This window comes from Pseudoxanthomonas sp. CCNWLY206-1 (genome assembly GCF_039710385.1).
Classification (GTDB): domain Bacteria; phylum Pseudomonadota; class Gammaproteobacteria; order Xanthomonadales; family Xanthomonadaceae; genus Pseudoxanthomonas_A.
This window is the reverse complement of record NZ_JBDKXI010000006.1, coordinates 114,189-158,615: the sequence shown is the minus strand read 5'-3', so window position 1 is coordinate 158,615 and position 44,427 is coordinate 114,189. Positions and strand designations below refer to the sequence as shown.

The window sequence follows — 44,427 nt, the reverse complement described above, 5'->3', positions numbered from 1 at the left end:
CCCGCTGGGCTTTGGGCTGCAAACCTGGCGGATTAAATGGTTGTTGGTATACTCGGGCGGTTGGGGTGCCGGCAGGCCGCCACCACTCCCACAACGTAAGGTCATTCTTCGCACCATCGCAACATTTGTTTTATCGGCAGCAAACATGCGCACTGCCATGCTGCTCACACCCCACGAAGCACGAGGTGTCTCCATGAGAGCGCTGTTTGTCGGCGGCACGATAGACAACAACGAGATGGACCTGGAAGATGGAGAACCGTCGATCCACTATCCCGAAAACACCGGCGGCGGCCAGCCGCGCTACCGCCTGCATCAGATTGGCAAACGCAAGGACGGCGACATCGCCTATGTCGTCTATGGAGCACCGGATCTTGCTGACGAAGTAGTGGATCAGATCGCCGAAGAGCGCGCGTATGCACGCCGGTTCGATGCGCAGCCGGAGCGGCCGCCGGAAGCCGGATCAGTACCCGCGGATACACCGAAATCGGTAGTCAACCGAAGGCGGGAGTGATCGGACATTCCGAATGCGACGCTATCAGCACTCGTAGAGCGGAGCTTGTGCTTGCGCCCCCCTTGGGGGCTCCGCTGCCTTTTCCCGCCGCCGATACGATCAACAGGCTTCTTCGCAGAAGCGCTTCAGCACCGGCAGCGTCATATCCCAATGAAAATCGATATGTCCACGCACGGCCGTATCAAACAGATTGCCGAGCGCCAGTTCTAGCCGAGTGCCGCTCTCCGCCGGCAGCAAGATAAACCTGATCGACACGTGGTTCTCCGGACTATCGGAAACCACGCGTCGCGAAAGGCTGCTCCAATGGGTGTACTGGATCAGGCGCCCGGGTTCGAAGGCATGCACGACGCCCTTGTTCTCGAAGCGGATCTTCCCGCCATGCAAGGTGCCTTTGAAGACAATCGGCCCGCCGACTTCCCAGTCAGTCGTGACGGTCAGTTCTTCGTTGGAAGTCCACGATGCAATGCACCCGACATCCGTCAACGCATGCCACACCTTTTCTGGTGTGGCATCGATGTGGATTGTCTTGATGAGCTCCTCGGAACAGTCGCTCTTCATATCCATTTCCGCGCACGGTTGAGTCGCCACGGTGCCGTCAACCTTGCAACTCCCTCAACGTCACCGAGGGCGGCGCATCCAGCACACGGCGCGTAGCGAACAAACCGGCCGCCAGCGCCGCCAGCATGCCCAACCCACCGCCGACCGCTGCAAGTTGCCAGTTCGCGTTCCACGGCAAATCGAATACCTGCGTGGCGATGACGCCCGCCAGCACCGAAGCGGCTACCGCCGCGACTAGCCCGGACAGCAGGCCAATCGCGGCGAACTCCGACGCCTGCGCCAAGCGTAACTGGCGGCGGCTACCGCCCAGCACGCGCATCACGCCGCCTTCCAGCAAGCGCTCGTCCTGGCTGGCGCTGATCGCCGCCAACAACACCAACACGCCCGCGGCCAGCGAGAACCAGAACACCACCTGCACCACGGTCGAAACCTGATCGGCGGTGCTGCGCACCTGCTTCAGCACCGCGTCGACGTCGATCACCGACAGGTTGGGGAACTGCCCCACCAACTGCGCGGTGAAACGCGTCTTCTCCGGCGGCACGCTGACCGCGGTGATATAGCTGGCGGCGTAGCCGTCCAGCGCGCCTGGCGACGCAATGACGAAGAAATTGGGCCGGAAGCTTTCCCAGTCCACGCTGCGGAAGCTGGTGATGCGGCCTTCGAATTTCTGGCCAGCGATATCGAAGGCGATGCGGTCGCCCAGCTTCCATCCCAGCGATTCGGCGAAGCCCTCCTCCACCGACAACTCCGGCGAGGCTGGCTTGCGGCCGTTCCAGAATTCGCCCGCGGTCACTTGGTTGTCTTCACGCAATGTGTCCACCACGGACAAGTTGAACTCGCGATCCGCCCTGCGCTGGCTTTTCGGATCCTGGTCGGCATAGTCTTCGCCGCTTGTCGGCTTGCCGTTCCGCTCGACCAATCGCCCGCGGATCATCGGATACAACGTCGGTTCGCCCAATCCCTGCGTCTGCATGTAGGCACGTACCGGCTGCAACTGGTCCTGCTGCACGTTGATGATGAAACGATTCGGCGCGTCCGCGGCCAGCGAAAGCTGCCAGCGGTCGAGCAGATCGGTACGCACGAACGTCAACAGCAGCAGCGCCATCAGGCCCAGGCCCAACGCCGAGATCTGCGCCACGCTGGTACTCGCCCGCCGACTGACGTTGGCCAGGCCGTAGCGCAAGCTGCCGCGCAGGCGCGAACGCAGGCGCCGCACCACCACGATCAGCAGCCAGGCCAATCCCGCCAGCACCGCCAGCGTGATCACGATGCCGGCCAGCATCGCGGTACCCAGCACCGCCGATCCCGCTTTCCACCACAGCAGCGCAGCCAAACCGGCAAACCCGGCCAGCGCCACCAACCATGCGCTGGGTTCGGTAGGGTCAAGATCGCGGCGCAGCACCCGCAACGCGGGCACTCGGCGCAGTGCCAGCACCGGCGGTGCACCGAACGCCAGCAGCACGATCATGCCGACACCGTAGCCCTGCAGCGCGGGAATCCATCCCGCGGGCGGAATCGAGATCCCGAGCGTCTGCTGCAGCCAGCTGCCGATGCCCCATTGCAACGCGAACGCGATGGCGACGCCGATGGTGCAGGCGATCAAACCGAGAAGAATCAGTTCGCCGACATGGATGCCGACCAGCGTCCGCTGGCTGGCGCCGAGGCAACGCATCACCGCGGTACCGGAGAGGTGTCGTTCGCTATGCCGACGGGCTGCCATCGCTACCGCGATCGCAGCCAGCACCACCGACACCAGCGCCGCCAGCCCTAGAAAACGTCCGGCACGGTCGAGTGCGGAGCGTATCTCAGGTCGCGCATCCTGGATGGTCTCCAGGCGCTGGCCGCGCGCCAATGCGGGGCGCACCGTCTCGGTGAACTTTTCCACCGCACCCGCATTACCTGCCACTACCAAGCGATAGCGAATGCGGCTCCCTTCCTGTACCAAACCGGTCGCCGGAAGATCACGAACATTGATGAAAACCTTGGGTGCGACGTTGAAGTAATCCAGCGCCGCATCCGGTTCCTGCACCACCAGTGCGGCCAGGCGCAATTGCGAAGACCCGATGCCGATGCTGTCGCCTACCTGCGCGTCCAGCGTGTCGGCGCCGGCCTGGCTCATCCACAACGTGCCCGGTGCGGGTATGCCGGCGGCATCACGCTCGGGGCCGTTGGGGGCATCGATGACACGGAAGCTGCCCCGCAACGGAAAGCCGTCGCCCAGCGCGCGCAAATCACCGAGCTTCAGCTCTTCGCCGGCACGGATCATGCTTTGGAATTCCTGCGTCTCGGTGCGTTTCAACCCGGGTGCGGCGGCCGCTTCGCGCACCGCGCCGGCAATGGGCGCATCGGCGCGGATCACCACATCGCCACCGAGCAGGCGATTGGCTTCGATCGCCAGCGCGCGCTCGGCGCGATCGGTCACGAAACCCACCGAGGTCACCGCTACCACCGCCAACACCAGCGCGGCAAGCAGAATGCGGATGTCGCCGGCTGCCATGTCGCGGCGCAGCTGCCGCCAAGCCAAGCCCAGCGTCTTCACGACTGCGCACCCGCCGCATCAGACGTAGACACCAGCCGACCGCTGTCCAGCCGCAGGATGCGGCCGCAACGCACCGCCAGATGCTCGTCATGAGTGACCAGCACCAGCGTGGTGCCGGCTTCGGCATTCAACGCGAACAACAACTCGATGATCGCCTGCCCGGTATGCGTGTCCAGATTGCCGGTAGGTTCATCGGCGAACAACAACGACGGCCTCGTCACGAAAGCGCGCGCCAGCGCCACACGCTGCTGTTCGCCGCCGGATAGCTGCCGCGGGTAATGGCCCAGGCGCTGCGCCAATCCCACCTTTTCCAGAATCTGCCGAGCGGGCGTCTCTGCATCGGCGTCGCCGCGCAGTTCCAACGGCAGCATGACATTCTCCAGCGCGGTGAGCGATGGCAGCAGTTGGAAACTTTGGAATACGAAACCCACCTTTTCACCGCGTACGCGCGCGCGGCCATCTTCGTCCAGCGACGACAGCACTTCGCCATCCAGCATCACCTGGCCGGCGCTGGGAGTATCCAATCCCGCCAGCAGCGAAAGCAGTGTGCTCTTTCCGGAACCGGACGCCCCGACGATGGCAACGGTGTCGCCATGAGCGATCTGGAAGCCGACGTCTTCGAGGATGGTCAGCTCGCCGGTCGGTAACGGCACATGCTTGCCCAATCGCGACACCTGCAGGGCGGGGTTCACGATTGGTTTGGGAAGTTCAGCACGTAATCCACTTGAATCGGCCATGATGTTCCTTGAATGTCTGTCTTACTAAATCATCGGGAGAACGGATTAAATGTTCTTTAATAATGTTCGGTATGGGGGCAACCGCGCCCAGCTGCAATGTGCCATTGGTTGGGCCATTGGTTGGTTGCTGCTGCTGGTGGCAGGATTGGCCGCGTTTGCGGCTTTGCCTGTCTCGGCGCAGACCGCGCAGGCCGCGGCACCCGCCAAAGCGCCACGCACCATTCTGGTGATGGGCGACTCGCTTTCGGCGGCCTATGGCTTGGCCGCTACGCAGGGTTGGGTGGCACTGACCGCAGACCGCGTCAGCAAGACCAAGCCCGGCTGGCGGGTCGTCAATGCCAGCGTCAGCGGGGAAACCACCGCGGGTGGGGCCTCGCGCATCGCGGGGGAGCTGCAACGCAATCGGCCTGCCGTGGTGGTGATCGAACTCGGTGCCAATGACGGCTTGCGCGGCCTGCAGTTGCAACAAACCCGCGCCAACCTGGAAAAGATGATCCAGGCCGCGCAAAAGGCCAATGCCAAAGTGTTGCTGGTCGGCATGCGCATTCCGCCTAACTATGGCCCCGACTACACCCGCGGCTTCGAAAACAACTTCACGGCTCTGGCCAAGCAGCACAAAGTGCCGCTGCTGCCGTTCTTGTTGGAACCCATCGCACTGGATCGGAATGCTTTCCAGGCCGACAACCTGCATCCTGTCGCGTCCGCGCAACCCAAGCTGCGCGATCACGTGTGGAAGGCGCTGGAGCCGCTCCTGAAGTAGCTCCCATCCCTCGATAGCCGACCGCGTTCCGTGGCTGCTGCCGACAATTGCGCGACACCGCTGACTCATGGTGAGTCATATCGCGTGGCGGCGAACGGCGGGTGCGCCGACTCAAACTTAAGAGCCTCCCCGACCTCAGCAGTCTCCCGCGGGTAGGCGGCACCGCGCTTTATGTAGAGCGGAGCTTGTGGTGTAGGAATTTTCCTACGCCACGGGGCGGGGTCTCCTTAATGTGATTTTCTTTACAAGGGTCCACTCTGATGTCTCGCCCGACGCGACATTCCGTCTGGCTTGTACTCGGAGAAAACCGGCCATGTCACGCCTTCTGTTCACCATCGTTTCCGCCGCCAATGGCTGGCAGCTCTATGAAGGGGAATATGGCCGCTCCTGGTTCGAGACTCTCGGCGATGCGCGCGAGAATGCCGAGCTGCTGGCCGCCACGCTGCATCATCACCATGGCATTCCAACGGCAGTGGTCATGGAAATGAAGGGTAACGAGGCCGTCTTGTTGGCCAGCCATGGTTGATCGGAAATTTGTTGTGTAGGAGCGGCGGGACGCCGCTCCTACACAAGCAGGCTCTACAAGCACCTCATGCTGCCGGTGTGGCAATCCCCGACAACTGCCGCAATGCCTGTTCGAATAGCTCTACCGGCTGCCCGCCCTGGACCAGATGGCGATCATTGAAGATCACCGACGGCACCGCCTGGATGCCCTGCTGCTGATAGAACGTTTCTTGCGCGCGTACTGCTTCGGCGTATTCGTCCGAGGCGAGAATGGCTTTGGCGCGAGCGCCATCCAATCCGACTTCTTCCGCCACCTTCGCCAGGACCTCCGGTGACGACACGTTTTCGCCTTCGGTGAAGTAAGCACGCAGCAGTGCGTGTTTCAGATCCCGTTGCTGCTGTGCCCCCAATTCACCCGCCCAATGCAGCAGGCGATGCGCATCGAAGGTGTTGTAGATGCGGCGCCGGCGCGCCATGTCGAAAGTGAACCCCAATGCTTCACCGCGGACGCGAATGGCCTCGCCGTTCTGCGCAACCTGCGCCTCGCTGATGCCATATTTCCGGGTGAGGTGCTCGGTCACGTCTTCGCCTTCGGCCGCCATTTGCGGATTGAGTTCGAACGGATGGAAGTGAAGCTCCACCTGCAGCTCATCGCCAACGCGCGCGATCGCCTGCTCCAGCGCGTTCAGTCCGACGGCGCACCAGGGGCAGACCACATCGGAAACGAAATCGATCTTGATGGGTTTTGACATTTCGCGGATTCCGGTGTGGTGGGGTGATGTCTGATAAACACGTCTACGTCGTGGAGCATCCTTGTGGGAGCGACGTAAGTCGCGACCGGAAACCTCAACGTCGCGACTTGCGTCGCTCCCACAAGATGGCTATGCCGACGCTGCCACGGTGACGGGCTGATAATCAAAAATGGGATCTTGTCTCGACAAGAGCTTAGGAACGCCAACTACACCGGCGTGGGATTGCGATACTTGAATCCCGCCTGATGCCAATACGGATACGGTTTCACCGTGGTACTGGCTTCGTCCAGCCTCGCCACTTGCTCGGCACTCAAATTCCAGCCTACCGCGCCCAGGTTCTGCCGCAACTGCTCTTCGTTGCGCGCGCCGATCACGACGGTGGACACCGTGGGACGTTGCAACAGCCAATTCAACGCCACCTGGGGAATGGTCTTGCCGGTCTCCTCGGCAATCTCTTCCAGCACATCGACAACACGGTACAGCAGCTCATCCTGCACCGGCGGGCCCGCTTCGATGCTGGCCTTCGCATGCAGACGGCTGGTTTCAGGCAAGGGCTGTCCGCGGCGGATTTTGCCCGTCAGCCGGCCCCAGCCCAGCGGGCTCCACACTACCGCGCCCACGCCTTGATCGGCAGCCAGTGGCATCAGCTCCCACTCGTAGTCGCGGCCGATCAACGAGTAGTACGTCTGATTGGCGACATAGCGCGACCAGCCGTAGCGATCGGCAGCCGCCAATGATTTCATCAGGTGCCAGCCCGAGAAATTGGACACGCCCAAGTAGCGGAGTTTTCCGGCGCGGACCAGATCGTTGAGCGTGGACAACGTTTCTTCCACAGGGGTACGTGCATCGAAACCGTGCAGCTGGAACAGATCGATATAGTCAGTGCCCAGCCGCTTCAGCGCGGCATCGACGGCAGCTACCAGGTGATAGCGCGATGAGCCGACTTCATTCTCGCCCGGCCCGAAGCGGAAGGTTGCCTTGGTGGAGATGATCAACTGGTCGCGCGGACGGCCCTTGATCGCTTCGCCCAGGATCGATTCGGCTGCGCCCTTGGAATAGACGTCGGCGCTGTCGAACATGGTAAGTCCGGCTTCCAGGCAGATATCGATCAGGCGACGCGCTTCGGCCACGTCTGTCTGGCCCCATGCGCTGAATAGTTCGCCTTGCCCACCGAACGTGCCGGTGCCCAGGCTGAGAGCGGGAACGCGAAAACCGGACGCGCCCAGATAGCGATGTTCCATGATGATGTTCCTATGGGGAAGGAGAACGGTTATTGCACTTCAATGCAAGCTTTCCCTCAACCGTATCGATGGAAAGCTTCGTTGTTTGTTGTGGTGAAGCAAGAGCTCGCGGCGGGGACGCCGCTCCTGCATGGCGCCGACAGGATATGTAGGAGCGGCGTCCCCGCCGCGAGCCCTTTCATTGGAAATCAGGACACTGATAACCCCCGATATCCAGCGAAAATTTCGTTAACCGCAACTGTGGTGCTGGCATTGCGTGCAGTACCCGCACGCGCAAGCGTCAGATAGACCACCTCTCTCAGTTGCTCTTCCGTCACGCCCAGCTCAAGCGCCTGACGTGCGGCGGTTTTCAGGTGCTCCATGTTTCCTTGCGCAAGGAACGCTGAAATGGCGACCAGCTGACGAGTACGCGAGTCCTGCACCGGCCGGCCCCAGACTTGACCCAGTGCGTATCCCGCTGCCGCATCGACAAGCGCCGGGAAGTCTTCGGGCGACGCGTCTGGTCCATGTTGCGAGTAACCGACATCACGGGCGTAGGCCGATACCGGACCGCTCGGCCGGTAAGTAGCTTCTTCGTTGTTTTCAGCCTGGGCGCTGGACGCAATCGCGACCAGCACGGCAGCGACAAGCCAGGTCTTCAGAGGAGGGATTGGATTCATGGCAGTGTCCTTATGGATCGAGAAAACGGGATGATCGGGAACAAGGAGCGGCGTCCGGGCGTGAGCTTTTTACTTCTGTCGCGACGTGAAAGAGCTCGCGGCGGGACGCCGCTCCTACAAGGGCAAAGAAGCGCTCCTTCCAGACAGGCATGGATACAGATAAGTTTCTGAGTCGATCAGTACGGGCTTGCGGTGGGGCGAACGATGATCTCGCTGACGTCCACATCCTCCGGTTGCTCGATGGCGTATGCGATGGCACGGGCAATCGCTTCGGCCGGTATGGCGGTCTTGCGGAATTCGTCCATGTTCCGCTTGGCGGCCGGATCGGTGATGGTGTCGGCCAGTTCCGACGTGGTGACACCGGGGGAGATCACCGTGACGCGGATGTCCGTGCTTTCCTGGCGCAGGCCTTCGGAAATGGCCAGCACCGCGTATTTTGTGGCGCAGTAGACGGCGGCGGTGGGGAAGACCGCGTGGCCACCGATCGACGATACATTGACGAACTGCCCGCTGCCTTGCGCCTTCATCAACGGTAGGCCAGCGGCAATGCCATGCAGCACGCCGCGGATGTTGACGTCGATCATGCGGTTCCATTCGTCGATCTTCAGTGCTTCCAGCGCGGACAGCGGCATAACGCCTGCGTTGTTGACGATGACGTCGACACGGCCGAATTGTTCCTGGGCGAATGCGATGAAATCCTGCACGTCTTCCAGGCGGGTCACGTCGACCGCGCTGTAGCGAGCGGTGCCGCCCTGGGCTTCGATTTCCTCGGCCAGCTTCTGCAGGCGATCGGTACGGCGCGCGCCCAGTACGACGCGGGCGCCGTGTTGCGCCAGCAGGCGGGCGGTGGCTTCGCCGATGCCGCTGCTGGCACCGGTCACGACGACGACTTTTTCTTCGATTCCGGACATGGTGATTCCTCGTGGGGGATAGGTCCGGCGCGGGACAGCGCCGGAGTGATGCCAGTCTGGGCGCCGCCCCCGGGTTGCCGATATCCGGTTCCTCCGCGGTTATTGCCTGATCCTGCACGGGCGCTGGGCCGCCACTTTTTTCGCCGGCTCGCGGGCGTAGACTTCCGGCCATGAACGAACCCCACGCTTCCAGCGGATTACCGGAAAATCCATGACACACGAAGACGAAGCCGTAGCCGTAAAACGGGGCAACCTGGCCGAACTGATTGAACGATTCACCGGCGAAGACGGTATCCACGAAACCTCCGTGGAAGGTCTGCGCTTCGCCCGCTGGGCGACGCCCAGTGGGCCGATGTGCGGTGTACAGGAACCCTCGCTTTGCTTGATCGTGCAAGGTGCCAAACAAGCGATGCTCGGCAATGAGGTGTACGAGTACGACGCGTCGCGCTACCTGGTTGCATCAGTGGATCTTCCCGTCACCGGCCGCGTCACCATGGCCAGCGCGGAATCGCCGTACCTTTGCTTCGTGCTGAGGCTTTCGCCGACCGATATCGCCAGTCTGGTCACGCAGGCGGAAACCGCATCGGCGCCGCTACCGCCACCTTCCCGCGGACTTTCGGTCAGCCAATGCGATCCCGAACTGCTTGATGCCGCCTTGCGCCTTGCGCGCCTGCTGGAGGCACCTCAGGACATTCCGTTGCTGGCACCCTTGGTCATCCGCGAAATCCTCTACCGGTTGTTGCGTAGCGGACAAGGCGGCATGCTGCGCCACATCGCCGTCGCCGATAGCCAGGGTCATCGGGTAGCCAAGGCGATTGGCTGGTTACGGAGCAATTACCACCAGCCGCTGCGGATCGAGCACATCGCCCGCGAAGTGCACATGAGCCCGTCGGCATTGCACCATCATTTCAAGGCCGTGACGGCGATGAGTCCGTTGCAGTACCAGAAGCAATTGCGGTTGCAGGAAGCCCGGCGCCTGATGTTGAGCGAGGTGGTGGACGCGGCTACGGCCGGCCATCGAGTGGGTTACGAAAGCCCTTCTCAGTTCAGTCGCGAGTACAGCCGGATGTTCGGGGCGCCGCCGCTGCGGGATGTGGAACGGTTGCGTTACGCGTAGGTTTTTTAGTCGTGATGGATCGACTCTTTAGCGCGGACTGGAAGAGTTTGAGTATGTTGGCTCTTAGCGCTGGCGCGGTTGGTCTACGGGAATGGATTGGATGATCTACGCGCCTGCCGCGAGGCACTACTTTGCTTCGCACGAGCAAAGAACAAGTGACGCCCGCGGCAGCGCGTAGGTCATCACTGTCGGTGGACTGGCCGCGAAGCGCCAGAGCTCCCCAGAACTTTAGCTACCTGTCACATACGGCACAAAGTGATCACCCAATCTCAACCCGCAATGAACGCTTCCTGACAGCCAGCCGAACCGGCCAGCTCACCCGATTGCCGGTGCACGGGCCGACGCGCAGAATCGGCTGAGGCACTATGCCGCCGGAGAAACATCATGAAAACCTTGTCCCTTTTGTTTGCTGCCGTACTGGGACTAACCCTGGCCGGCAGCGGATACGCCCGCCAGCCGAGCGTGACCGACCCGGGGCTTCCCCGTTCGTTGCCTGGCGATAGCAGCCCGGTCAGCGTCTCGTGGACCGACCCGACGCAGTTCACCGAACTGAAATTCAGCGGCAACCGCTGGGAGGCCCGGCGCGGCACCTGGGTGAGCGACTTGGCCAGGTATCTGCAAAGCCAAGCCGCCAAGAAGCTCGCACCAGGGCAAACGATGCAGGTCACCATCACCGACATCGCCCGCGCTGGCCGCTACGAGCCCACCGCCAACATCCGCATGAACGACATTCGTATCGTCAAGGATATTTATCCGCCACGGATGACACTGAACTTCAAGGTGATGGATTCGAATGGCCAGGTGGTGACCGAGGGTGAGCGCAAATTGGTCGACCATTCCTTCCTGTTGAACGCTGGCATCACCAACACCGATCTGCTGCGTTATGAGAAGCGGATGATCGACGACTGGCTGCGCAGCGAATTCAAGCCAGGCGTCTGAATGTTTTGCTGAGCTGAGCCGGTCGCAATGCGGCCGGCTCTATTTTTGTCCGGGTTGATGCGGATACACCGCAGTCACTGTGCAACGGGTGGCTACTGCGCGTTGCGGATCGAAACTCGGAGCTATGCCGTTGCCTTGCAGATAGGCGCGCTCCAGATCTTCACGTTCGGTTTGAGCGACCACTTGATCGCCAGGGTTGCCGCAGATCAAGCCGATACCCACACCCGAGCGGAAACTGACGGCGGGCGCCGAATTCAAGTCAGGGCAACTTTGCGCAAGCTCCACACGATAGTAGCGGTTGCCGCCAGCGCGCCTGGGTGACATCTCCACCAGCAGGCCTTCGCTGTCTTCCGACCAGGCGCGCATGTATCGCGGATTGAAGCAGTAACTATAGGAGCCGGAAAAACCCTGGCGCCGCTCCGCACGTACCTGCACTGTATCCAGCGTGGCAATGCCGGCCTGGTCCCCCGCACGTGCAAAAGCGGCGTATTCGCGGGCATCGATGGCCTGCAGACCGCTGATGGGGCACAGCTGTTCGCCGGTGCGGACAAACTCGCGCTGGCGCCCACAGACCCAACCTTCTTGCGCCAGCAAAATGGCATTGCCGGGTTCCACTGGGCAATCGCTCGCCATATTCACTCGGAACCGCCGACCGTCATCGGTCAACACCGTCAGTGCCCGTGGATCGATTTGCCGGACCTCCTGCATCCGGCGCGCATCCAGGCAATCAGGAGAGGGCGGTGGGCGACGGGTCTGTGCCGATGCGGGAACTGCGGCCATCACCGTTAGTAAGACAAGGGAAATCGAAATCAGGCGGACGTGCATCGTGCAGAATTCCCGTTGATCCATGTGGGAGCATTTTCGTTTCAAGTCATGACAGATCGAGTTCCACAGGCAGGAGGAGCTTTCAACCGCAAAATTGGTTCGCCAGCTTCGCCCAGCTCCGCTCCCTCTCCCCGCTTTCGATCCGATCCAGCCCTAGCGCTGCACCGGCAGCGTGTACTCGAAATCATAATAATGCTGGCCGGCCTCGATGCGGATGCCGAGCCTGCCTGCGATGCCAGCCAATTCGCCGCTGCCGGAGTCCGGCACCACTTCGATCAGTAGATCCTGCGCGTCCTGGGTCATGACGCCTTTGTGCACCAGCACGAAGCTACCGCTCAGGCCGTTCAATGCCCCGGTGACGCGCTCGATGGCCACGTAGGCGGCGGAGGTGGGAATGCCGGTGCGAGCGGCGAGCATCTCGCCCTTGCCCTTGGCTTGCAGATCCCCCTGGAAGTGCTTGTCCAGGGACATCCGGCGCAGCACAGCGCCTTCGCCCTGGTCGCTTTCGCCCTGTGGCTCCATCATCACTTCGAAAGTCCCGCTGGCACGTTGGGGAATCATGGCGATCTCTCTGAAGACACGGCATGGCCGTTGGTTGCATGCGGACCAGGACGGGGACTTGCTTAGGGCATCCGACGGCACTATGTAGCGGTAACGGCGGCGCGAACCTCGCGTCCAGTGATGGGTACCCGCCGACTGCACCTTACCGTCCGAATATGGAGTCCGCCATGAGCGCTTTCGACCTGACCCCGCCTACCGACACGCAACGCCAGGCGCTGACCTCCGAATTGAACGAAGAAGAGCGCCGGGTATTGTTGCAACATGGTACCGAGGCGCCTTTCTGCGGTGTGTTCCTGGATAACAAGTTAGAGGGTGTCTACACCTGCCGCTTCTGTGGATTGCCGCTATTCCGCTCCAGTGCCAAGTTCGATTCCGGTACCGGTTGGCCGAGCTTCTTCGCCCCTTACGACCCGGACCATGTGCGTGAAATCCGCGACACCAGCCACGGCATGATTCGCACCGAAATCGTGTGCGCGCGTTGCGGCAGCCATCTGGGCCATGTGTTTCCCGACGGTCCGCCGCCGACAGGAGAACGTCATTGCTTGAACTCGGTCTCGCTGGATTTCACCGAACGCGGCGAGCCGCTTCCAGACCGGCTACATCGTGGAGGTGCCGAAGCAGGGGCCGCGGATTAGCTGCGCAAGATTCGTAGGAGCGCCGTCCCGGCGCGAGCTCTTTCTGTCGATCGCGATTCTTCAACCCAGAAAACGAAAAAGCTCGCGCCGAGACGGCGCTCCTACGTAGGACGGGTCGAGCGCAACATGGGGCGAGCGCAACGACGCCTCCTACGAATCAACGCGCTCTGCCGCGGCGGAACAGGTTGACGATGGCCAGCAGGATGATGGCGCCGATCAGCGATACCACCACGCTCATGATGCTGAAACCCTCGTTGATGGATCCGGATCCCAATAACGGACCGATGAGCCATCCGCCTATCAGCGCGCCGACGATGCCGACTACCACGTTCAAGAACAGGCCTTGTTGAGCATCGGTCTTCATGATGAGGCTGGCCAGCCAGCCGACGATGCCACCTACGATCAACCAAACGATAATACCCACGGTTCCCTCCTGCTATGCAGCATATGTCAGGTGTCGTTACGTTATCCGGGGTAGTGTCGATACGGCGTACGGATCACGTGAGGGCAAAGTGAAGCGCTTCGTAGGATGGGTCGAGCGAAGCGACACCCATCCTACGAATCAACACGGCATCAACGCGGCGGCTTCGGCGCGGTTTCGTCCGTCGAGGTTTTCGATGCGGGATCCTGTGCGGGGTCACCGTCTTTGTTGATCAGCTGCCACTTCCCCCAACGGTCGGAAACGCCATGTCCAGCCGTGCGCCCTGCACCTTGGTCGCCGGAATAACGATAGAGCGGATGGCCGTTGTAGGTCACGTGGCGAGCACCTTGCCCGGTTGGCGAAACGCCGAGCTTTTCTCCCGGCAGGCCCTGGCCTGCGGCGGGCTGCTGGCCTGTGGCCAGCATCGGCGGCCAGACCTCCTGGCACGCGGGATCGCATTTGCTTCCGTCATAGTTGCCTTCCAGGAAATACAACGCGTTGTCCGCACCGTCGATCAGATAATTGCCATCGGCATTCAATTTCACCATGGCGGATTCGGACGGCGCCGTTTCCAGACCGGTGCCTTCCGCGGCATCGGTGCGTGGCGGCGCGTCCTGCACCGCGGCGGTGCCCGATCCACCAGGCGCTCTCGGCTCAGGTGGTGGCTCCTGGCGACAGGCACTGGCCGCGCCGCTCAGGAGAATGAGCAATATGATGCGAGTGGCAGTGGACATGATGATTTCTCCGACTGGCGAAGCACGATGCTTCGGGTGGCTATGGAATGTTTTCAGGCCGGCCATATCCGGCTAATGTGGGCCGCGCTCCTCGTGCTTGCCTACTCGGCGATCCCTCAGCCAGGCGCTGATCACGATGCCAAGGCCCAGGCCGACCGCCAGCAGGAACAACAGCAGGGCGATGGTGGGATAACCCCACAGCCGGCTTTGCGTTTCGATGCGCATCATCTGCGCCGAGGCCAGGATCAACGCCGCAGTGACCACGCCGGCGGAAATCCGGTTGGCGATCTTCTGCAGGTTTTCCATCAGATGGGATTCCTCCAGTCCCATCATGCGGACTTGCAAGCGATTGGAGGCGATCAGCGACAGGATGTCGGTCAGCTTGCGCGGGCCTTCACGCATCAGCATCTGCAATTCCATCAGCTCACTGGCGACATTGGCGGATGACAGCGATTTGCGCAGCCGGGCCCGCATGACATGTTGCAGGTGTTCTTCAAGAAGAGGCTTGACGGCCAATCCCGGCGATAGCGAACGCGACACCGCATCCAGGTTCAGCAGCGTCTTGCCCAACAGGCTGAGTTCCGGCGGCGTGCGCAAGCCGCAGGCGGTCGCGATCCGGACCAGTTCCGTCACCACGGTACCTTCGGAAATGGAAGCCGCGTGGGCGGCGTAGCGGCTGATCAGCTGTCCGATTTCCCGCAGGAAGCGTTGTTCGTCGTAGTCATCCAGGCGTGTGCTCAAACCGATGGCTTCTTCGGCCACTTGTTCGCCGCGCCCGTCCACCGCGGCGAACAGCAGCTTGAGCAAGCGGTCGCGCTGTCGCGGCGGCACATGCGCGATCATCCCCAGGTCGAAGATCGCCAGCCGGTCATCGTGGGTGACACGAAGATTGCCCGGGTGAGGGTCGGCATGGATCTCACCATGCACGAACACCTGGTCCAGATAACCGCATATCAATGCGGCCGCCAGTGGCTCCATCGATTCTTCAGTACGCCGCACGCCGGATATCTGATTGACTTTGGTACCGACCACCAGATCCATGGTCAGCACGCGACGACTGGTCAGGTCCCAGATCGGCTGGGGCACCCACAGCTCGGGAAATGGCGCCAGATGATGACCGAATCTTTCCAGATTCTCCGCTTCGGCGATGTAATCCAGTTCCGCCATCATGATCTTGCTGAATTCCGTCAACCAATCGGCGAAAAGCACATGGCGCCCGACCTTGGTGAGGCGATCGGCGGCGTTGGCGATACCGCGTAGCACTTCCAGGTCCGATATCAGTTGTCGGCGGATATCCGGCTTTTGTACTTTGACCGCAACCTCGGTGCCGTCATGCAACGTCGCGCGATGCACCTGCGCGAGCGAGGCGGAGCCCAGCGGCGTGGTGTCGAATTCGACGAACGCCTTGCTCAAGCGGACGCCCAGATCGCTCTCCACGACTTCCCTGACCCGCTCGTAGTCGATCGGAGCCGCATGCTCCTGCATGCGTTCCAATGCGCTTGCGTAGGCAGGAGGCACGATGTCCGGGCGCGTGGATAGCAACTGCCCAAGCTTGACGAACGTGGGACCCAGCGCTTCGAGATCGCGCGCGAATTGATCGGGGCTGCCTTCGCCGATGTCTTCGCTGACCACGGCCGGATCCAGCGTCAGGCCGGCGAAAACCCCGGAGTTCCGATAGCGGAATAGAAAGCGGAGGATGTTGGCCCTCCGGCTCAATCCCTGCGTGGCGGAGTTGGCCCGGCGATCTTCGTCCGCTCTATCCATAATCGAGAGTTCCGACGGTAAGTCTGGATTCTCGGCATGAAAGAGTGAGAACTCGGTGAAACGTTTGTTTACATCCAGGCAGATGCATTCAGACGCAACGAAAAAGCAACCCGTCCACAGCGTGATGCGTTTCGAAATTCCGGCTACTTGAAATCCCGGCTGCGCGAGTCCAGCCCGCCCAACCAAGGCGTCAGATCCTGCAGTCGCTGCGCGATCAGATGACGAACACCGTCCACGGCTTCCAGTCGCCCCCGGACTTCCATCAACTGCGATTCGACCAGCACCCGGCGCTGGCGCTCGGCCAAGTGATGCCACACCACCACGTTGACCATGCCGTGCTCGTCTTCCAGCGTGACGAAGGTGATGCCGCTTGCGGTTTGCGGCCGCTGGCGACCGGTGACGATACCGGCCACCGCGACCTGCGTCCCATGCGCTATCTGCGTCAGTTCGCGCGAATCGCGCAGCCGCCGCGCGCGCAGGCGGCTACGCAGCAGCGACATCGGGTGCCGTCCCAACGTGGTGCCGATCGTCGCGTAATCGGTCAACAGGTCTTCGCCCACGGAAGGCAGCGGCAGACGCACCTGGACTTCCGAAGTGCCGGCCAGGCCGTCGAACAAAGGCCGCCGCGCTTCCACGCCAGCCACTTCCCAGCGGGCGCGATGCCGGTGCCCGGCCAATCCTTTCAATGCACCGGCATCGGCCAGAAGATTGCGGTCGCGGGCGTCCAGATCGGCCCGCTGGCAGAGATCGGTGACGTCGGAGAATGCGCGCTGTGTCCGCGCCTGTTCGATACGTTGTGCCGCTGCTTCGTCGAATCCACGCACCATGCGAAGTCCCAGGCGGAGCGCGAGCTTCTCGCTCCGGCCGTCTTCTTCCAGTGTGCAGTTCCAGTCGCTATAACGCACATCCACCGGCCGCACCGGGACACCATGCCGGCGTGCGTCCTGCAGCAGCTGGTCCGGGCTGTAGAAACCCATCGGCTGGCTGTTGATGAGGGCGCAGGCGAAGGCCGCCGGTTCGTGCCGCTTGAGCCAACAACTGGCATAGGTGATCAGCGCAAAACTGGCGGCGTGGCTTTCCGGGAAGCCGTAGTCGCCGAAGCCTTTGATCTGTTCGAAGATGCGCTCGGCGAACTCAAGCTCGTAGCCGTTGCCCAACATGCCGTCGATGAGTTTGCTGCGGTGGTGTTCCAGCCCACCATGGCGCTTCCATGCCGCCATCGAGCGGCGCAACTGGTCGGCCTCGCCCGGTTTATAACCGCCAGCAACGATGGCCAGTTCCATGACTTGCTCCTGGAACAGCGGCACGCCCAACGTGCGTCCGAGCACCTTGCGTAGTTCCTCTTTTGGATAAGTCACTGGCTCCACTCCATCGCGCCGGCGCAGATACGGATGCACCATGTCGCCCTGGATGGGACCGGGCCGCACGATGGCGACTTCGATGACCAGGTCGTAGAAATTCTTTGGCTTCAAGCGCGGCAGCATCGCCATCTGCGCACGCGATTCGATCTGGAACACGCCGATGGTGTCGGCAGCCTGGATCATCTTGTACGTTTCCAGGTCCTCCGCAGGAATGGTGGCCAGCGTCAGTTCGCGGCCCCGGTGCCGCTTGATCAATTCCAACGTTTTGCTCACCGCCGTGAGCATGCCCAGCGCCAGCACATCGACCTTGATCAGGCCCAGCATTTCCAGATCGTCCTTATCCCACTGGATTACCGTGCGGTTATCCATGGCAGCGTTCTCCACCGGCACCAGCGTATGCAGCGGATGCTCGGAAATGACGAACCCACCAGGATGTTGGGACAAATAATGCGGGAAGCCGATCAGTTCGCTGGCCAGGATCAGTATCTTGCGCAGCAAAGGACTCTCGGGATCGAAGCCCGCTTCGCGCAGGCGCTCGGGCGCTGGAATGCTGTCGCTCCAATGGCCAACCGTGCCGGTCAGCTGCTTCACCGCATCCATCGGCAGCCCCAGCGCGCGTGCGACATCACGCAGTGCGCCGCGTCCGCCGTAAGTAGTGGCGACCGCCGCCAACGCCGCGCGGTCACGCCCGTAGTGATCGAACACGTATTGCAGGACTTCTTCGCGGCGCTCGTGTTCGAAATCCACATCAATGTCCGGCGGCTCCTTGCGCTCCACCGACAGGAATCGCTCGAACAACAGATTCATGCGGGCCGGATCAATCTCGGTGATGCCCAACGCGTAGCACACCGCCGAGTTGGCCGCCGAGCCGCGCCCTTGGCACAGGATGCCCTGGCCACGCGCGAACCGGACCACGTCGTGCACGGTGAGGAAGAAAGATTCGTAGTTGAGTTCCGCGATGATGCCCAGTTCTTTTTCGATCAGTACCTGTGCCTTGCTGATCAATTCCCGGCGAATCTCGGGGGGCTCATCGGGCCAGCGCGCATGGATGCCCTGCCTGGCCAGTTCGCGCAGCCAGGATGCCGGCGTATGTCCCGGCGCCACCAGTTCGCGTGGGTATTCGTACTTGATGTCTTCCTTCAGGTCGAACGTGCAGCGCTTTGTGATGCGCAGCGATTCCTTTAGTAGTTCCGGCGGATAGAGCTTGGCCAACGCCTGCCGCGTACGCAGGTGGCGCTCGCCGTTGGGAAACAGTCGATGGCCGCATTCGGCCACCGTGGTGCGATGACGGATGGCGGTCATCACGTCCTGCAAGGCGCGTCGACCGCGTGCATGCATGTGCACATCACCGCTGGCGACGGCGGGGATTTCCAGCTGCGCAGCAAGCGACTGCAATTGCGTGGAGCGCGCCGCATCATCCGCACCCAGGTGCAGTTCTATCGCCAGCCACAGGCGCTGCGGAAAAACCGTCTTCAACCATTCACCGTGCTTGCTGTCCGGTACAGGTCCGGGTATCCACAGGCACAGCAGGCCGGTCTGCACATCATCGAAGTCCTCGCGCAGCAGACGGTATTCACCCTTCTTGGCGCGACGGCGCGCACGCGTGATGATCTGGCACAGCGCTTGATACCCGGTGCGGTTTTCCACCAGCAGCACGACCTTGGGACCGTCTTCGACCTGCATTTCGCTGCCGACGATCAGCGTCAGTCCGGTCTCCTGGCTTGCCTGCCAAGCACGCACGATGCCGGCCAGCGTGCATTCGTCGGTGATCGCCAACGCTTTATAGCCATGGCGCTTGGCGCGTTCGAACAACTCCTGCGCACTGGAAGCTCCGCGCTGGAAGCTGAAGTTCGACAGGCAGTGCAGTTCGGCGTAGTCGGGATTCATGCTGCGCAAGGCCGCCTCCTCCCCGGTTTACGTGCCCCGTGCGAGTAGAGCGGAGCTTGCTCCGCTGCTTGTGCTTTGCGTGCACCGCGCGAACAGCAGCCGAGCAAGCTCGGCTCTACACAAGGCGGAACTCGCTTCACTGCTTTTTCTTTATAGGAGAGGGCTGAGGTGAAGGTATAGGACTTCATGCGAACCATCCGTGCAGCATGAAGGGTGCATCGGCGCCTTCCTCGCCTGCCACGCGGAACGCCCAGGCGCGCTGTCCCAGTCGCGTCTCCAGCACGTAGTAGTCGCGGCGTACGTCGCCGTCGTCCCACCAACCCGATTCCACGCGTTCCGGGCCGGCGATGATGTGCGGTGCGACGTCGCGCAACGGCATGGGCCGTTCCAGCAACCAACCCGGGCGCGGCGGCGATGGTGCATCTTCCTGTGCCTTGCCTTCCTCGGCGCGCCAGGCGAACTCGGGACGATGGTCGGCATGCACGCGCAGACCATGCACCGCCTCGTCGCTCAGGCGCGCACGCAGGCGCTCGCGCAACTGTTCCCACAGCATCGCCTGCTGCGGGCGTTCGTCGAATAACTCGCGATGCGCCGGCACGAACGGCGGCAACTCCTCCGCCACCAACCGCACGGCACGTACCGGTGCGGGTACCTGCGCCTGCTCCAGGCGACCGCGCGCCAGTTCGAACAGCATCGCCGGATCGCGCTCGGCGGATAGCAGCCCCACCGACACAGCGGTGTCGGCATGGTCTTCATGCTCCAGCCGCAGTTCGAACCGCTGCACGCCGCCATCGCGGCCCGCCAGGAAAGCGGCCAGATCGGAAGTCAGCCGCTTGAGCGGGAACAGCAAGGCCTGATGCGATTCGACTTCGTATCCAAGTTCAATGCGTGTATCGAAACGATCCGGTGGCGCGTAGTAGTGCAGCGGCGCCTGGCGTTCGCCCAGCAATTCATCGAGGTGCTGCAGCACCTCCTTCGGGAAACGCCGGACCAGGGTGTCGCGCGGCAACGCCATGACCTGCCGCAGCTTGCGAAGACCCATGCGTTCGAACGCCACCGCTACTTCGCGTGCAAAGCCCGCACGTTCCACCGGCAGCTGGCCCAAGGCATGGCGTAGGGCTTCATCGCTCAATAGCGCGATGCCGTTATGCGCGTTAGCCAGCACGCGTGCCGCGGCCGGATTCGGCGCCATCACGATGCGATGGCGGAAACCCAGTTCGCCCAATTCTTCGCGCAGGCGCGCTTCAAAGCGTGGCCACGGCCCGAACAGGCGCAGGCTGGCCTCGACTTCCAATACCAACGCATGCGCGTACTGCGTGCTGACCAGCGAACTGAAGCGGTAAGCCCAGGCAGCAAGCAAGGCGTGTCCGCGCTGCGCTTCGTCGGGGTCGTATTCCACCGTGGCGAAACCCGGTGCTATCACCTGCGCGGCGGTCAGCGACATGCCCGGGCGCAGACCCAATGCACGTGCCGATGGATTGACCGCATGCAGCACGCGCCGCTGCGGCGTACCTGCTATCAGCGCCAGCGGCGCGGACGGATCGGACTGACGGCGGAGGACACCGTCCAGCGCCAGTTGCGGCAGCAGAATACAAGCCCAGCGCATGCCGTCATCCTCACGCGGCAAAGGCAGTAAAGGGAATGGGACGCGGCGGCGCCATGCCGCCCCGGCATTTCAGCACCCGCAGTTGTGGCGGATGCAGATCGAGAGCCAAGCGCAATGCGGCCGGCGAGGGATTCAACGAAGCCTTCAACGGCCGGAACGCGAAACCCAGCGCCTGGCCGGATTCGGCCGCCACCTGCAGGCGCCGCAGCGCGCGGTCGTCCACGTTCTGTGGCCAGCACACCACCGCCGCGCAACTGCCCGAACGCAGGCATTGTTCGCTCGCCCACAAGGCATCGCGGCCTTGCGCCTTGACGATCTGCAATTGCCGCAAATCCACCCCCGCGGCTCGCCAGGCTTGCGGATACGGAATGTACGGCGGCGCCACCAACACCACGCGCTGACCGGCGCGGGTGAGCCGCGACAGACTGGGCCAGAGCAGGCGCAGCTCGCCGATGCCATCGGCGGGAATCAGCAGTTCGGTCAGTGCATGTTCGGGCCAACCGGCCGTGGGCAATGCCGCATCCAGCGCGGCGTAACCGGTCGGCTGCGCGCTGGGCGGCAACGCCGCCGGCTGGCCTTTCCATACCCGTCGCTCCTGCAACAGGGTGTCGATGGCGACAACGGCGCCCATCAGCCCCGGCGTACCAGGCCACAGTAGACGCCTTCAATGGCGAAGTCCTGATCCGGCTCCACCACGATGGGTGCATGCTCGGGATTGCGCGGCAACAGACGAATACGCTGGCGCCCGCGCTCCAGCCGCTTGATGGTGATCTCGCCGTCCACCCGCGCCACCACCACCTGTCCGTTACGCGCTTCCGCGGTGCGCTGCACGCCGACCAGGTCGCCATCCAGAATGCCGTCGCCAATCATCGAATCGCCCTGCACCTTCAGCAGGTAATCGGGCGTCAGCGAGAACAATCGGCGATCCAGCACCCACTGCGGGTCCAATCCGCCACCCAACCCAATATCCGCCCCGATAGGCGTGCCGGCGGCCACCCGGCCCAACACTGGCAGGGTCAGCAGATCGGCACGCCGGTGCCCGCCCGCCAGGCGGATGCCACGCTTCTGGTGCGGCGCCAGCTCGATCAGGCCAGTCTCGGCCAGCGCCTGCACATGCTTCTGCGCCGCATTGCGCGAGGCAAAACCGAACTCCTCGGCAATCTCGGCCAGGCTGGGCGGTTGGCCCAGCACCTCCACCCGATGGCGGATGAAAGCCAGTACCGCGGCACGCTTAGGGGTGAGTTCTATCATAGGTGTACATTTGTACACCAAGGCGAGGGCTTTGGCGAGTTATATCCAGGCCGGTAAGCCTGAACGGAAGCCCCGGAGTGCCGCCTACTAGCCAGAAGGCGTTCGTTACTGCCTGATTGAACGGCCCGCGCAAGTTTTGGCTTGCATGGCTGAGTGCGCTCAAATGATTACGGCGAATGCGCCGCCGCCACGAGCAGCCCGCCAATGATCGCAAGGTTGGACTGCCACGTGCGGATGGCATCGGCACGCGCCGGGCCCTCCATGCCCCAAAAGTTGACCAGCAAAACGGAGGCTGCGACGGTGAAGGCCACCAAGCCCAGAGCGGCCCACATTGGATAGAAACCGAAGATCAGCGCCAGGCCAGCAAATATCTGGAACACCGAGCCCGACAGCAACACAAGCCTGGCTGCCGGAACACCCCGTGCGCTGAGTGCCTGAGTGATGGCCGGCAGGTTGAAGAAGTGGTGAATACCACCAACAACGAAAAGGCCGCCCAACAGCAGGCGCCCAATGAACCATAGGATGACTTGGCTATCCACTGGCATGCTGCACCTCGTGATCCCACCTCCGGGTCGAGCCGAATGGCGAACGACTTCGGCTTGAATCAATAGTAGGCAGCTGGCCGTTAAGCCCAGGCCTAGGCCGCCACCTCGGACCTACCCAATTAGTGAGCCGCCGCAAGCCGGTTGTAGGCAAAGAATCCCAACCATGCGAGCGCTAGGACGCCAAGACCAACTGCCCGTAGCCCGTCATATGACAAAAGCTCGGAGCGTCGCTTGCGCGATCTTCGGCTAAGCATGAGCGGAAAGAGCAGAATCATTCCGATAGCTACAAGGAACAGGTCTACCCAGAACCAAGGCCGACTTACGACGTCCAGGAAATCGCTGAGCATAAATCCTAGTTTTGCGTGCTGGGTTTACGTTTGAATCAAACCGAGCCGACAAAAGCGAACCACGCCGTTTGCGCAACTAGCGTAAGGCTTCCCCGCGTGGAAACATGCGACAGATGCGGTTCGCTTTGCTCACCGCATCCGCCGCCGTTACGCATGGCTGGTCAGAGCCTCCGGGCGCGGAAGCGAATCGGAAATCAGCGCTCGCTGTGCGGTCTGTTGTTCGCTTTCATCCAACGCCGCCAGGAATTCCACTTGTCCGCCGGTGTTCGTCGCGATGGGAACGCCATCGCGATACAGCACGCGCGCACCGGGTACTCGCGGCACCTTGGTACCGGGGATCAGCGTGCCTAGCAGATTGGCCGGATCGGATGCGGATAGGCGGACGAAACTGCCATCGAGCGGTTGGCGCCGTACTTGCCGCATCAGGCCCACCGCATCGGGCAGCGCGAACTGTTCGCCGGGAATGCCGGCAATGAAGCGGCCGCCACGGATTTCGCCGCGTGCTTCCAGGCGGTGGTAGACGCGCACCAGTTCGCGCCAGGGCGGCAGCCATGCGGCTTCGCGTTCCAGCAGTCGCCAGCACACCACGCCGTATCGGCGCAGTAGCGTGCGGGCAATGTGTTCGATCGCCTCCGGATTCTTGTTGCCGCCGTCAGCGGAAGCAGCGGCCGCGGGCGGCCGGATCAACGCCCAGCGACCCGCATCCTGGATACCGAACAACGCCACGCGACGGCGGTGGCGAGAAGACGACGGAGAACGTTTCGATGCTGGCACCAGCAACGCGCGCAGGCCGGCATAGCTGTCGCAGTGAACACGTCCGCGGATCACCAGTTCGGCCAATGCGTCTTCCAACTCAGTGCGCAGCAGATGCGCGCCGTCGGCGATTTCATCGAAGAAGGACGCGCCATGTTGCGTCAGGTAATCGGCGACTCGCTGGGCGCGGGAACTGAGGCCACCTTCCTCACTGGAGGTCGGCGCCAATCGCGCCCAGAGCGAAGCGGTCCGGCGCGGCAACAACAGGATGGGCGTGGAACGCAGCGAACCTCCGCCACGCGCGCTGCTGTCGCTCGCATTGGGCCGCAATCGCGTCCACATCGTGCGGCCGGCGGTGCACAGATCGTCCAGCCAGCTGATCGCATAGTCCTTGACGCGCGTGGGCAGCAGTTCCATTTCCCAGGTTGCCGCCGGCGCTTCGAAACCTTCCAGCTGCGCCAGCACACCGGACAAGGCTTCCGGTCCGCTGACGCGTGTCGATTCACTGACGCGCTGCCAATCGAACAGGAAGCGAGCAAAGTCGCGAGGTTCCACCGGTTCGATCTCGCGCCGCAGGCGTTTCAGCGTGTAGCGATGAATGCGCGCCAGTAGATGACGTTCGCACCACTCCTCGGCCGAGGCATCCGGCGTGAATCGCCCTTGCATCACGTAGCCTTCGGCCTGCAACGCCAGCAGTGCGGCTTCCACCTCCGCATGCGGCAATCGCAACGGATCCGAAAGCTCGGCGACCGGCGTGGGACCCAATGCGGTGAGCCGCGAACGCAACAACTCGCGTAGCGCATCTTCCCGCGTCCAAGCTATCTGTGCGAATTCGGCGGGCGCGGAAATCTCGGGTTGCCACTTCGCGCCGGGATACAGCACCGCAATCTGCGGAAGTTGCTCTGCCGTTACCCACAAACCGGCGGCAGCTTCATCTGGAAGCAACCTGGCCGCGCGTCCACTTTCCGCCAGCGTGCCCAGCCAGGCGAGCCAATCGGGATGGCGAGCCGCTTCCTCCTCCATGAGCACGCCGAGTCCGGTCAGCGCTTCGTGCATTTCGTCTGCATTGCGGGCTTCCGGCCACGCCTCCTGGCGCACGGCGTCGATCGCCTCCGGATCCAATCGGCCCAGATCATCGGCGTTCTCGGGATCGGAGTAGCGTCGACTCTGCACGGCCTGCGTGCGGCGCTCTTCCAGCGGTGCATCGTCCAGATAGGCGTAAGGCCGAGCGTTCAATGCCTCGGCCGCCAGCGGCGAAGGGGCGGGAAGATCGCGCGCGATCACTTCCACCTCGCCCGCTTCCAGGCGCCGCAGCAACTGCAGCCAGCCGTCGGCATCCATGGCTTCGTACAAACAGTCGTGCAGCGTTTGCGCGACCAGCGGATGGTCGGGAACTTCGCGTTCGCCCACCAGGTTTTCGGCACAGGCGACCTGGTCCGGGAATACCGTCGCCAGCAGATCTTCCGACTTCATGCGTTGCAGTTGTGGTGGAACCTTCTTGCCGCCAACAAAGCGCGGCAACGCCAGCGACGTGGTGGCGTTCCAGCGCCAACGCACACCGAACAATGGCGCATCCAGCAACGCCTGCACCAATACATCCAACGCCGATGATGAATGCAGGTATCGCGAGACTTCGATCAGCGGGAAACTGTGGCTGGTCGAAAGCGACAGGACGATGGCGTCTTCCGTCGCGGCCGCCTGCAGTTCGAAATTGAATTTGCGGCAGAAGCGCTTGCGCAGCGCCAGGCCCCAGGCGCGATTCAGGCGACTTCCGTACGGCGAATGGATCACCAGTTGGGTGCCGCCGGATTCGTCGAAGAAGCGCTCCATCACGATGCGCTGCTGGGTGGGCAATGCGCCCAATGCCGTCACCGTCTTGGCCAGATAGTCGACGATCTGGCGTGCGGCTTCGTCATCCAGACCTACTTCAGTGGTCAGCCACTGAATCGCGGCATCCGTTCCGTCCGCAGCGATTTTCGATTCGATGTCCGCACGCAGGCGCGATACGCCGAGGGAAAGCTCATCGCTACGACCCGGTGCTTCGCCCAGCCAGAATGGGATATTCGGCGGCGCGCCCTTGGCGTCTTCCACCCGTACGCGCCCAGGTTCTATCCGCAGGATGCGGTAACTGGCATTGCCGAGCTGGAAGATATCGCCGGCCAGGCTCTCCACCGCGAAGTCTTCGTTGACGGTGCCGATCTTTTGCGCTTCCGGTTCCAGCAGCACCGTGTAGTCGCCGGTTTCCGGAATGGTGCCGCCGGACATCAGTGCCGTCATGCGCGCGCCCTTGCGTTCGCGCAAGCGATGGTGAACCGCATCGCGGTGCACGTAGCCGGCACGCGGGCCGCGGCGTGTGGTGAAGCCTTCGGCCAGCATCTTCACCACCGCCGCATAGTCTTCACGCGACAGCTGCGCGTATGGCCAGGCGCGACGCACCAGCGCGAAGAGTTCGTCTTCGTCCCATTCGCGGCTGGCGGTTTCGGCAACGATCTGCTGCGCCAGCACATCCAGTGGCGCGGGCGGAATATGCAGCGCGTCCAGCTCACCGCGGCGAACGCAATCCAGCAATGCGGCGCATTCGATCAGTTCGTCGCGCGATTGTGGGAACAGCCGCGCCTTCGGAATGCCGCCCACCGCATGTCCGGAGCGGCCGGCGCGTTGCAGGAACGTCGCGATGGACCGTGGCGAACCCAACTGACACACCAAGTCCACATCGCCGATATCCAGACCCAGTTCCAGCGAAGCGGTCGCCACCAGCACTTTCAGTTCGCCGCGCTTCAGTCGTTGCTCCGCATCCAGGCGCGCCTCGCGTGCCAGGCTGCCGTGGTGCGCGGCCACGGCTGACTTGCCCAGCAGTTCGCCCAGGTGACGCGCGGCGCGTTCGGCCATGCGCCGGGTGTTGACGAACACCAGCGTGGTGCGGTGCTCCCGCACCAGGGCCGCGACGCGTGCGTAGACCTGTTCCCATTGGTCGTTGGACATCACCGCGCTCAACGGCGTGGGTGGAAGCTCCAGGTCCAGATCGCGTTGTTTTCCGTAGCCGATGTCCACGATTTCGCAATCGGGCGCTCCATTGGACAGCGCGCCCTCGGTCAGCCCGCCCGCACCAACCAGGAATCGCGCGACTTCGTCGATTGGCTTTTGCGTGGCGGACAAACCGACCCGGGTCAGCGACCGCCCCGCCAGCGCCTGCAGCCGCTCCAGCGACAGCGCCAGGTGGCTGCCGCGCTTGCTGCCGGCGACCGCGTGGATTTCATCGACGATGACGGTGCGTACCGGCGACAGCATGGCGCGACCGGATGCGGATCCCAACAGCACATACAGCGACTCGGGTGTGGTCACCAGAATATGCGGCGGTTTGCGTAGATTTTGCTGGCGCTCCTTCGGCAGCGTGTCGCCGGTGCGCACGGCAGTGCGAATTTCGACGTCGGGAAGTCCCAGCCGCGCGAGTTCGTCGCGGATGCCGGCCAACGGCGCTTCCAGGTTGAGATGAATATCGTTGGACAGCGCTTTCAACGGCGATACGTAAATTACCGTGGTCTCATCGGCCAAGCCGCCGGGCTCCAGGCCCTGCCGCACCAGCTCGTCCAATGCCGCCAGGAACGCGGTCAGGGTTTTGCCCGAACCCGTCGGCGCGGCCACCAGCGTATTGCGGCCCGCGCGAATCGCCGGCCACGCCGCCGCCTGCGCCGGCGTTGGCGCGGGGAAGGTGCGCTGGAACCAGTTGGCGACAGCAGGATGGAAAGTAGTTAATGGCATCACAGGGACATGAGGGTAATACGCGCCAAGCCAATTTATGGAATGTAAACCTGCTATTTCTTAATTCACCTTCGTTAACACTGATGGCGCTGAGCAGGTTGGTACCCGCCCAGCGTCGGGGCGCCGCCCCGACCTACTTGCTGCGGAAGCCTGCGTACCGTGCGTACCAGTCGAAAACCGTGGGTGGCAATGCATCTTCCAGGGGTATGCCGAGCGCGACATAGCCGTCCAGTGCGTCGCGTAGCATCCGGTGCGGCAGTGGCGGTTCGGCGCCGGCGGGCTGAGCGTCGCCGGGCTCGCTGTCGGCAGCGGACAGCATGCGTTCCGCCCAGGTGTACAAGTTGCTGCGCCGCTCTTTCAATCGACCCCGCAACCAGTGTTCCAATGGCTGGTGAACCACATATCCCTGTGCGGCGAATTCCTCCCTCGCCTGTTCCAGCAACAGCGCGGCGCCCCGGTACCATTCGGTGGCTCCCGCCGCGCGGCCTGGCACCAGCAGAGGCGCCGGCGCATTGAGCAAGCGCAGCGATCGCCGCAAACGGGTTTCGTGGCCCTGCGCTTCGCGCACACGGTCGGTTTCCAGCAGCCAGCCGCGTTGCAGATCGAAGAACTCGAAATAGCGCCGTGAGAAAGCCTGAATCCTGTCCAGCGGATCACGCGATATTCCCAGTTTCAGCAGATCCTCGTAAGCGCACGGAAAGACATACAGGTAACACCGACCGGCACTCGGGGAATAAGACGGTTCGCGCGTCGAGATTCGGCTGGGCATATAGGGAAGAATGGTGGAGGTGCATCGCAGCTGGCGAGACGGACAACCGTAGACAAAAAGAAAGCGGGCCCAAAATGGGCCCGCCGGTTTCCCGCAAGGGCTCAGCAGACTGCCGCGCCGTTATTTTTTGTCCGCCATATGCTTCTCATGGGCCGCTTTCATTTCGTCGGCTGTGACGCTGCCGTCTTTGTTGGCATCGGATTTTGCGAACATGTCGCGCGACCCGGTTTCATGCTCGGACGCGCTGAGCTTGCCGTCGCCATTGGTATCCATCTTCTTGATCTTGTCGGCTGACGACATCTTCATACCTTCCGTCTTGCCGGCATGGGCGGCATGGGCCGCATCCATCTCGGCGGCGGTCACGGACCCATCTTTATTGGTATCCATCGACTGGAACATCGTACGTCCGCCAGCCGCATGTTCCGATGAGGTGATCTTGCCATCGGCGTTGGTGTCCATCTTGGCGAACTTGTCGTCACCGCCCTTGTTGCCGTCGCCGGCGAATGCATCCACCGCGCCGCACAGACAGAACGCAACGGCGGCGGCGCCGATTACTTTCATTTTCATAGCGATTTCTCCGGTGTTTTCGGGTATGCGAAGGCTGCGCTCAGTGTGGTGATACAGCGGTGAATTTGTGCGGCGCGGCGCAAGGACTTGGTGTCCAAACGACTGGGTCATGCATCTCTTCGGCAACGGCGGGCCAAGACCCGCCCTATGCGCTTTCTTTGCACGAGCCGGGGACCATCAGCCGACGCACGATGGCCGGACATCACACGACATTCTTACGAACTTTTAATGCAATCCCATCCATACACCGTCCTCACACCCCTCAGCAGCACCCCTTGGCAGAATCCAACGAGAACCTCCAACAGGGCCGCCATCAGCCGCAATGCCTGCGCTAAACGTTCTCACCGTGAATGTCCATATGGGTTTCAACCTGCTCAATCGGCGCTTCATCCTGCCGGAGCTACGCGAGGCTATTCGCGAAGTCTCCGCGGATATGGTGTTCTTGCAGGAAGTACTGGGTGAGCACGCACGCCACGCCAAGCGCCACCTGAACTGGCCGGAAGGACCGCAGTATGAGTTCCTGGCCAATTCGATCTGGGCCCAGTTCGCTTACGGGCGCAACGCGGTCTACCCGCATGGACATCACGGCAATGCATTGCTGTCCAAGTTCCCGATCCTTCGCTATGAGAACCGCGATGTATCGATGGATGGGCACGAAGAGCGCGGCCTGCTGCATTCGGTCGTCAGCCTGCCTGGTCACACGGATGAACTGCACACCATCTGCGTCCATCTCGGGCTACGCGAAGGGCATCGACAAAAGCAGCTCAGGTTGCTGTGCGGCATCATCAAATCGATTCCGGCCGACGCGCCGTTGATCGTTGCCGGCGACTTCAACGATTGGCGGGTGCGTGGTCATGCATTGATGGTGGCCTGCGGTCTGCACGAGATCTTTGAGCAAGCGCACGGGCGGGTGGCGCGCACCTTTCCTGCGCGCTGGCCAGTACTGCCGGTGGACCGGATCTATCTTCGCAACGCCCATGCCCGCGAACCGCGCGTGTTGTCGGCGCGTCCGTGGTCGCATCTGTCCGACCATGCACCGCTGATTGCGGAGATTGTTCTGTGAGAGGCGAGCCCGTGAAGAGTGCTTCTGTGTCTGGTGGCGTGTGGCGAGACGGTAACCGTGCTCGTTTGCTGGAGAACGGCGAGGATTTTTTCACCCGCACCTTCGAGGCCATTTCCACCGCACAAAGCGAGGTTCTGCTGGAAACCTTCATTCTGTTCGAAGACAAGGTGGGCCTGGAGCTTCACCAGCGGCTGCTGGATGCGGCCAATAGAGGCGTGCGGGTCGAATTGGTGGTTGACGGCTATGGCTCGCCGACGTTTTCGGAAGAGTTTCTGGCGCGCCTGGTTTCGGCCGGTGTGAAGTTCCGGGTATACGACCAGCACCGTCCGTGGTTGGGCATGCGCCTGCATGTGTTCCGCCGCATGCACAGAAAACTGCTGGTGGTCGACCGGCGGCTGGCGTTCGTAGGCGGCATCAACTACTCAGCCGATCATCTGGCCGATTTCGGACCCACGGCGAAACAGGACTATGCAGTGGAACTGGAGGGACCAGTAGTAGCTGACATCCATGGCTTTCTCGAAGCGGCCATCGCCTCCAAAGGCACCGGTGAATGGTGGCACCCCGCCAAGACGCAGGATGCACATCCCACGGGAGATGCGCAGGTGCTGTTCGTCCCGCGGGACAATGCGCACCGTACCGACACCATCGAGCGCGAGTACCGCAACGCAATCCGCAATGCGCAACGCGAGGTGTTGATCGCCAATGCCTATTTCTTCCCCGGCTACGGATTTCTGCGTGATCTTCACCACGCGGCGCAACGCGGGGTGAAGGTGTCGCTGATCTTCCAGGGCGAGCCTGACAAGCAGATCGCCCTGACCGCCGCCCGTACGCTGTACCGGCACATGCTGGATGCGGGCGTGTGCATCTATGAGTATTGCGAGCGGCCGTTCCACGGTAAGGTCGCGCTGATCGACGACGATTGGACGACGGTCGGGTCCAGCAACCTCGACCCCTTGAGCCTGTCGCTGAATCTGGAGGCCAATGTCTTCATCCGCGATCCGGTTTTCGCACGTGATCTGCGCGAACGCCTGAGCAATCTGATGCAGCAGCACTGTTTCGTGGTGGACCCGGCCACGGTACCGAAGAGCCGCTTCTGGCAATCCGTCACCCGGCCGGTGGTATTCCATTGCCTGCGTCATTTCCCCGACTGGGCGGGCTGGCTGCCGGCGCATACGCCGAAGACCGCGTTGGTGGCTCCGCCTGTAGTGCAGGAGGCCGAGACACAGCAAGCAGGTAAAGCGCCATGAAGAAGTCCCGCCATCCGCATCTGCGGCGTGCTTTGAAGGGGCTGTTCGTCGTATTCCTCATTTTCGTCGGCGTGTTGCTGATCCGCTACGCACGTTCCGTGGATTGGGCGCAGGTAGGTAGCGCGATCGCGAGCTATCGCATCATCACGCTGGTGACAGCGGTGGCGCTGACGCTGGCCAGTTATTTGCTCTATTGCGGATACGACCTGGCGGCCCGCGTGTACAGCCATCACTCGTTATCGACACGGCGGGTGATGGTGATCACGCTGATCAGCTATGCCTTCAGTCTCAATCTTGGCGCGGTGATCGGAAGCGCCGGCTTTCGCTATCGCTTGTACTCGCGCTCGGGTCTGAATGTCGGCATCATAAATCGCATCGTGGCTTTCAGCATTTCAACCAACTGGCTCGGCTACGCTGCAGTGGCCGGGACGGTATTTGCCGCACACGTGCTGTCGCCGCCGCCGGACTGGGAAATCGATACCACCGGCCTGCGGCTGCTGGGATTCGCACTGCTGGCCATCGTGGTGGCTTATCTGATTGCGTGCCGGGTATCGCATGGCCGTGTATTCCACGTGCGCGGCCGCCACTTTCGTCTGCCGTCGTTACGTTTGGCTTTGCTGCAATTGATATTGGCCAGCGCCAACTGGTCGGTCATGGCCGCCCTGTTGTTCGTTCTGCTGGGGCAGCAGATCGCGTATCCGGTGGTGCTGGGCGTGATGATGCTTTCAGCCGTCGCCACCGCCATCGCGCATATCCCTGCCGGCATCGGCGTGTTGGAAGCGGTATTTATGGCGCTGCTGGGTCACCTGGTGCCGCAACCGCAGTTGTTCGCCGCATTGTTGGTCTACCGCGCGTTTTACTACCTGGTGCCATTGTTGCTGGGCGTGGTGTTGTATGCGGCGTTTGAGGCAAAGGGAAAGCGGGAGGCGGTGAGCGGTGAGCGGTGAGCGGTGAGCGGTGAAGCATCCACTTTTCCCCTTCTCCCTCCGGGAGAAACACGTTTCCAAAAAGGGGGCGTGTCAGAAACCTTCAATCCACTGTTTCCCCCGACAACGGCGTCGCCAACATGGAAGCCCGCTGTTCAAACTCTTCAAACCAGGCCGCAAGCCTCGGTCGCCCTTCGCGGAAATCAGGAAGCTCACGGAATTCGATCCATGCGAGCGCCGTGGCCACCGCGATATGCCCCACGTGAACCGGGGCCGCAACCTCCAGCTCCTGCTCCAGCCAGTCGTAGCTTGCGATCAGCTTGTCTACGTAGCCATCCTTTAGCGCCGGATACCGGAGTGGTTCGGGCCGCCGGACGGTTTCCCAGCGTACGGCGATACCGGCGTCGGCAATGCCCTGGGCGACCGATTGCGCACGCAAGGCCAGCCAACGCGCCTCGCCTTCGAGGGGAATCAGCCGGCGGCCATCGTGCAACCGGCCCCTGTGCAAGGTATCCAGGTAGGCGCAGATCACGTCGGAGTCGAACAGCGAAGGCAGCCCAGGCCGTACCAGCACCGGCACCTTGCCGAGGGGATTCTCTGCGAACACGTCCGGGTTTTTGCGCGTCGGGCTCGTTTCGTGGTGGATGACCTGCAGGCGATCCGCCAACCCGGCTTCGTGGGCGAAGACCAGAACCTTGCGGGCGTAAGGCGAGTGGGTTTGATAGAGAAGCTTCATGTGGTTCCAGGCGGAGGCCGCCGGCAGAAGTGGCGAAGCGGGAATGGTACGTGCGCCGCCATCGCTTTTCGCCGCAACATTGCTACTGTGTTCGCCTGATTTCCGCGTTATACACGCTCTAACATGCGCAGCCATGGAACTCGACCGATTTGATCGTCAGCTTTTGAACCTTGTGCAGGAAGACGCCGGCCAGACCGCCGAGCGCCTGGCCGAGCAGGTGCCACTGTCGCCGTCCGCCATCCAGCGCCGGCTCAGGCGCCTGCGGGAAAAAGGTGTGATCGCTCGCGACGTCGCGGTGGTCGACGCAAAGAAGGTAGGCAACCCGACATTCTTCGTTGTGTCTCTGCACGTGGAACGCGAGCGACCCGAACTGCTGGCGCAGTTGCGCGCATGGCTGGCTGCGCAAGCACACGTCCAGCAAGCCTTTTATGTCACTGGCGAAACCGATTTCGTCCTGATCGTCACCGCACCCGACACGGAAACCTATGACGGCCTGATGTACCGGTTGATGAGCGAAAACCCGAACGTGAAGCGCTTCACGACCAACGTCGCGCTGGGCGTACTCAAGCGCGGGTTGATGGTGCCGGTACCTTTGGACGCGGACGAATAATCCGCGCGGTGACATCTTCACCGCACCAGGCCGGCAACCACGCGGTTTTCCGCGTATACCCGCTGTAAATCGATGCCTGGCGCCGCGGCACTCCGTCACACTGACGGGATGACAACGACATCTCCTCACGCGTTCGACATCACCCACATCTGGGAGAACTATCTCCCTACAAATCTGGTCGAGCTTCCTTCTCTGGCCAAGCTGACCGGTGTAGCCCGCGTGTTCGCGAAACTGGAAGGTGAGCGGCCACTGGGTAATTTCAAATTGCTGGGCGGCATGATGGCGGGATTATGGGCGCTCGCTCGCGCGGCCGGTGTACCGACACCCTTGGTGCTGCGTTCGCGGGCCAAGCGATCGCGTTCGCTACCGCGGCTGGTATGTGCCAGCGACGGCAATCATGGCTTGGCAGTCGCGGCCGCGGCGCGATGGGCGGGTACCACGGCAATGATCTATCTGCCCGCAAGCGTCAGCCGGTTCCGCGTTGACCGGATCCGCTCGCTGGGAGCAGCGGTTGTCGCGGTGGAGGGCAGCTATGACGATGCAGTACAGGCGGCGGCAGCGGCGGCGGCCGGTCAGGGCATTCTGGTTCCGGACACCTCCAGTGACCTCAATGACATCGTGGTCGCCGATGTGATGAAAGGCTATTCCGTGATCACGCGGGAGTTGGTGGTCCAACTCGATGCTGCAGGCGCGCGGCCTAGCCATTTGTTTGTCCAGGCCGGCGTTGGCGGTCTGGCGGCGGCGATGGCCGAAGGCCTGCATGCACGCATGCGCCCACCCGGCGGGATTCTGGTCGTAGAACCGGAACGCGCCGCCTGCGTCGCGCATGCCCTGGAAGCAGGGCATCCGATTTCTTTATTCGGCGACTTGGAAACCGTCGCCGAAATGCTTTCCTGCGGCACCGCTTCAGCGCCGGCGCTGGCCATATTGCAACGGCACCGCGCACAGTCGATTGTGGTCACGGACGACCAATTGCGGTTTGCCGTCGATGCGCTACGCAGAGCCGATGGGCCGGAAACGACAGCATCCGGCGCGGCCGGACTTGCTGGCTTCTTGAAGACCGCCGCTGACGCGGAGTTGCGTGCGCTGCATGGATTGAGTTCTTCCAGTGATGTATTGCTGGTGGTGACGGAAGGGCCGGACTGAAGGCGGCTATTTCTGTTAGCAATTCTCAACCCTCGCGCGGCACCAGAATGAGTTAACTGAGCCAGCTTTTCTTTACCGTGCTGATGGTGAAGAGCTCGCGGCTGGAGGCGACTCTTACAAAGGCAAAACCATTTTTGTAGGAGCGCCGTCTCGGCGCGAGCTTTTGCTTTCATCGAATCGCCAAGAAAAGAGCTCGCGGCGGGACGCCGCTCCGCGCCCCGGTAGCCTTTCGGCGCGCACGATCACGAGCGCGCCGCAGCGCGCCCATATGGTGAACGATCAGGCTCAGAATGCTCTTGCTTTGTCGCGATCTGAAGAAAGAGCTCGCGGCGGGACGCCGCTTCTACATAAGCAAAAACCGCTCCTGCAACGGCGGTCGTGGGTGGTGGATCGTGTTGACGCCACGTAACGGGCATGTGACCGAGGATGCAGTTCCTTCCTTTGCGATTCCGATGTCCATGGCCAAACGGTCGTCTTCCAAACAAAACGATGCTCGCGGCCAACATGGCGCCACTCAACTGCCAGGGCTGTCGGTCGACAGTTACAACCTGGTCATCCACGGCCCCGAAGGAGATGGATTCATTGGCGACCGCGCCAGTCAGACTGCATTCCGCGATCTGCTGGACGCGGCGCGCAAGCAGCGCACTGGCAAGGACCCGTTCGGCAAGGAGCCGAGTAATGAGATCGGCAAGAAGGCCATCGATCTGGTACTGGTCGGGGGCGATCCCGACGCCGCGCACCTGGTACATATCGCGGTGGAAGAGTACGCACAGCGGTTGGCTCAAGTGGTGCGCTGTTTTCTGGCGCAGAAGGAATGGGACGGAGTGGAGCGGATCGTGTTGGGTGGCGGTCTGCCGGAAAGCAAAACAGGAGGCTTGGCGATCCGGCGGGCAATGCGTCTGCTCAAGCAATCGCGCGCCGGTGTGGATCTGCACATCCTGAAGCACGACGCCGACGAAGGTGGCTTGCTGGGTTGGGTGCATTTGTTGCCTGATTCGGCCAGCAAGCGTCAGGATGCCTTTCTGGCGGTGGATGTCGGTGGCACCAATCTGCGCTGCGGGATCGTCGAGCATCAGCTTGGCCGCGAAGACGACGGGTCGAAGGCTCGTGTCATCGAGCATATGCAGTGGCGGCACGCCGACGACGAACCCGATCGGGGGGAAGCGGTTACCCGACTGGCCGGCATGCTCAACGGGCTTGCCGCCCAGGCGCGCACGTTGGGCGTCAAGCTGGCGCCTTTCATCGGCATTGCCTGCCCTGGTCAGATCCAGCAGGACGGCAGCATTCTGCATGGCGCGCAGAATCTGCCCGGCGATTGGGAAGCGCCGTTCAATCTGCCGCAGGCGTTGAGCGAGCACCTGGACCGCATCGGCGATAGCCAGCCGACCGTGGTGATGCACAACGATGCGGTGGTGCAAGGCCTGAGCGAACGCGTCCGCATGCGCAAGGCGAGCCGGTGGGGCGTGCTGACGATCGGTACCGGCCTGGGGAATGCCAGTTACACCAACACGTGAAACGGCCCATCGCGTTTGCGCTTTCGTAGAGCGGAGCTTGCTCCGCTGCTTTCCGTGCCACCGCGCAGGGGCAGCGGAGCAAGCTCCGCTCTACGGCTGGCGCGTGTCGTGAGACAACCGCATTGATGTCTGGCAGGTCGGGGCCACGCTCCGACGCGTAAGAAGCGAAGCAGATGCAGGCCAGCCACGTAGGCCAACTCCCCTACGTCAACAGGTGAAGGGTCCGCGCTAGCGTTTTTGTAGAGCGGAGCTTGCTCCGCTGCCTTCCATGCCGACCGCGCAGGAGCAGCGGAGCAGGCTCCGCTCTCCGAGGTGGAGGGCGTCGTGAGAGCTTCGGGGTTTCGCTCCGCGTGAGGCATCGGTGGTCATCCCACTGGTTTCGGGGTGTTGAAAATAGAAGCTGCCGCCCCTAGTCATCTCGTCAGTCACGTTCAGCACATAGACGCCGAGAAGGAGACGGCCATGGGTCTGAAGCAGTTGAGAGTCCGATCATTGGTGCTGCTCGCGGTGAGTGCACTGATACTTATCTTGGCAGGAGTGGTTATGTGTTTTGAGTTGTTGGGTACCGGCTACCCGGCATTCTCCTAGCGACCCTCTGGTTAAGTTCATTAATCGTTTTTTAATAGCGAATAATCCCCCCTATTTTCTTTTCTTGAAATGTTCCACTGCTGCCCTATCTGCAGCGGCGGACGGAGTCACCGTCCTTTAGCCAATGGGAGACCTTGCCATGAACAAAATGGTCCGCTATCCACAATGGCCCGGCCAGGGCTTGATGCAGGACCCGATCAAACAAGTCTTCGATCGCCTGTTCGAGGGTAGTTTGTTCCAGAACGAATCCACCGATGAATCCTCCGTGGTCACCAGCCAATGGGCACCGCGTGTTGATATCAAGGAGGAAGCCGATCGTTTCGTGCTTTACGCCGACATTCCCGGTGTCGATCCCCAGGAGATCGAGGTTCAAATGGAAAAAGGCACGTTGTCCATCAAGGGCGAACGGCGCCTGGAGGAAAAGAGGGAAGGCGAAACGTTCTCGCGCATCGAGCGCCGCCACGGCAGCTTCCATCGTCGCTTTGCGCTACCCGACAGTGCCGATCCCGATGGAATTACCGCGTCGGGCCACAATGGTGTGCTGCAGATCGACATTCCGAAGCGGCCTGAAACGACACCGCGCCGCATACAAGTCGGTTCGGTGTTGAATTCGTAATCGGGCCGTTGCATATCGGCCGTGCTGGCGTTTGCCGGACGGCCGATTTATGGGTGCGACGATATTGCGATCACGCCCGGAACACTCAGGTAGGAGCGGCGTCCCGCCGCGAACTTTTGCTGATCAAGCGCGCGCCGCAGCGCGTGCCGGTAGCGAACGGCCAAGTTCGATGGCTGTTGGCTTTTTTGCGATCGGACGGGAGAGCTCGCGGCGGGACGCCGCTCCTACAACAGCGACGATGTCTTCAGCACGGCCGCTTCACCCGCCCATCAACCCGCCGCCCATCTTTCCGGGCAAGCCATTGTCATCATCATCGTCTGGATCGCGGTCCGGGTCGGCCTCAGCATCCATGTCGCCGATTTCAGGATTCATTCCACCCTGCACGTCCTCAATCTCTTGAGTATCGGTGTCGTCGCGGCTGCCTTCCCGCCGTCCGCCGAGCCCGCCTTGCTGGCCGCCGGTCACACCCGCATCGTTACGCCCCGGCTGTTCGCCGACGCTGCTTTGAGTGTCGCCATTGCCATGTTTGCGATCGCGATTGGCCATGGTGTTCTCCTGTTCAAGAACGGGGAGATCACGGTAGGCCAAACGGTGTGACAGACAGGGAAAGAATTGGCAGCACCTATGCTGCGGCCTCGTAGAGCCGAGCTTGCTCGGCTGCTCTTAGAGCTCGGTACACAACCGGATGCCCGCAGCAAAGGCAGCGGAGCAAGCTTCGCTCTACGTCCTACCCTTCGAGACGATGGCCACTAGACGACCGGTCTAATCTGATCTAGGATGCCGCCCATGAACGCCTCCAACCCCGATGTCAGGCAACACATCCTCGATGCCGCCAAGCCCTTGATGGTCGGGAAAGGCTTTACCGCGGTTGGTCTGACGGAACTATTGGCGGCCGCGCAGGTACCGAAGGGCTCGTTCTACCACTACTTCTCATCCAAGGAAGCGTTCGGCGATGCGCTGCTGAACTCGTATTTCTCCAGCCAATGGGCACATCTGGACGATTTGCTGGCACGTCCCGGCACCGCTGCTGAACGACTGATGAGCTATTGGCGATATTGGCTGGTCACTCAGGCCAGCGATGACCCGAATGCCAAGTGCCTGGCGGTCAAGCTGAGTGCCGAGGTCTGCGATCTGTCCGAAGGCATGCGCACGACCTTGCAGCGGGGCATCGAGGGGATCATCCAGCGCTTGGCGCGTTGCATCGATGATGGCAGGGCCGACGGGTCGCTATCGGTCGCCCAGGACGCGAAAGCGCTGGCGGCGACGTTGTATCAGACTTGGTTGGGCGCCAGCCTGCTGGCCAAGATCACCCGTGGGCGCGAGCCGCTGGACATTGCGATGACCGGCACGCGGCAGCTGTTGAACCTTGCTGATTCACCTTAGGGCGCGATCCCCTGCAATGACGAATCCTTTTACTGGCCAGCCATCTATCCGGGGCGTAGACGACCGGTCTAATCATGCCTCGCTGCCGCCTCGGAACATCCTGCGGTTGAGCGTTTCCGGATCACCAACTCCTGCCATGACCGGACGGCAACGTCGCCGGGCCCCGGCCTGCGCCGGGGTGACCACCTCTTCATTTCCTGACTGAGGACGCCTCGCCGTTGATGTTGCCGATCTCCTGAAATCCGTCGCACTTGTTCGAGCCCCAGACTTCTTCGACCAGATCCGCTTCTTCCCAACGTCATCCTGAGAGAAACGACATGCCACAGAGTCCCAGCATCAACCGCCGTATCGTCCTGGCCGCACGTCCGCAAGGCGCGCCAACGCCGCAGGATTTCCGTCTTGAAGAGGCTCCCGTACCCACGCCGTCGGAAGGCGAGGTGCTGTTGCGCACGGTGTACTTGTCGCTGGATCCGTACATGCGCGGCCGCATGAGTGACCGTCCCTCCTATGCTCCGCCATTGGTGTTGGGCGAGGTAATGGTCGGTGGCACGGTCAGTCGCGTGGTTGCCTCCAAGCATCCGAGTTTCCGCGAAGGCGACCTGGTGTCGGGCGCCGCCGGCTGGCAGGACTACGCGCTGTCCGATGGCCAGGAGCTTATGGCGCTTGGCAACACCACCCATCCTTCTTACGCATTGAGTGTGCTCGGCATGCCCGGTTTCACCGCGTACCACGGACTATTGAACATCGGCGAACCCAAGCCGGGGGAAACGGTGGTCGTAGCTTCTGCCAGCGGCGCGGTGGGCGCGGTGGTCGGGCAGATCGCCAAGCTCAAGGGCGCCCGCGCGGTGGGTATCGCCGGCGGGGCCGACAAGTGCCGCTACGTGGTCGAGGAGCTCGGTTTCGATGTCTGCCTGGATCGCTACGATCCGCAGTTCGCCAAGCAACTGGCTGACGCATGTCCGGGCGGCATCGACGTCTACTACGAGAATGTCGGCGGCGCGGTGTTCGACGCCGTATTGCCGCGGTTGAACATCGGCGCCCGTGTGCCGGTATGCGGAATAATCGCGCACTACAACGATAAGGCGCTGCCTCCCGGTCCGGATCGCCTGCCGATGCTGATGAACATACTGCTCTACAAGCGCATCCGCGCGCAGGGTTTCATCATCCTGGATCATTACGCCGATGGCTTCGCGCCGTTCTATCGGGACATGAGCTCATGGGTCGGCGACGGCAAGGTAAAGCTGCGCGAGGACATGGTGGACGGCCTTGAGAATGCACCGGCGGGGTTGATCGGACTGCTGGAAGGCAAGAACTTCGGGAAGGTTGTTGTTCGCGTTGCCGAGTGACGTTGCTGGAAGCTCCGTCGCCTAAGGAACCGTCCTTTCCAGCATGTTTACCGTTCATCGGACGCTTCCTTGCCGCTCGACGAGATCCCCAAAGTAAATGCATTACGTGATTCTTACTTAGAACGTTCTGCTGCTTCGAAATTCCATGCGTAAATGGATTTACTCCGCTTCGATGTAAACATTCGTTCTATTACAGAACCATCACCGCGCCCGACGAACGGCGTACACAATGAGGTTGCGCTGCATAAACTTCGGCTGCGCGTGACCTCCCCTCCTCGACGTAGTCACTCGCACTCCTGGAGGGCCGGCAAGGACGCTGGGCCGAACGGTTATTGCTACGCATGGAAGTTCCCCACCGCCAAAAGGACACTCGTCATGACTCCCACCACTCGGTACGCGCGATTCTTTCTATCGCCGCTGGTCTCCGCTGTTCTTGCCCTTTCCCTACTGCTGGCTTCAGCCAGCGCACTAGCCACCTTGAATCCATGCGTGGAGGGCTATCACCAGCTCACCATCGTCGTCACCACCGACGCAGAGAACGTCGCGGATGGAGACGAACTGTGGGACGACCACCATGCCTACATAAAGAGCAGCCATAAGCTAGTGGCCGGCGAACCCACACCGTTCATCGTCGCCTACAGTCTCACCAAGGGTGCGGATCGAGTAAACCCCCTTGATCCTGCCTCCGGCGTAACGGGCAGAACCACCTACGTACTTAACGAGTGCTACAGAACCAGCGACGATATTCTTCTGCATTGGAGCAAGACTTCTGCGGAATGGGACCGTTTTGTCGAGATCATCGCCTGGATGCAAAGGCCTGGAACCCAGGTCGTGACTTTGCACGATGGCCTCGTCAGGAACTCACTTTGGCAGCTCAACGATCTTCTTTAGCTGAGTATCAGCGGCGCACGCTGACAGTGATACCCCAGCATCCGTAGGAACGGCGTCCCGCCGCGATCTCTTCCAGCGGCGATGCAAACAGATCAAAAGCTCGGGCCGGGACGCCACTCCTACATCCAGAATGAGACAACGCTCTTAGTTTCGATTCGGCAGCGGAATCCACTCAGTGCACGGAGTCCCTCCGTTTTGAGGGGTGTTTCGAGAGAGAAAAGTCTCTTTATCAAAATCGCCTGTGGCGCCGGCCCGATTACGACCGTACCCTTGCCCGCCTCACTTGCAACTTAGATGAGGCATCCGGTTTTGGTATTCCGATTTTCCATCTTCATAATCCTAATTCTCGTCGTGAGCGCCGGCATGGCGCCGAACCTGTTCAATCAGGTGGTTCAAACCACGCTGCATCACGTTATCTCCGGAGCCGGCTGGCTGTACCTGTTGATCGTGTTCGTAACGCTGGTTTTCCTGTTGACCCTGGCATTCGGGCGTTTCGCCCACTTGCGTATTGGCGGAGAGGATGCCGAACCGGAGTTTTCCAAGGGAAGCTGGCTCGCATTGTTGTTTGCTGCCGGCATGGGCATCGGGCTGGTGTTCTGGGGTGCGGCCGAGCCGATCTCACACTACGCCAAACCGCCGGAAGGCTTGTCGCCACTAAGCGCACAAGCTTCGCGCGCGTCGATGCGTTACGTGTTTTTTCATTGGGGCCTGCATCCTTGGGCGGTTTACGCGCTGATCGGGCTGGCGATGGCGTGGTTCCAGTTCAATCGCAATGGTTGCGGGCAAATCAGCGACCTGCTGCAGCCGGTGATCGGCAAGCACCACCGCGGGTGGATCGGCACCGTGGTGAACGTCTCCGCGGTCGTGGCGACCGCCATTGGCGTGGCGACCACGCTCGGCCTGGGCACGATACAGATCGCTGCGGGCCTGCAGCGAGTAACGGGCATCACGGCTTCCGTGCCCATGCAGGTGGGCATCATTGCCGTGGCGTTTCTGTTGTACATGGCGTCTACCCTTAGTGGTGTAAACCGCGGCGTCAAATGGCTGTCAACGATCAACCTGGGGCTGGCGGTACTGTTACTTGCGCTTATGTTGGTCCTAGGCCCGACCGGCTTCATCTTCGATACCTTCACCACCACGCTCGGCAGCTATCTCTCCCAGTTAGTGGAGATGAGCCTGCGCATGTCGCCGTTCTCCGGCGATCAGTGGGTTGCCAACTGGACGATCTTCTATTGGGCATGGTGGATCGCCTGGGCACCTTTCGTCGGCTCTTTCATCGCGCGGGTATCACGCGGTCGCACGGTGCGTGAGTTCGTGATCGGCGTGGTAGTCGCGCCTACCCTGCTCGGGTTCGTATGGTTTTCAGTGTTCGGCGGAACCGCGCTGTGGGCGCAGACCTTTGGCCATGTAGACCTGACCAGCGTACTGAGTACCGGCTATGAGAACGTGCTGTTCGCGTTGTTCGAAAGCCTTCCCATGTCAGGCCTGCTGACGGCCATCGCACTCGTTCTGCTGATGGTCTTTTTTGTCACGTCGGCCGATTCGGCGGTGCTGGTGCTGTCGAGTATGTCGACCAGCGAGACCGGCGATCCACCGATCAGCAGACGCGTAACGTGGGGCGCCACGGTCGCGCTCGTATCGATTGCGCTCCTGCTGGCGGGCGGCCTGGTAGCGTTGCAGAACATGATCATCATCGCGGCGTTGCCGTTTGCATTGTTGATGTTGTTGGTGATCGTGTCTTTGTATCGAGCATTGAACCAGGAATATCTCTTGCAGAAACGCAAGGTTCAACGCGAGCGCCATGCCATCGAACAATGGATCAGGCAGGAGCAGGCGGCGCAGGTCGAATCCAACGCGGACCACGGCGAAGGCGGGCACTCGTGAGCGTCCGTTTTTGCTCGTCCACGATGGACACGACCACCTCATCTTTCACAATCCGGCGGGAGCCTATGACGGACATTCACCAGCGAATCTTTCGGGAAGAATGGTCTCGATGAGCACAATGCAACTATTCCGAAAATCGACTGTTGCGGCGCTGTAACAGCGCAACGAGGCAGAGATACCGCGATTAACTCCCGTTGTGTAGCAATGGGTCCTGCTAAACTCCCCGCATGGCATCGATCAATCCCATTGCGCGCGCGCGAAACCTGCTGCGCGAATTCTTCCGCCTACAAGCGGCGGCTGGCATCGTGCTCATGGCCGCGGCAGCGTTGGCCATGATCGTAGCCAATTCACCCTGGCATGGTGCGTACGAACAGTTCCGCCAGTTGCCAGTCGGATTCTCGATCGGAGGCTTTGGTTTGATGAAAGCCGCCGAGCTATGGATCAACGACGCCTTGATGGCGGTGTTCTTTCTGTTGGTGGCGCTGGAGATCAAGCGCGAAGCACTGAGCGGGCAGTTGTCCAGCCGCGACCAGATGATGCTGCCGGTGCTGTGCGCTGTCGGCGGCGTGGTCGCGCCGGCGCTGCTGTTCTGGGCCGTCAATCAGGGCGACGTCACTGCGATGCGCGGGTGGGCGATACCTACCGCTACCGACATCGCGTTCGCGCTTGGCATTCTGGCGCTGCTAGGACCGCGCGTGCCGTTGGGCATGAAGCTGTTGTTGTCGACAATCGCGGTGGTCGACGATCTGGTTGCCATTTTGATCATCGCGATTTTCTACACCCACGAGCTGTCCATCGGCATGCTGGCCTGGGCGGGTGCCGGCATCGGCTTGATGTTGCTGCTTAATCGCCGAGGCGTGACTCGACTTTGGCCCTATCTGCTGCTGGGCGCACTGGTGTGGTTTTTCGTGTTGAAGTCCGGCGTGCACGCGACGCTGGCCGGAGTGGTGACCGGACTGATGATTCCGCTGAAGGGCAAGACCAAGGCGCCCGACATTTCTTCGGAAACATCTTCTTCGGAAGCTTCGCCTTTGGAGACGCTGGAACACGCGCTGCATCCTTGGGTGGCCTACCTGATCCTGCCGTTATTTGCTTTCACCAACGCCGGTCTCGCGCTCAGCGGACTTAGCATGGGCGACGCGGTGGCGCCGGTGCCGCTCGGTATATTGCTAGGCCTGGTGCTGGGTAAGCCGATAGGAATTGTCGCCACAGCCGTTGTCGCACGAGCTGTCGGTCTTGCGCAGTATCCGGCCGGCATGGATTTCAAGGCCATGCTTGGTGTGGGTATGTTGTGTGGTGTGGGTTTCACCATGAGCCTTTTCATTACCAATCTGGCATTCGGCCCTGTCGGTGATCATCTGATCGATGCTGCGGTGCTGGGCGTCTTGTGCGCTTCGGTGGTCTCGGCTTTGGTGGGCTGGGTCTGGTTGCGGGTGACGCTGAAAACATCGGCCGTGTAGGTAA

The 44,427-nt window shown here is 61.9% G+C and carries 39 protein-coding genes and 1 pseudogene; 18 read left to right on the top strand and 22 right to left on the bottom strand.

The genetic code is table 11. The annotated features are described in order from the left end of the window. Positions 1-193: 193 nt before the first annotated feature. Positions 194-511: a hypothetical protein gene (locus tag AADW18_RS14655; protein WP_337344286.1), complete on the top strand. Its 318-nt coding sequence runs from the start codon at positions 194-196 to the stop codon at positions 509-511. Between the two features lie 99 nt (positions 512-610). Here the strand turns inward: AADW18_RS14655 and AADW18_RS14650 are convergent, their stop codons facing one another. The 3 genes from AADW18_RS14650 to AADW18_RS14640 are packed head-to-tail and all read right to left on the bottom strand — an operon-like array spanning position 611 to position 4,345. Next, positions 611-1,069, bottom strand: a complete 459-nt coding sequence (locus tag AADW18_RS14650; RefSeq protein ID WP_337344131.1) for an SRPBCC domain-containing protein — start codon at positions 1,067-1,069, stop codon at positions 611-613. Between the two features lie 37 nt (positions 1,070-1,106). After that, a complete protein-coding gene (locus tag AADW18_RS14645) occupies positions 1,107-3,608 on the bottom strand; it encodes an FtsX-like permease family protein (protein WP_337344130.1) in 2,502 nt (833 codons plus the stop codon). Further along, on the bottom strand, positions 3,605-4,345 hold the full coding sequence (locus AADW18_RS14640) for an ABC transporter ATP-binding protein (protein WP_337344129.1): 741 nt from the start codon (positions 4,343-4,345) through the stop codon (positions 3,605-3,607). The genes AADW18_RS14645 and AADW18_RS14640 overlap by 4 nt, the downstream gene beginning before the upstream one ends. Positions 4,346-4,394: 49 nt before the next feature. On the opposite strand from AADW18_RS14640, the gene AADW18_RS14635 reads away from it, so the two are divergent. Both AADW18_RS14635 and AADW18_RS14630 read left to right on the top strand, forming a co-directional pair. Then, positions 4,395-5,105 (top strand): arylesterase, encoded by a 711-nt coding sequence (locus tag AADW18_RS14635; protein WP_337344128.1) that lies wholly within the window; start codon positions 4,395-4,397, stop codon positions 5,103-5,105. 313 nt (positions 5,106-5,418) lie between these two features. Then, complete coding sequence (locus AADW18_RS14630) at positions 5,419-5,631, top strand: hypothetical protein (RefSeq protein ID WP_337344127.1); 213 nt, start codon at positions 5,419-5,421, stop codon at positions 5,629-5,631. A 64-nt stretch (positions 5,632-5,695) separates the two neighbouring features. On the opposite strand, the gene AADW18_RS14625 is transcribed toward AADW18_RS14630, so the two are convergent. The 4 genes from AADW18_RS14625 to AADW18_RS14610 form a co-directional block, all read right to left on the bottom strand. Beyond that, the gene (locus AADW18_RS14625; RefSeq protein ID WP_337344126.1) at positions 5,696-6,361 is read right to left on the bottom strand and encodes a DsbA family oxidoreductase; all 666 of its coding nucleotides are present in this window, start codon (positions 6,359-6,361) and stop codon (positions 5,696-5,698) included. 206 nt (positions 6,362-6,567) lie between these two features. Beyond that, positions 6,568-7,602 carry an aldo/keto reductase gene (locus AADW18_RS14620; protein ID WP_337344125.1) on the bottom strand — a complete coding sequence of 345 codons (1,035 nt, stop codon included), beginning with the start codon at positions 7,600-7,602 and terminating at the stop codon, positions 6,568-6,570. 188 nt (positions 7,603-7,790) lie between these two features. Next, positions 7,791-8,261, bottom strand: a complete 471-nt coding sequence (locus AADW18_RS14615) for a carboxymuconolactone decarboxylase family protein (RefSeq protein WP_337344124.1) — start codon at positions 8,259-8,261, stop codon at positions 7,791-7,793. 176 nt (positions 8,262-8,437) lie between these two features. Then, positions 8,438-9,172, bottom strand: a complete 735-nt coding sequence (locus AADW18_RS14610) for an SDR family oxidoreductase (protein WP_337344123.1) — start codon at positions 9,170-9,172, stop codon at positions 8,438-8,440. 211 nt (positions 9,173-9,383) lie between these two features. Here AADW18_RS14610 and AADW18_RS14605 point away from each other — a divergent pair, with 211 nt between their 5' ends. Both AADW18_RS14605 and AADW18_RS14600 read left to right on the top strand, forming a co-directional pair. Beyond that, positions 9,384-10,289, top strand: coding sequence for an AraC family transcriptional regulator (locus AADW18_RS14605; protein ID WP_337344122.1), 906 nt, complete (start codon positions 9,384-9,386; stop codon positions 10,287-10,289). A gap of 384 nt (positions 10,290-10,673) precedes the next feature. Next, positions 10,674-11,228 carry a DUF3016 domain-containing protein gene (locus tag AADW18_RS14600; RefSeq protein ID WP_337344121.1) on the top strand — a complete coding sequence of 185 codons (555 nt, stop codon included), beginning with the start codon at positions 10,674-10,676 and terminating at the stop codon, positions 11,226-11,228. Positions 11,229-11,267: 39 nt separating this feature from the next. Here the strand turns inward: AADW18_RS14600 and AADW18_RS14595 are convergent, their stop codons facing one another. Next, on the bottom strand, positions 11,268-12,053 hold the full coding sequence (locus AADW18_RS14595) for a hypothetical protein (protein ID WP_337344120.1): 786 nt from the start codon (positions 12,051-12,053) through the stop codon (positions 11,268-11,270). Positions 12,054-12,206: 153 nt separating this feature from the next. Further along, a complete protein-coding gene (locus AADW18_RS14590; RefSeq protein ID WP_337344119.1) occupies positions 12,207-12,614 on the bottom strand; it encodes a DUF3224 domain-containing protein in 408 nt (135 codons plus the stop codon). Between the two features lie 167 nt (positions 12,615-12,781). Here AADW18_RS14590 and msrB point away from each other — a divergent pair, with 167 nt between their 5' ends. After that, positions 12,782-13,249, top strand: a complete 468-nt coding sequence (gene msrB / locus AADW18_RS14585; protein ID WP_337344118.1) for a peptide-methionine (R)-S-oxide reductase MsrB — start codon at positions 12,782-12,784, stop codon at positions 13,247-13,249. 157 nt (positions 13,250-13,406) lie between these two features. Here msrB and AADW18_RS14580 read toward each other — a convergent pair whose 3' ends face one another. The 11 genes and pseudogenes from AADW18_RS14580 to AADW18_RS14530 all read right to left on the bottom strand — a co-directional run bounded on the left by AADW18_RS14580 (position 13,407) and on the right by AADW18_RS14530 (position 29,124). After that, positions 13,407-13,673 carry a GlsB/YeaQ/YmgE family stress response membrane protein gene (locus AADW18_RS14580; protein WP_337344117.1) on the bottom strand — a complete coding sequence of 89 codons (267 nt, stop codon included), beginning with the start codon at positions 13,671-13,673 and terminating at the stop codon, positions 13,407-13,409. A gap of 149 nt (positions 13,674-13,822) precedes the next feature. Continuing rightward, a complete protein-coding gene (locus AADW18_RS14575) occupies positions 13,823-14,404 on the bottom strand; it encodes a hypothetical protein (protein WP_337344116.1) in 582 nt (193 codons plus the stop codon). A gap of 72 nt (positions 14,405-14,476) precedes the next feature. Then, positions 14,477-16,123 (bottom strand): annotated as a pseudogene (locus AADW18_RS14570) (AarF/UbiB family protein); the annotation flags it as partial. A 188-nt stretch (positions 16,124-16,311) separates the two neighbouring features. Next, positions 16,312-19,425 carry an error-prone DNA polymerase gene (locus tag AADW18_RS14565; RefSeq protein ID WP_337344115.1) on the bottom strand — a complete coding sequence of 1,038 codons (3,114 nt, stop codon included), beginning with the start codon at positions 19,423-19,425 and terminating at the stop codon, positions 16,312-16,314. Between the two features lie 175 nt (positions 19,426-19,600). After that, a complete protein-coding gene (locus AADW18_RS14560) occupies positions 19,601-21,022 on the bottom strand; it encodes a DNA polymerase Y family protein (protein ID WP_337344114.1) in 1,422 nt (473 codons plus the stop codon). Between the two features lie 10 nt (positions 21,023-21,032). Further along, entirely contained in the window at positions 21,033-21,653 is a 621-nt protein-coding gene (imuA, locus tag AADW18_RS14555) for a translesion DNA synthesis-associated protein ImuA (protein WP_337344113.1), read from the bottom strand. Continuing rightward, positions 21,653-22,273: a transcriptional repressor LexA gene (gene lexA, locus AADW18_RS14550; RefSeq protein ID WP_337344112.1), complete on the bottom strand. Its 621-nt coding sequence runs from the start codon at positions 22,271-22,273 to the stop codon at positions 21,653-21,655. Before lexA ends, imuA begins: the two co-directional genes overlap by 1 nt. A 167-nt stretch (positions 22,274-22,440) precedes the next feature. Then, the gene (locus tag AADW18_RS14545; RefSeq protein WP_337344111.1) at positions 22,441-22,818 is read right to left on the bottom strand and encodes a DoxX family protein; all 378 of its coding nucleotides are present in this window, start codon (positions 22,816-22,818) and stop codon (positions 22,441-22,443) included. A gap of 494 nt (positions 22,819-23,312) precedes the next feature. Then, positions 23,313-27,677, bottom strand: coding sequence for a DEAD/DEAH box helicase (locus AADW18_RS14540; protein ID WP_337344110.1), 4,365 nt, complete (start codon positions 27,675-27,677; stop codon positions 23,313-23,315). Between the two features lie 133 nt (positions 27,678-27,810). Continuing rightward, entirely contained in the window at positions 27,811-28,446 is a 636-nt protein-coding gene (locus AADW18_RS14535) for a GIY-YIG nuclease family protein (RefSeq protein WP_337344109.1), read from the bottom strand. Between the two features lie 120 nt (positions 28,447-28,566). Further along, entirely contained in the window at positions 28,567-29,124 is a 558-nt protein-coding gene (locus AADW18_RS14530) for an EF-hand domain-containing protein (RefSeq protein WP_337344108.1), read from the bottom strand. Between the two features lie 235 nt (positions 29,125-29,359). On the opposite strand from AADW18_RS14530, the gene AADW18_RS14525 reads away from it, so the two are divergent. The 3 genes from AADW18_RS14525 to AADW18_RS14515 are packed head-to-tail and all read left to right on the top strand — an operon-like array spanning position 29,360 to position 32,270. Further along, positions 29,360-30,076 (top strand): endonuclease/exonuclease/phosphatase family protein, encoded by a 717-nt coding sequence (locus tag AADW18_RS14525; protein WP_342961446.1) that lies wholly within the window; start codon positions 29,360-29,362, stop codon positions 30,074-30,076. An 11-nt stretch (positions 30,077-30,087) separates the two neighbouring features. Further along, the gene (clsB, locus tag AADW18_RS14520; RefSeq protein WP_337344106.1) at positions 30,088-31,323 is read left to right on the top strand and encodes a cardiolipin synthase ClsB; all 1,236 of its coding nucleotides are present in this window, start codon (positions 30,088-30,090) and stop codon (positions 31,321-31,323) included. Continuing rightward, entirely contained in the window at positions 31,320-32,270 is a 951-nt protein-coding gene (locus tag AADW18_RS14515; RefSeq protein WP_337344105.1) for a YbhN family protein, read from the top strand. The genes clsB and AADW18_RS14515 overlap by 4 nt, the downstream gene beginning before the upstream one ends. 82 nt (positions 32,271-32,352) lie before the next feature. On the opposite strand, the gene AADW18_RS14510 is transcribed toward AADW18_RS14515, so the two are convergent. Next, positions 32,353-32,985 (bottom strand): glutathione S-transferase, encoded by a 633-nt coding sequence (locus AADW18_RS14510; RefSeq protein WP_337344104.1) that lies wholly within the window; start codon positions 32,983-32,985, stop codon positions 32,353-32,355. A 133-nt stretch (positions 32,986-33,118) separates the two neighbouring features. On the opposite strand from AADW18_RS14510, the gene AADW18_RS14505 reads away from it, so the two are divergent. From AADW18_RS14505 to AADW18_RS14490, 4 genes are all read left to right on the top strand, one after another. Next, on the top strand, positions 33,119-33,595 hold the full coding sequence (locus AADW18_RS14505; protein WP_337344103.1) for an Lrp/AsnC family transcriptional regulator: 477 nt from the start codon (positions 33,119-33,121) through the stop codon (positions 33,593-33,595). Between the two features lie 108 nt (positions 33,596-33,703). Beyond that, positions 33,704-34,741 (top strand): pyridoxal-phosphate dependent enzyme, encoded by a 1,038-nt coding sequence (locus AADW18_RS14500; RefSeq protein WP_337344102.1) that lies wholly within the window; start codon positions 33,704-33,706, stop codon positions 34,739-34,741. Between the two features lie 458 nt (positions 34,742-35,199). Further along, a complete protein-coding gene (locus tag AADW18_RS14495) occupies positions 35,200-36,255 on the top strand; it encodes an ROK family protein (protein WP_337344101.1) in 1,056 nt (351 codons plus the stop codon). A gap of 727 nt (positions 36,256-36,982) precedes the next feature. Continuing rightward, the gene (locus tag AADW18_RS14490; RefSeq protein WP_337344100.1) at positions 36,983-37,459 is read left to right on the top strand and encodes an Hsp20/alpha crystallin family protein; all 477 of its coding nucleotides are present in this window, start codon (positions 36,983-36,985) and stop codon (positions 37,457-37,459) included. A 258-nt stretch (positions 37,460-37,717) separates the two neighbouring features. On the opposite strand, the gene AADW18_RS14485 is transcribed toward AADW18_RS14490, so the two are convergent. Then, positions 37,718-38,005, bottom strand: a complete 288-nt coding sequence (locus AADW18_RS14485) for a hypothetical protein (RefSeq protein ID WP_337344099.1) — start codon at positions 38,003-38,005, stop codon at positions 37,718-37,720. Positions 38,006-38,245: 240 nt separating this feature from the next. On the opposite strand from AADW18_RS14485, the gene AADW18_RS14480 reads away from it, so the two are divergent. The 5 genes from AADW18_RS14480 to nhaA all read left to right on the top strand — a co-directional run bounded on the left by AADW18_RS14480 (position 38,246) and on the right by nhaA (position 44,423). Further along, the gene (locus AADW18_RS14480; RefSeq protein WP_337344098.1) at positions 38,246-38,842 is read left to right on the top strand and encodes a TetR/AcrR family transcriptional regulator; all 597 of its coding nucleotides are present in this window, start codon (positions 38,246-38,248) and stop codon (positions 38,840-38,842) included. 317 nt (positions 38,843-39,159) lie between these two features. Continuing rightward, positions 39,160-40,188 carry an NADP-dependent oxidoreductase gene (locus AADW18_RS14475; protein WP_337344097.1) on the top strand — a complete coding sequence of 343 codons (1,029 nt, stop codon included), beginning with the start codon at positions 39,160-39,162 and terminating at the stop codon, positions 40,186-40,188. 375 nt (positions 40,189-40,563) lie between these two features. Next, positions 40,564-41,079 carry a hypothetical protein gene (locus AADW18_RS14470; protein WP_337344096.1) on the top strand — a complete coding sequence of 172 codons (516 nt, stop codon included), beginning with the start codon at positions 40,564-40,566 and terminating at the stop codon, positions 41,077-41,079. Between the two features lie 309 nt (positions 41,080-41,388). Beyond that, complete coding sequence (locus AADW18_RS14465; protein ID WP_337344285.1) at positions 41,389-42,963, top strand: BCCT family transporter; 1,575 nt, start codon at positions 41,389-41,391, stop codon at positions 42,961-42,963. A 227-nt stretch (positions 42,964-43,190) separates the two neighbouring features. After that, positions 43,191-44,423 carry a Na+/H+ antiporter NhaA gene (nhaA, locus tag AADW18_RS14460; protein ID WP_337344095.1) on the top strand — a complete coding sequence of 411 codons (1,233 nt, stop codon included), beginning with the start codon at positions 43,191-43,193 and terminating at the stop codon, positions 44,421-44,423. Positions 44,424-44,427 lie beyond the last annotated feature (4 nt).

What these genes read in the sequence shown, in the direction of transcription:
- lexA (WP_337344112.1), bottom strand. Translation starts at nt 22,273, where the DNA reads ATGATAGAACTCACCCCTAAGCGTGCCGCGGTACTGGCTTTCATCCGC.
- AADW18_RS14630 (WP_337344127.1), top strand. Translation starts at nt 5,419, where the DNA reads ATGTCACGCCTTCTGTTCACCATCGTTTCCGCCGCCAATGGCTGGCAG.
- AADW18_RS14575 (WP_337344116.1), bottom strand. Translation starts at nt 14,404, where the DNA reads ATGTCCACTGCCACTCGCATCATATTGCTCATTCTCCTGAGCGGCGCG.
- AADW18_RS14605 (WP_337344122.1), top strand. Translation starts at nt 9,384, where the DNA reads ATGACACACGAAGACGAAGCCGTAGCCGTAAAACGGGGCAACCTGGCC.
- AADW18_RS14495 (WP_337344101.1), top strand. Translation starts at nt 35,200, where the DNA reads ATGGCCAAACGGTCGTCTTCCAAACAAAACGATGCTCGCGGCCAACAT.
- AADW18_RS14470 (WP_337344096.1), top strand. Translation starts at nt 40,564, where the DNA reads ATGACTCCCACCACTCGGTACGCGCGATTCTTTCTATCGCCGCTGGTC.
- AADW18_RS14595 (WP_337344120.1), bottom strand. Translation starts at nt 12,053, where the DNA reads ATGCACGTCCGCCTGATTTCGATTTCCCTTGTCTTACTAACGGTGATG.
- AADW18_RS14490 (WP_337344100.1), top strand. Translation starts at nt 36,983, where the DNA reads ATGAACAAAATGGTCCGCTATCCACAATGGCCCGGCCAGGGCTTGATG.
- AADW18_RS14485 (WP_337344099.1), bottom strand. Translation starts at nt 38,005, where the DNA reads ATGGCCAATCGCGATCGCAAACATGGCAATGGCGACACTCAAAGCAGC.
- AADW18_RS14635 (WP_337344128.1), top strand. Translation starts at nt 4,395, where the DNA reads ATGTTCTTTAATAATGTTCGGTATGGGGGCAACCGCGCCCAGCTGCAA.
- AADW18_RS14590 (WP_337344119.1), bottom strand. Translation starts at nt 12,614, where the DNA reads ATGATTCCCCAACGTGCCAGCGGGACTTTCGAAGTGATGATGGAGCCA.
- AADW18_RS14510 (WP_337344104.1), bottom strand. Translation starts at nt 32,985, where the DNA reads ATGAAGCTTCTCTATCAAACCCACTCGCCTTACGCCCGCAAGGTTCTG.
- AADW18_RS14640 (WP_337344129.1), bottom strand. Translation starts at nt 4,345, where the DNA reads ATGGCCGATTCAAGTGGATTACGTGCTGAACTTCCCAAACCAATCGTG.
- AADW18_RS14505 (WP_337344103.1), top strand. Translation starts at nt 33,119, where the DNA reads ATGGAACTCGACCGATTTGATCGTCAGCTTTTGAACCTTGTGCAGGAA.
- AADW18_RS14545 (WP_337344111.1), bottom strand. Translation starts at nt 22,818, where the DNA reads ATGCCAGTGGATAGCCAAGTCATCCTATGGTTCATTGGGCGCCTGCTG.
- AADW18_RS14475 (WP_337344097.1), top strand. Translation starts at nt 39,160, where the DNA reads ATGCCACAGAGTCCCAGCATCAACCGCCGTATCGTCCTGGCCGCACGT.
- msrB (WP_337344118.1), top strand. Translation starts at nt 12,782, where the DNA reads ATGAGCGCTTTCGACCTGACCCCGCCTACCGACACGCAACGCCAGGCG.
- AADW18_RS14650 (WP_337344131.1), bottom strand. Translation starts at nt 1,069, where the DNA reads ATGAAGAGCGACTGTTCCGAGGAGCTCATCAAGACAATCCACATCGAT.
- AADW18_RS14540 (WP_337344110.1), bottom strand. Translation starts at nt 27,677, where the DNA reads ATGCCATTAACTACTTTCCATCCTGCTGTCGCCAACTGGTTCCAGCGC.
- AADW18_RS14515 (WP_337344105.1), top strand. Translation starts at nt 31,320, where the DNA reads ATGAAGAAGTCCCGCCATCCGCATCTGCGGCGTGCTTTGAAGGGGCTG.
- imuA (WP_337344113.1), bottom strand. Translation starts at nt 21,653, where the DNA reads ATGGGCGCCGTTGTCGCCATCGACACCCTGTTGCAGGAGCGACGGGTA.
- AADW18_RS14625 (WP_337344126.1), bottom strand. Translation starts at nt 6,361, where the DNA reads ATGTCAAAACCCATCAAGATCGATTTCGTTTCCGATGTGGTCTGCCCC.
- nhaA (WP_337344095.1), top strand. Translation starts at nt 43,191, where the DNA reads ATGGCATCGATCAATCCCATTGCGCGCGCGCGAAACCTGCTGCGCGAA.
- AADW18_RS14530 (WP_337344108.1), bottom strand. Translation starts at nt 29,124, where the DNA reads ATGACCCAGTCGTTTGGACACCAAGTCCTTGCGCCGCGCCGCACAAAT.
- AADW18_RS14615 (WP_337344124.1), bottom strand. Translation starts at nt 8,261, where the DNA reads ATGAATCCAATCCCTCCTCTGAAGACCTGGCTTGTCGCTGCCGTGCTG.
- AADW18_RS14560 (WP_337344114.1), bottom strand. Translation starts at nt 21,022, where the DNA reads ATGCGCTGGGCTTGTATTCTGCTGCCGCAACTGGCGCTGGACGGTGTC.
- AADW18_RS14600 (WP_337344121.1), top strand. Translation starts at nt 10,674, where the DNA reads ATGAAAACCTTGTCCCTTTTGTTTGCTGCCGTACTGGGACTAACCCTG.
- AADW18_RS14620 (WP_337344125.1), bottom strand. Translation starts at nt 7,602, where the DNA reads ATGGAACATCGCTATCTGGGCGCGTCCGGTTTTCGCGTTCCCGCTCTC.
- AADW18_RS14610 (WP_337344123.1), bottom strand. Translation starts at nt 9,172, where the DNA reads ATGTCCGGAATCGAAGAAAAAGTCGTCGTCGTGACCGGTGCCAGCAGC.
- AADW18_RS14535 (WP_337344109.1), bottom strand. Translation starts at nt 28,446, where the DNA reads ATGCCCAGCCGAATCTCGACGCGCGAACCGTCTTATTCCCCGAGTGCC.
- AADW18_RS14480 (WP_337344098.1), top strand. Translation starts at nt 38,246, where the DNA reads ATGAACGCCTCCAACCCCGATGTCAGGCAACACATCCTCGATGCCGCC.
- AADW18_RS14500 (WP_337344102.1), top strand. Translation starts at nt 33,704, where the DNA reads ATGACAACGACATCTCCTCACGCGTTCGACATCACCCACATCTGGGAG.
- AADW18_RS14655 (WP_337344286.1), top strand. Translation starts at nt 194, where the DNA reads ATGAGAGCGCTGTTTGTCGGCGGCACGATAGACAACAACGAGATGGAC.